Annotated in this window: 52 protein-coding genes, 2 tRNA genes and 2 pseudogenes (2 of these 56 cut by a window edge); 28 read left to right on the forward strand and 28 right to left on the reverse strand. The window is 57.4% G+C overall.

Annotated features, from left to right (window positions below; translation table 11 throughout):
• The 14 genes from FHL07_RS13895 to hrpT form a co-directional block, all read left to right on the forward strand.
• A protein-coding gene (locus FHL07_RS13895) for a ribose-phosphate pyrophosphokinase (protein WP_019825119.1) crosses the window boundary here: on the forward strand, positions 1-12 show its final stretch. 930 nt of this gene lie to the left of the window's left edge; only the last 12 of its 942 coding nucleotides appear in the window; the start codon falls outside the window, past its left edge; it ends in the stop codon at positions 10-12.
• A 139-nt stretch (positions 13-151) separates the two neighbouring features.
• Entirely contained in the window at positions 152-739 is a 588-nt protein-coding gene (locus FHL07_RS13900) for a 50S ribosomal protein L25/general stress protein Ctc (RefSeq protein WP_095003177.1), read from the forward strand.
• Positions 740-905: 166 nt separating this feature from the next.
• Positions 906-1,490: an aminoacyl-tRNA hydrolase gene (pth, locus tag FHL07_RS13905; protein WP_016781749.1), complete on the forward strand. Its 585-nt coding sequence runs from the start codon at positions 906-908 to the stop codon at positions 1,488-1,490.
• Positions 1,491-1,513: 23 nt separating this feature from the next.
• Positions 1,514-2,614: a redox-regulated ATPase YchF gene (gene ychF, locus FHL07_RS13910; RefSeq protein ID WP_086798695.1), complete on the forward strand. Its 1,101-nt coding sequence runs from the start codon at positions 1,514-1,516 to the stop codon at positions 2,612-2,614.
• Between the two features lie 124 nt (positions 2,615-2,738).
• A complete protein-coding gene (locus tag FHL07_RS13915; protein ID WP_095003178.1) occupies positions 2,739-3,803 on the forward strand; it encodes an FUSC family protein in 1,065 nt (354 codons plus the stop codon).
• Between the two features lie 250 nt (positions 3,804-4,053).
• Complete coding sequence (locus FHL07_RS13920) at positions 4,054-4,971, forward strand: sigma 54-interacting transcriptional regulator (protein WP_138738599.1); 918 nt, start codon at positions 4,054-4,056, stop codon at positions 4,969-4,971.
• Between the two features lie 282 nt (positions 4,972-5,253).
• On the forward strand, positions 5,254-5,481 hold the full coding sequence (locus FHL07_RS13925; RefSeq protein ID WP_095021223.1) for a hypothetical protein: 228 nt from the start codon (positions 5,254-5,256) through the stop codon (positions 5,479-5,481).
• Between the two features lie 97 nt (positions 5,482-5,578).
• Positions 5,579-5,947 (forward strand): EscI/YscI/HrpB family type III secretion system inner rod protein, encoded by a 369-nt coding sequence (locus FHL07_RS13930; protein ID WP_095003181.1) that lies wholly within the window; start codon positions 5,579-5,581, stop codon positions 5,945-5,947.
• 8 nt (positions 5,948-5,955) lie between these two features.
• Entirely contained in the window at positions 5,956-6,711 is a 756-nt protein-coding gene (sctJ, locus tag FHL07_RS13935; protein WP_138738600.1) for a type III secretion system inner membrane ring lipoprotein SctJ, read from the forward strand.
• Positions 6,708-7,253 carry a type III secretion protein gene (locus FHL07_RS13940; protein ID WP_095021243.1) on the forward strand — a complete coding sequence of 182 codons (546 nt, stop codon included), beginning with the start codon at positions 6,708-6,710 and terminating at the stop codon, positions 7,251-7,253. The genes sctJ and FHL07_RS13940 overlap by 4 nt, the downstream gene beginning before the upstream one ends.
• Entirely contained in the window at positions 7,231-7,845 is a 615-nt protein-coding gene (gene sctL, locus FHL07_RS13945) for a type III secretion system stator protein SctL (RefSeq protein WP_095021224.1), read from the forward strand. The genes FHL07_RS13940 and sctL overlap by 23 nt, the downstream gene beginning before the upstream one ends.
• A 21-nt stretch (positions 7,846-7,866) precedes the next feature.
• Positions 7,867-8,085 carry a type III secretion protein HrpF gene (locus tag FHL07_RS13950; protein ID WP_095019658.1) on the forward strand — a complete coding sequence of 73 codons (219 nt, stop codon included), beginning with the start codon at positions 7,867-7,869 and terminating at the stop codon, positions 8,083-8,085.
• Between the two features lie 35 nt (positions 8,086-8,120).
• Positions 8,121-10,106, forward strand: a complete 1,986-nt coding sequence (gene sctC, locus FHL07_RS13955; RefSeq protein WP_238705543.1) for a type III secretion system outer membrane ring subunit SctC — start codon at positions 8,121-8,123, stop codon at positions 10,104-10,106.
• Positions 10,107-10,126: 20 nt separating this feature from the next.
• Positions 10,127-10,306, forward strand: a complete 180-nt coding sequence (gene hrpT / locus FHL07_RS23935; RefSeq protein ID WP_274595698.1) for an HrpT family type III secretion system protein — start codon at positions 10,127-10,129, stop codon at positions 10,304-10,306.
• Positions 10,307-10,438: 132 nt separating this feature from the next.
• On the opposite strand, the gene FHL07_RS23865 is transcribed toward hrpT, so the two are convergent.
• The 13 genes and pseudogenes from FHL07_RS23865 to sctW form a co-directional block, all read right to left on the reverse strand.
• The gene (locus FHL07_RS23865; RefSeq protein WP_238705544.1) at positions 10,439-11,419 is read right to left on the reverse strand and encodes an AvrE-family type 3 secretion system effector; all 981 of its coding nucleotides are present in this window, start codon (positions 11,417-11,419) and stop codon (positions 10,439-10,441) included.
• Between the two features lie 52 nt (positions 11,420-11,471).
• Positions 11,472-14,762, reverse strand: a complete 3,291-nt coding sequence (locus FHL07_RS13965; RefSeq protein ID WP_238705545.1) for an AvrE-family type 3 secretion system effector — start codon at positions 14,760-14,762, stop codon at positions 11,472-11,474.
• 68 nt (positions 14,763-14,830) lie between these two features.
• Positions 14,831-15,928 carry a type III secretion system export apparatus subunit SctU gene (sctU, locus tag FHL07_RS13970; protein ID WP_095019661.1) on the reverse strand — a complete coding sequence of 366 codons (1,098 nt, stop codon included), beginning with the start codon at positions 15,926-15,928 and terminating at the stop codon, positions 14,831-14,833.
• Positions 15,925-16,722 carry a type III secretion system export apparatus subunit SctT gene (gene sctT, locus FHL07_RS13975; RefSeq protein WP_095024938.1) on the reverse strand — a complete coding sequence of 266 codons (798 nt, stop codon included), beginning with the start codon at positions 16,720-16,722 and terminating at the stop codon, positions 15,925-15,927. Before sctT ends, sctU begins: the two co-directional genes overlap by 4 nt.
• Positions 16,723-16,734: 12 nt before the next feature.
• The gene (gene sctS, locus FHL07_RS13980; protein ID WP_095003190.1) at positions 16,735-16,995 is read right to left on the reverse strand and encodes a type III secretion system export apparatus subunit SctS; all 261 of its coding nucleotides are present in this window, start codon (positions 16,993-16,995) and stop codon (positions 16,735-16,737) included.
• Between the two features lie 7 nt (positions 16,996-17,002).
• On the reverse strand, positions 17,003-17,656 hold the full coding sequence (gene sctR / locus FHL07_RS13985) for a type III secretion system export apparatus subunit SctR (RefSeq protein ID WP_095003191.1): 654 nt from the start codon (positions 17,654-17,656) through the stop codon (positions 17,003-17,005).
• Positions 17,653-18,642 (reverse strand): FliM/FliN family flagellar motor switch protein, encoded by a 990-nt coding sequence (locus tag FHL07_RS13990; RefSeq protein ID WP_138738602.1) that lies wholly within the window; start codon positions 18,640-18,642, stop codon positions 17,653-17,655. The genes sctR and FHL07_RS13990 overlap by 4 nt, the downstream gene beginning before the upstream one ends.
• A complete protein-coding gene (locus FHL07_RS13995; protein WP_169916765.1) occupies positions 18,642-19,028 on the reverse strand; it encodes a type III secretion system HrpP C-terminal domain-containing protein in 387 nt (128 codons plus the stop codon). Before FHL07_RS13995 ends, FHL07_RS13990 begins: the two co-directional genes overlap by 1 nt.
• On the reverse strand, positions 19,007-19,453 hold the full coding sequence (locus FHL07_RS14000; RefSeq protein ID WP_138738603.1) for a YscO family type III secretion system apparatus protein: 447 nt from the start codon (positions 19,451-19,453) through the stop codon (positions 19,007-19,009). The genes FHL07_RS13995 and FHL07_RS14000 overlap by 22 nt, the downstream gene beginning before the upstream one ends.
• Positions 19,440-20,797 (reverse strand): annotated as a pseudogene (locus FHL07_RS14005) (FliI/YscN family ATPase). The gene FHL07_RS14000 and the pseudogene FHL07_RS14005 overlap by 14 nt, the downstream one beginning before the upstream one ends.
• Positions 20,794-21,711 carry an FHA domain-containing protein gene (locus tag FHL07_RS14010; protein ID WP_238705546.1) on the reverse strand — a complete coding sequence of 306 codons (918 nt, stop codon included), beginning with the start codon at positions 21,709-21,711 and terminating at the stop codon, positions 20,794-20,796. The pseudogene FHL07_RS14005 and the gene FHL07_RS14010 overlap by 4 nt, the downstream one beginning before the upstream one ends.
• Positions 21,712-21,746: 35 nt before the next feature.
• Positions 21,747-23,840, reverse strand: a complete 2,094-nt coding sequence (gene sctV, locus FHL07_RS14015) for a type III secretion system export apparatus subunit SctV (RefSeq protein WP_138738604.1) — start codon at positions 23,838-23,840, stop codon at positions 21,747-21,749.
• Positions 23,837-24,868, reverse strand: a complete 1,032-nt coding sequence (gene sctW / locus FHL07_RS14020; RefSeq protein ID WP_138738605.1) for a type III secretion system gatekeeper subunit SctW — start codon at positions 24,866-24,868, stop codon at positions 23,837-23,839. The genes sctV and sctW overlap by 4 nt, the downstream gene beginning before the upstream one ends.
• A 330-nt stretch (positions 24,869-25,198) precedes the next feature.
• Between sctW and FHL07_RS14025 the strand changes: the two genes are divergently transcribed.
• A complete protein-coding gene (locus tag FHL07_RS14025; protein ID WP_095019668.1) occupies positions 25,199-25,723 on the forward strand; it encodes an RNA polymerase sigma factor in 525 nt (174 codons plus the stop codon).
• 80 nt (positions 25,724-25,803) lie between these two features.
• Here the strand turns inward: FHL07_RS14025 and FHL07_RS14030 are convergent, their stop codons facing one another.
• A complete protein-coding gene (locus tag FHL07_RS14030; protein WP_095003198.1) occupies positions 25,804-27,021 on the reverse strand; it encodes an MFS transporter in 1,218 nt (405 codons plus the stop codon).
• 172 nt (positions 27,022-27,193) lie between these two features.
• On the opposite strand from FHL07_RS14030, the gene FHL07_RS14035 reads away from it, so the two are divergent.
• Both FHL07_RS14035 and FHL07_RS14040 read left to right on the forward strand, forming a co-directional pair.
• A tRNA-Met gene (locus tag FHL07_RS14035) sits at positions 27,194-27,270 on the forward strand.
• 349 nt (positions 27,271-27,619) lie between these two features.
• Entirely contained in the window at positions 27,620-28,984 is a 1,365-nt protein-coding gene (locus tag FHL07_RS14040; RefSeq protein ID WP_138738606.1) for an ArnT family glycosyltransferase, read from the forward strand.
• A gap of 73 nt (positions 28,985-29,057) precedes the next feature.
• On the opposite strand, the gene FHL07_RS14045 is transcribed toward FHL07_RS14040, so the two are convergent.
• The 4 genes from FHL07_RS14045 to FHL07_RS14060 all read right to left on the reverse strand — a co-directional run bounded on the left by FHL07_RS14045 (position 29,058) and on the right by FHL07_RS14060 (position 34,491).
• A complete protein-coding gene (locus FHL07_RS14045; protein WP_138738611.1) occupies positions 29,058-29,402 on the reverse strand; it encodes a cupin in 345 nt (114 codons plus the stop codon).
• 156 nt (positions 29,403-29,558) lie between these two features.
• Positions 29,559-29,634: transfer RNA gene (locus tag FHL07_RS14050), tRNA-Phe, on the reverse strand.
• Positions 29,635-29,733: 99 nt separating this feature from the next.
• Positions 29,734-31,134, reverse strand: coding sequence for an FAD-binding oxidoreductase (locus FHL07_RS14055; protein WP_138738607.1), 1,401 nt, complete (start codon positions 31,132-31,134; stop codon positions 29,734-29,736).
• A gap of 102 nt (positions 31,135-31,236) precedes the next feature.
• Positions 31,237-34,491 carry a hybrid sensor histidine kinase/response regulator gene (locus FHL07_RS14060; RefSeq protein ID WP_138738608.1) on the reverse strand — a complete coding sequence of 1,085 codons (3,255 nt, stop codon included), beginning with the start codon at positions 34,489-34,491 and terminating at the stop codon, positions 31,237-31,239.
• 281 nt (positions 34,492-34,772) lie between these two features.
• Here FHL07_RS14060 and FHL07_RS14065 point away from each other — a divergent pair, with 281 nt between their 5' ends.
• From FHL07_RS14065 to FHL07_RS14090, 6 genes are all read left to right on the forward strand, one after another.
• Positions 34,773-35,354, forward strand: a complete 582-nt coding sequence (locus tag FHL07_RS14065) for a fimbrial protein (protein WP_095019672.1) — start codon at positions 34,773-34,775, stop codon at positions 35,352-35,354.
• A gap of 75 nt (positions 35,355-35,429) precedes the next feature.
• Positions 35,430-36,128, forward strand: a complete 699-nt coding sequence (locus FHL07_RS14070) for a fimbrial biogenesis chaperone (protein WP_095019673.1) — start codon at positions 35,430-35,432, stop codon at positions 36,126-36,128.
• 35 nt (positions 36,129-36,163) lie between these two features.
• Positions 36,164-38,785, forward strand: a complete 2,622-nt coding sequence (locus FHL07_RS14075) for a fimbria/pilus outer membrane usher protein (protein WP_095031443.1) — start codon at positions 36,164-36,166, stop codon at positions 38,783-38,785.
• Entirely contained in the window at positions 38,778-39,704 is a 927-nt protein-coding gene (locus FHL07_RS14080; RefSeq protein ID WP_095021237.1) for a fimbrial protein, read from the forward strand. Before FHL07_RS14075 ends, FHL07_RS14080 begins: the two co-directional genes overlap by 8 nt.
• 19 nt (positions 39,705-39,723) lie before the next feature.
• Complete coding sequence (locus tag FHL07_RS14085; RefSeq protein ID WP_095019676.1) at positions 39,724-40,215, forward strand: fimbrial protein; 492 nt, start codon at positions 39,724-39,726, stop codon at positions 40,213-40,215.
• A gap of 7 nt (positions 40,216-40,222) precedes the next feature.
• A complete protein-coding gene (locus FHL07_RS14090; protein ID WP_232527630.1) occupies positions 40,223-40,741 on the forward strand; it encodes a fimbrial protein in 519 nt (172 codons plus the stop codon).
• A 9-nt stretch (positions 40,742-40,750) separates the two neighbouring features.
• Here FHL07_RS14090 and FHL07_RS14095 read toward each other — a convergent pair whose 3' ends face one another.
• The 7 genes and pseudogenes from FHL07_RS14095 to FHL07_RS24035 all read right to left on the reverse strand — a co-directional run.
• A complete protein-coding gene (locus tag FHL07_RS14095; protein ID WP_095023120.1) occupies positions 40,751-41,395 on the reverse strand; it encodes a response regulator in 645 nt (214 codons plus the stop codon).
• A 36-nt stretch (positions 41,396-41,431) separates the two neighbouring features.
• A complete protein-coding gene (locus FHL07_RS14100; RefSeq protein WP_095003207.1) occupies positions 41,432-42,079 on the reverse strand; it encodes a response regulator in 648 nt (215 codons plus the stop codon).
• Between the two features lie 90 nt (positions 42,080-42,169).
• On the reverse strand, positions 42,170-43,366 hold the full coding sequence (locus FHL07_RS14105; protein WP_095021239.1) for an EAL domain-containing response regulator: 1,197 nt from the start codon (positions 43,364-43,366) through the stop codon (positions 42,170-42,172).
• An 11-nt stretch (positions 43,367-43,377) separates the two neighbouring features.
• Positions 43,378-46,146, reverse strand: coding sequence for an ATP-binding protein (locus FHL07_RS14110; protein WP_095021246.1), 2,769 nt, complete (start codon positions 46,144-46,146; stop codon positions 43,378-43,380).
• Between the two features lie 96 nt (positions 46,147-46,242).
• Positions 46,243-47,124: a Dyp-type peroxidase gene (locus FHL07_RS14115; protein WP_095003209.1), complete on the reverse strand. Its 882-nt coding sequence runs from the start codon at positions 47,122-47,124 to the stop codon at positions 46,243-46,245.
• A 97-nt stretch (positions 47,125-47,221) separates the two neighbouring features.
• Positions 47,222-47,653, reverse strand: a complete 432-nt coding sequence (locus FHL07_RS24030) for a methyl-accepting chemotaxis protein (RefSeq protein ID WP_371928120.1) — start codon at positions 47,651-47,653, stop codon at positions 47,222-47,224.
• 108 nt (positions 47,654-47,761) lie between these two features.
• A pseudogene (locus tag FHL07_RS24035) lies at positions 47,762-48,751 on the reverse strand (PAS domain-containing protein); the annotation flags it as partial.
• Between FHL07_RS24035 and FHL07_RS14125 the strand changes: the two are divergent.
• Positions 48,750-50,168 (forward strand): short-chain fatty acid transporter, encoded by a 1,419-nt coding sequence (locus FHL07_RS14125; RefSeq protein WP_095003210.1) that lies wholly within the window; start codon positions 48,750-48,752, stop codon positions 50,166-50,168. The pseudogene FHL07_RS24035 and the gene FHL07_RS14125 sit on opposite strands and share 2 nt — an antisense overlap.
• Before the next feature lie 120 nt (positions 50,169-50,288).
• Here FHL07_RS14125 and can read toward each other — a convergent pair whose 3' ends face one another.
• On the reverse strand, positions 50,289-50,933 hold the full coding sequence (gene can, locus FHL07_RS14130) for a carbonate dehydratase (protein WP_095003211.1): 645 nt from the start codon (positions 50,931-50,933) through the stop codon (positions 50,289-50,291).
• 151 nt (positions 50,934-51,084) lie between these two features.
• Between can and FHL07_RS14135 the strand changes: the two genes are divergently transcribed.
• A complete protein-coding gene (locus FHL07_RS14135) occupies positions 51,085-51,468 on the forward strand; it encodes a serine kinase/phosphatase (RefSeq protein ID WP_169916771.1) in 384 nt (127 codons plus the stop codon).
• 114 nt (positions 51,469-51,582) lie between these two features.
• Here the strand turns inward: FHL07_RS14135 and rimI are convergent, their stop codons facing one another.
• Together rimI and FHL07_RS14145 are read right to left on the reverse strand one after the other, a co-directional pair.
• The gene (gene rimI, locus FHL07_RS14140) at positions 51,583-52,035 is read right to left on the reverse strand and encodes a ribosomal protein S18-alanine N-acetyltransferase (RefSeq protein WP_016781701.1); all 453 of its coding nucleotides are present in this window, start codon (positions 52,033-52,035) and stop codon (positions 51,583-51,585) included.
• Positions 52,028-52,801, reverse strand: coding sequence for an energy transducer TonB (locus FHL07_RS14145; protein WP_095003212.1), 774 nt, complete (start codon positions 52,799-52,801; stop codon positions 52,028-52,030). Before FHL07_RS14145 ends, rimI begins: the two co-directional genes overlap by 8 nt.
• Positions 52,802-52,945: 144 nt before the next feature.
• On the opposite strand from FHL07_RS14145, the gene mksB reads away from it, so the two are divergent.
• The 3 genes in view from mksB to mksF are tightly spaced (each overlapping or abutting the next) and all read left to right on the forward strand, a layout consistent with a single transcriptional unit that may run on beyond the window.
• Positions 52,946-54,223 (forward strand): Mks condensin complex protein MksB, encoded by a 1,278-nt coding sequence (gene mksB, locus FHL07_RS14150; RefSeq protein ID WP_095019681.1) that lies wholly within the window; start codon positions 52,946-52,948, stop codon positions 54,221-54,223.
• Positions 54,213-54,860, forward strand: a complete 648-nt coding sequence (mksE, locus tag FHL07_RS14155; RefSeq protein WP_095003214.1) for an Mks condensin complex protein MksE — start codon at positions 54,213-54,215, stop codon at positions 54,858-54,860. The genes mksB and mksE overlap by 11 nt, the downstream gene beginning before the upstream one ends.
• Positions 54,857-57,671: the 5' portion of an Mks condensin complex protein MksF gene (gene mksF / locus FHL07_RS14160; protein ID WP_095019682.1), read on the forward strand. The gene runs 26 nt beyond the window's last position; the window shows 2,815 of its 2,841 coding nt (coding positions 1-2,815); its start codon is at positions 54,857-54,859; its stop codon lies beyond the right edge, outside the window. Before mksE ends, mksF begins: the two co-directional genes overlap by 4 nt.

Raw genomic sequence — 57,671 nt, forward strand, 5'->3', positions numbered from 1 at the left:
ATGTTCCGATAAGGGCCCTGCCCTTTCAGGACTTCTGCTGACGAAAAGCGCCCCGCCCCAGCAATCCGTTGGGGCGGGGCTTTTTTGCCCATACCGTCCATGGCGCTGGTCGCAAACGCCAGGGCGGATGTGGTTATTTTGGAGATACAACATGAACGATTTTACTCTGAATGCTGAAGTGCGTTCCGACCTGGGGAAAGGTGCGAGCCGCCGCCTGCGTCGTCTCGCAAGCCTGGTTCCAGCTGTAGTTTACGGTGGCGAAAAAGCCCCTGAATCCATCAGCATGCTGGCTAAAGAAGTTGCCAAACTGCTCGAAAACGAAGCTGCTTACAGCCACGTTATCGAACTGACCGTTGGCGGCGTTAAGCAAAACGTGATCATCAAAGCTCTGCAACGTCACCCGGCTAAAGGCCACGTGATGCACGCTGACTTCGTACGCGTTGTTGCTGGTCAAAAACTGACTGCAATCGTACCGGTTCACTTCGTTGGTGAAGCGGCTCCGATCAAGAAAGGCGGCGAGATCTCCCACGTTGTTGCGGAAATCGAAGTTTCCTGCCTGCCAAAAGACCTGCCTGAATTCATCGAAGTTGACCTGGCTAACGCTGAAGTCGGCTCGATCATTCACCTGTCGGACATCACCGCTCCTAAAGGCGTTGAGTTCGTAGCTCTGGCACACGGTAACGACCTGGCAGTAGCCAACGTTCACGCTCCACGTGTTGCACCAGAAGCAGCAGAGTAATTCATTACTCTGTCGTTGGAGTCTTGAGAAACATCGCGAGCTAACACGCAGCGAGTAAAGCGGACAAGATCGCGAAGTTTACTCACGTAAACCCGCTTTCTTGTCCGTTTTCGCCGCTAACCGTTAGCGGCGATGTTATCCACAACTCCATAGAAGGGCCCTTGTCGTGACCGCCATAAAACTGATCGTTGGCCTGGGAAATCCAGGCACCGAATACGAACAGACCCGGCATAACGCAGGGGCCCTTTTTGTTGAGCGTCTCGCGGCAGCCAATGGGGTAAACCTCGTTGCAGACCGCAAATATTTTGGCCTGACCGGGCGCTTCAGCCACCAGGGTCAGGATGTTCGTCTGTTGATTCCCACCACCTATATGAACCGAAGCGGCCAGGCCGTTGCGGCGCTTGCCGGTTTCTACCGCATTGCGCCGGAATCCATATTGGTGGCCCACGACGAACTCGATCTCCCGCCAGGCGTTGCCAAGCTCAAGCTGGGCGGCGGCCACGGAGGTCACAACGGATTGCGCGACATCATCGCGCAACTGGGGAACAACAAAGATTTCTACCGTCTGCGGCTTGGCATTGGCCACCCGGGCGTCGCCAGCATGGTGTCCAACTTTGTCCTCGGTCGTGCGCCACGCGCCGAACAGGAAAAACTGGATGCCAGCATCGATTTTGCCCTCGGCGTGCTGCCGGATATCCTCGCCGGGGAATGGAACCGTGCGATGAAAAACCTGCACAGCCAGAAGGCCTGACTCTTTTTCCGAGGGGAAACACCATGGGATTCAACTGCGGCATCGTCGGCCTGCCTAACGTCGGCAAGTCCACCCTGTTCAACGCCCTTACCAAGTCCGGTATCGCGGCCGAGAACTTCCCCTTCTGCACGATCGAGCCGAACACCGGTATCGTGCCGATGCCCGACCCACGCCTGGACGCGCTGGCTGCCATCGTCAAGCCACAGCGTATCCTGCCGACCACCATGGAGTTCGTTGATATCGCGGGCCTGGTGGCTGGCGCATCGAAAGGTGAAGGCCTGGGTAACAAGTTCCTGGCCAACATCCGTGAGACCGATGCCATCGCTCACGTGGTCCGCTGCTTTGAAGACGAAAACGTTATTCACGTTTCCAACAGCGTTGACCCAAAACGCGACATCGAAATCATCGACCTTGAGCTGATCTTCGCCGACCTCGACAGCTGCGAAAAGCAACTGCAGAAAGTCGCGCGCAATGCCAAAGGCGGTGACAAGGAAGCCGTAGCCCAAAAAGCCCTGCTGGAACAGCTGATCGCCCACTTCACCCTGGGCAAGCCGGCACGCAGCCTGATCAAGAACATGGACGCAGATGAGAAAGCCATCATCAAAGGCTTCCACCTGCTGACCACCAAGCCGGTGATGTACATCGCCAACGTGGCTGAAGACGGTTTTGAGAACAACCCGTTGCTGGACGTTGTGCTGGCTATCGCTGAAGAAGAAGGCGCGATCGTTGTTCCGGTCTGCAACAAGATCGAAGCAGAAATCGCCGAGCTGGATGACGGCGAAGAGAAAGACATGTTCCTGGAGGCCCTGGGCCTTGAAGAGCCTGGTCTTAACCGTGTGATTCGCGCCGGTTACGAAATGCTGGACCTGCAAACCTACTTCACCGCCGGCGTGCAGGAAGTTCGCGCCTGGACAGTAAAAGTAGGTGCGACCGCCCCTCAAGCAGCCGGTGTGATCCACACCGACTTCGAAAAAGGCTTTATCCGCGCTGAAGTTATCGCCTACGACGATTTCATCAAGTTCAACGGGGAAGCGGGCGCGAAAGAAGCCGGTAAGTGGCGTCTGGAAGGCAAGGAATACATCGTTAAAGACGGTGACGTCCTGCACTTCCGTTTCAACGTGTAATACAGCACACGTATAAAAAACCGCGCCCAGGCGCGGTTTTTTTTGGCCTGGCGTTTGTGGCGCACTCCGGGGCGCAACAACGGTCTATGGTTAACGCCATCTCACCTCATGATCGGGAGCCTCAATGATTCCCCGCGCCAAATTCCTCAGCCGCTATACCGACCCCATAGTCGAAAAAATCAAGGCCCGCTGGTCCCTGGGCTGGCGAGACGCCCTGGCCTCAGCCATTGCCGCCGCACTGGCGTGGATTATCGCCCGGCATTTTTTCGGTCACATACACCCCGTGTTTGCCGCAATCAGTGCCGTGGTGTGCCTGGCTCCAGGCCTGCCCAGTCATGGCAAGCAAGCGGTGGGCCTGATGGTGGGTGTCGCCACCGGGATCATCGTAGGCGAAGCCGCCTTGTGGTTGCCGGATGCTTACCCGTTGGTGCGTATTGGCTTTGCCACCTTCTCTGCCATCGCCATCGCGGCACTCTATGGCCTGGGGGCCGTGGTGCCCATCCAGGCCGGTGTATCGGCGGTGCTGATGCTGGCCGTAGGCCCGGAAAGTGCTGGCGTGGTACGGATGCTTGATGTGGTCGTGGGCTCATGCGTCGGGCTGGTTTTCAGCCAGATACTGCTGACCCCCAACCCGATCGGCATTATCGACAGCTCCGCCAAGGAGTTGCTCGAAAAGCTGGCGTCGGGATTCGGTAAAAGCCTGCAAGCTCTCGAAGGACAAGATGCGGCCAAGGCTCAAAATGCCGTGCAGATATTTTCCAGGGCCCACGACAGCCTTATTGCCCTGGAGAACGGCATCAGCATGGCCCGCAATACCGCCCGCTGGACCTTGCGCGGGCGCTTTGTATCACGGGAAGTCAAAGACATTGCCAGCCGTTACGAGCGCCACGCCGTGCGTTTATACGCCAGCTCCCTGTTGTTTGCAGAAGCCTTTGCCGATGCCTTGCGCAAGGAACAGGGCCCGGCACCGTCCTCCCTCCACGAACGGCTGGCAAACGTTGCTTCAGGGTGCGCCTCGATCGCCAGCGACGATGAACACCCGGTACTCATCCCCGTAGCCGGCGATGAATCGGCCGATGTTGTGTCAGCACCATGGCAGCTGTGCATGCAGCACTTGAGCACCGTTGAAAGCGCCCTTCTGACCTTCGGATTTACGACTCAGGGCGATAGCAGAAAAAACCCTGAATAAAAATACGAATAAATACCCGTTTACCCTTACCTCCACGAAGTTCGATCCATGGAGGTAAGGCACGCTATCCCTACGCCAATAAATACTAATCCTTACCGTGTCTATGTGTTTTAGCTCTCGACAGGCGGCCAGTTCAGGCCTTGGTTTAAACCGTCAACACCTTCAAACTATAAAATAAAAAGCGTTGTTTATACCTGTTTAACATTGCGAATTTCCCCTACCAAAAAAACATGGCGCCGGAGTATATTCAATGGGATCCTTTCGCCCGGACAAAGAGCCTTCAAGCCTATATTTTTCCGATGACACACAACTTCACGCTACTGTCAGAAATGCGGCAGCACAAAATATCGACATAATGATTCATGGTGAAACAGGCACAGGCAAAGATACATTGGCCGAGCATCTGCATACCTTATCCCGGCGCCGTGGTCGTTATATTGCACTCAATTGCGCGGCCATCCCCGAGAGTCTGGCGGAAAGCCAGTTGTTTGGTGTCACCCAAGGCGCATTCACCGGCGCCCTGCAATCACGTGCAGGATTTATAGAAGCTTCAGATAAAGGCACTCTGTACCTGGATGAAATAGACAGCATGCCGCTGGCTTTGCAGGCCAAATTGTTGCGCGTTCTGGAAACCCGTGGTGTTGAGCGATTGGGCTCGACAACATTCATCCCTGTGGACATGCGTGTGATTGCCTCGGCCCAAACCTCCCTTGCGAAGTTGGTGGCACAAGGTCATTTCAGGTGCGACCTGTACTATCGCCTGAATGTCGTGAACCTGCACTTGCCGCCTTTGCGAGAACGACGCGAATACATTACCCCCTTGTTTATGGAGTTTATTCAGCGTGAGGCCCGGCATTTCAACTCATCCATACCAGTACCGAACACTGCGCTGCTACAACAGATCATCTGTCATGACTGGCCGGGCAATGTCAGGGAGTTACGCTCCGCAGCAAAGCGCTTTGTGCTCGGGCTACCCCCGCTGGATACCTCTTCCTGTGAACATGAATCCACAATTCTAAATTTAAAAATGCGCCTGCAACAAATAGAAAAGCAGTTGATCGCAGATTGTTTGCGACGCCACTTTAATTGTATCGATTCTGTGGTAATCGAACTTGGGATTGCCAAGCGCACGCTGTACCACCGAATGAAACAATTAGACATTTACTGAGTAGTTCCCACATGGATATCGACACTTAAATAGCGAACAGACGTTCTGTTGCACTCCCAATACCGAACCACAGAGGCACATACATGTTCCCTTTACTTTCACTTGTAATGCCCTTTGCGAGCCAGGTCCTCAACGCGCTTGGCGGATTTGGAAACACAAGAATGCCCCCTGCAAACCCGGCAAATACTCACACCAAAAACATCGACCCTTCGCCTACGAACATATATATAAATAATAAAATCTCGTTCTGACCTTCCTGAGAAAACCAAGAGGATAAAGAGTATGTTTACAGAAATAGTTAGATTCTTTGCAGGAATGGCGCGCGGTGCTGGCGACGACCCACTCCAAGCGCAAAAGAATTTTGCGCGCGAACAGGAATGGAAAGCCGCCGCGGCCGCCATGCACAAAACGGGAGTTGACACGAGAAACGGCATAGCCGCCGGAGTAATGGACTCAAGTAGCAAGTCAATGAATGCAATCTTTGCAGGTGCCAAGGCCATCTCGTACTAATTTTATTCATACCGCCCCATCTCGAATGGGGCATCCGGCCAATCGGGGCGTGCAGCCACACAAGCATGCAACTACAACTCACAGCTTGAGGTTTCAAATGAAAACCCACTTTCCTTCGAAGCTCCCCCAGGCCGTCTTGAGTGCCTCTGAACTACCCTCGAACACCCCCGAACTGGCCGATATCCATTGGTTCAACGCCTCTTTGCTTGCCACGGCAACTAAAGCAACCAATACCGAGATATCCGATAAATTGACCAGCCACCCACTCAAACAGCGCTCTGCACTTTTAGCGGGTCTGTCGAGTACCGCCGCAAGGGCCCTGCAAAAAGCCAGTACCAGCACCGACCCCCTCGACATGCTCAAATCCACCCGGGCCCTGTCGGCGCTCCACCTTGAGACCGTGCTGAGCGCCAAGATGATCAGCAAGACGTCACAAGCCATCGAAAAACTCACCAATCTGTCTTAGGTAACCGCATGGCAGCGCGCCTGATCAAGAGCGTGTGTTTCCTGCTCGTGCTGGCCGTCACCGGTTGTGGTGAAAGCGTGGTGCTTCACAGCCAGCTCTCCGAACAGGAGGCCAATGCAGTCATTGCAGAACTGGCAGAAAAACAGGTCCACGCTCAAAAAGTCCCCGATAAAAATGGCATTTCCATTCGTGTCAGAACAGAAGCTATCAGCCGGGCGATTAACTCGCTGTCGGCGGCTGGCCTGCCCAGAACAAAGCGCTCCACACTGGGTGATATTTTTCGCAAGGAAGGTGTCATTTCTACGCCACTTGAGGAGCGCGCCCGTTACATCTATGCGCTGTCACAAGAGCTTGAAGCCACACTGTCGAGCATTGACGGGGTGATAGTCGCGCGCGTGCATGTGGTACTGCCCGAGCGTGTGGCGCCAGGTGAGGCCGTGCAGCCCGCATCCGCTTCGGTGTTTATCAAACACGATGCCAGACTGGACCCCGACGGCATCCAGTCGCGGGTACGGCGGATGGTTGCCAGCAGCATTCCGGGCATGGCAATGGCAATCGACAACCCGCACAAAATAACCACGGTTTTTGTTCTTGCCGCCGCGTTTCAGGACAACCAGCAACTGCTGTTCTTCGGACCTTTTCTGGTGCCGCAGCAAGACCTGGGGTTCTGGAAAAGCCTGTTCGCTGCACTGGTGACAGGGTGCCTGCTGGCAATCATTACGCCAGTTGTATGGTTAAAGCTGCGCAAAAAGGGCTCTGCATGAATGACATTGATGCCTGGGTACAGTGGTGGGCCTTGCCATGGCGCTACGCTCATCCGCACTGGCAGATCCTTGACGCATCGCCCGCCTTGCTGCGCAACCAGCATGCAGGCGCCAGCAAGAGCTTGGGTATCGCCCCCTGCCTGCCCTGTGCGCCCACAACCAGCCTGATGCAGCTGGCACTGGCGCAACCGGCGCACTATGACGCGTTGCTGCAAAGGGTCGAGCGTATCTGCCGCACTACACCTTCTGCTGCACGGGATGACACGCAGCGTTTGTGGTGCCAGCGCCTTGCCAGGGCTTTGCACACGCAGGACTGGCTCGAGCCCGCCGACGATCCCTTGCAACTGCTCAGAGCATGGCTCGAACCACCGGTCTGGCAGAGGTTGCGACTGCGCTTTGCCCCTGCACGGATCGAAACGCTGGAGCAAAAACCGGTGCCGGCCATTTCACCGGCCAAACTCCGAACGCTCTGGCAAACAGTGTTGTGGCACACACGACCCCGCGACGAGGGGCACAACCATGCTGACACGCCGCACGATTGAGCTGCAGCCAGGCGCAACCGGGCTGCCCCAGGTACTGATCAGCAGCCAGAACCTGATCGATTGCGGCCTGGCCAATGAGGTGCTGGCCCAGGCACGTGCCCAGGCAGACGAACTGCTGAGCAACGCTGAAAACGCTGCCGAAACGCTGCTGCAAAAGGCCCACAGCGAATTCTGGCAACAGGCCAATGCCCATCTGGCGCGTTGGCAACAGGAACATGGCGCCTTGTGCCAAGCGATTGAAACCAGCGCCTCGCAAGTGGTCAATCAGGCTCTGGAGCGATTGCTCGGTGAGGTGCCGCCACAGATGCGAATCAATGCCTTGCTGGCGCAACTGCTGCCAGCCCAATGCCCGCCATTGAATGCAACCCTGCGCTGCCACCCACAGATGCTTGCACCTGTACGGCAGTGGCTAAGCACCCGCCCGGATACCGCATGGCAACTGCAAGCAGATGAACGCCTCGACCCCTTCGCTCTGGTGCTGGTCACTGCGCAACACGACCTGCGCATTGACTGGGCCACAACGCTCAAGGCGCTGCTGATCCCCATGACCACTGATGGAACTGATCCGGCAGGAGCTACCACTGAGTGGTGAGTATTGACTGATGGAGGTTCTATGGCTTCGTTCGAAAGCATTCAGCGTCGCATTGACACCCGCTTTATCCAGGCCCAAAAAAAACTGGAGGAGATCGCCCTGAACAATCAAGCAAGCCCCGAAGACATGCAGCGCTTCCTCGACGCTTCACAAAAAATGGCCATTGCCAGTTTCTCGATCAACGAGCAAACCCGATTCAAGCACAGCCTGACCAAAAGCATTATTGATGCCGTGCAGTGATGCTCAGGTTCAAGCACTCCTTGCAACGGACCCTGTTGCCAGCTCTTTTTTTGCTAGCCAACGGGGCGATGGCCGCCGTTCCACAGGAGTGGCAAAAAACGCCTTATGCCCATGAAGCCAATAACCTGTCAGTGCCTGATTTTCTAGGGGCCTTTGCCCATACCGTGGGCCTGCAACTACAGATTGATGGCGCGCTTCAAGGCGTCGTAAACGGCAAGCTACGCGCCGACACGCTCACCGGTTTAATGGAGCGGCTTGCACTGGAACACCGTTTCCAGTGGTTTGTGCATAACAACACGCTCTACATCAGTTCGCTTGACCAGCAGACCACGAGCCGCCTTGAAGTTGCGGACGATACCATTGCCGATCTGAAGCAGGCCCTGACCCGGATAGGCCTGCTGGATGAGCGTTTCGGCTGGGGCGAGTTGCCGGATATCGGCGTGGTACTGGTGTCCGGGCCCAAACGCTATATCGAGCAGATCAGGCAGTTCAGTCGCAAACGGGCAGAACCCGCCAATAAACAGGATGTGCTGACTTTCACACTGCAGTTCGCCAATGCGGCAGACCGGCAGATCGATTATCGGGGCGAAAAACTGAGTGTGCCCGGTATCGCCAGCTTGTTGCGCGGGTTGCTCGATACCAAGTCATCGAGCCCGTTCGCTGCTCCCTCCCCCGGCCCCTCGCCAGTATCCGGCACGGCCTCCCCCATGCCTTATTCAAGCAATCCACCACTGCCCGCGCTCACCGCCGATTTGAAATCATCAGGCCTGAACGCCATCCGCGTGGAGGCCGATGTACGTAACAACAGCGTGTTGATCTACGACGCCAGCGAACGCGGGACGCTCTATCAGGCACTGATCGCCAAGCTCGATGTCCCGCGCAAACTCGTGGAAATAGACGCCGTGATTCTCGATATCAACCGCACCCAACTCAACGAACTGGGGACGAAATGGGGCTTTCAGAGCGGCCGTTTCGGGATGGCTACTGGGTTGTCTGGCACTTCCCCGACAACCGTGTCCATGATCCAGGCTGACCGTTTTGCAGCCGAGATCAAGGCGCTTGAAGCCCGCGGGCTGGCAACGGTGGTATCCAACCCCTCGATCATGACCCTGGAAAACCAGCCCGCTGTTATCGATTTCAATCGCACGCAATATATCCAGGCCGTCGGTGAGGGCGTGGCCAACATCATGCCGGTCACCACCGGCACCAGTTTCCAGGTCATACCCCGGGTAATCGAAGCCAGTGGCGCCAATCAGATTCACCTGATCATCGATATCGAAGACGGCACCTTTGCCGATAACACAGGGCAGCATTCCACACCGGATGTTCGCAAAGGCAACATCAGTACCCAGGCAGTGATCCACGAAAAACAATCCCTGGTCATCGGCGGTTTTCATGTCGCTGAAGAGGTCGACAGCCGCAATCGAGTCCCCGTATTGGGAAATATCCCCTGGCTGGGCAAGCTGCTGTTTTCGTCCACGCAGAACACTAAAAATCGCCGTGAGCGGCTGTTTATCCTGACACCCCGCCTGATTGGCGACCAGACCAACCCTGCCCGCTACCTGCCACAATCGGATCAGGCGCAACTGGAGGCAGCGCTGACCCCATTGAGACGGCGTGATGCGAAGCAGCCAGTGATTCAGCGCTCCGATATTACCCGGGTGTTCCGTCAACTGGTCACGGGCCACGTGCCTGGCCGGTTCACAGCGATGCCGATGCCGACCCGGACGGGCAGCCTGTGCAAAGCGTTCACGTCTCTGAAGGTCGATACCGAGCGTCATCAGTGGTACGAAAGTGAGGACTACAACGTGGCCGTACTGGTATTGCACAACCAGAGCCAGAGCCGGGTGCGCGTCGATGAACGTGATTGCAGCACTGCCGGCACCCTGGCGGTGAGTGTCTGGCCGACTCCGTGGCTGGCGCCCGGCGAACGTGCGGAGGTGTTTATCGCGACACGAGCACCCGAGCCCGACGAACAATCAAGCGTGTCTCGGCCATCATTGCTGGAGGTCGCGCCATGACTCGGCTGATCGCAGTTGCCATGGCGGCGGCCCTGGCTGGACTGTTGCAAGGCTGCACCTCGGATTGCCGTACAGACCTGTGCGCGCGCCCGGCCTCCAGCGCCAGGACGCTGGTGATCTGGTGGCCACCACACATGCGTACAGATACAGGCTCGTATGCTGAACGTTCAGACCATCACGTTGTGCCTCTGGAACCCTAGATCAACCGTGCAACGACCCATTGCCCCGGTGATCTGAAGACATTCAAACCCACGCATCCAATCCTGCGCAGAGTCTTAGCCCCCACCCCCATGTACCGGCCTGTCTGATTATCAGCCAGGCCGGTATTGTCATTACATCAAAGGGCTGCGGCCATGCCGGATCTTTTGGTCAAGCTGCTCGGGATTCAGCTCCCGAATACGAGCCGAGGGCAACGTATCCTTGAACTCAACGCGCAAGGGAGTGTTCTGATCCATACCGTATTTCAACTCAATGTTGAGGAGTTTGCAGGAATTGCTCAAGGCTGCCCTGCTGGAGTAGGCCACAAGAGGAATGGGGGTCTTCATAGCGTCGGTTCTAGTTGCCGTATAGCTTACAGCCAAGTTTTTAATCCGCAGGTTGTCCGGGTTTTCCAGGGCCTTTTGCACATCATTTATGGCGTTAGGCCCATCCCCTATCTGATTGTCAATCATGCGCAGCACCTTCGGCTTGACCTCCAGCCTGATCACTACCGAGGTGCCCTGGCTGCTTTCCAGGTCGTTGATGATCCGCTCGAATTGTGGCTGCTGGGCAAACAGCCGGAGAATTGCCGCCTTGTTAGCAGGCGCAGCGTCATTCAGCCACTCATGGTCAGGGCCACCTTTTACCCCCACATAGGAAACCGTTCTTTCAACTGATTTGAGTGCTCGCCGACCTTGTGCGGCCAGCGCCTCCTGGTGAAGGCAGGTTTGCAGCTGTTCATTGAGGGCATGGTGCTCTTCAGAACGGGTAGCGGGTGACGGTAGCTGAATGAAGAGACGATGCAGATGTTGCAGTTGCTCCACCAGTGGGCCCTGTGCTGCAAACGAGGTCAGGTGTTGCTTGAGTGGCGCAGAATGCCGGGACAAGGCATCGCGTAATCCATTGACTTGCGCCTGATCGATCACAGCAGGCTGCTTGAAGGTAAAACGCATGCTGCGGGCAACACTGCGATCAAACCCCAGGGTGAACGAAGAATCACTCGTGATATACGGCACCCACGTAGGTCCATCGGCACCGAGCTGAGTCCACAAGGCGCCATTGGCCGGCGCCATACCTAAAGAGGCACTGCCTCTGGCTAACCATTGGGTATTCACGCTTTGGGCCCGGGTTATTTCATCCTGCCCCAAGACGACAGCGCTGCGTTGTTCAACATGAAACAGTTGAAGCCCCCCCCCCCGCATTCACCATAGTACGTACCAGGCCACCAGGTGTATTCGAGGTTTCCGGCATCAACATGTGAAAGCGGGGCTGCACATGAGCGGAAACACTCAAGTCCAAAGCATTTTTCGAGCTCGTGCCGCTCTTGTGATTGCTGCCAAGATCCAGCAAGTCGAAAACGTTCCCTTTCTCCCCGGTGAGGATGGCCATCATTGCGGGAAAATCTGCCTCCCTGATATCAAAGCTGACGCTTTGCTCGTTTTCATGCGTCAACGCCAATGTAGTCTCAGCCCCTACCCTGAGCCGGCCTTCGAGTGGCACCTCGGAGGGAAGCAACATGTTACCGACGCCTACAGAACCAGTGACGGTATGGCCAGTGCCCATATTGATGTCAACGCTGACCCCCTGATCGGTTCGAGTCAGCGTTATGCCGTTGGTATTGTCTCTTGAAACACCCCCTATGATTTCAAGCAACGGGACTGGAAGTAAGAACAGGGATGCCGATAAGGTTTTGCTCCGGCTCGATGCAACTGACTGGCCGCTTTCAGACTTTTGAATGCATTGAAGCAGAGCCTGCTTGACCGTCTCTTGTGGATTGAGCCCCAAGGTAGTGGTTATATGAAAATTGAGCGCTGATCCCGGGGTACCCAAGTCCCTGGCCAACAATTTGAAGTTGTTATAGAGCGTTTCTGCCTGCTTCAATCCATTGATGCTCTGCGATGTTTTCTTGTGTACCGGGCTGTTTTGATAGTTCTCTATCGCACTCTCCAGGCGGGCTGTTATTTCGGCCTGATCAGGCGCTTTACCCTCCAGCCGATCGACCAGTTTGATCAGCCTGAAAAGTGTGCGGGCGTGCTGAATCAAATCGCTCTCGATCAGCCCGGTCGAATTGCTCAAATCACGTTTCAGGCCAGCGTCGTGCAACGACAAACAAACTCCCTGTTTTTCGTAACTGCGCAGCAAGGCCGCTGTGATATCAGACTTTGAAGACCCCATATTCTCGAAGGACTGGCGAATTCGGGACAGGTTGCTCGCTGAGCCTTCAGTGGGTTTGCCACTCGTTGTGGGCAGATAATCCGGGATCACACGGGCTCCCTTGATGTCGCCCAATCGCCTGGCCAATTGCACGCTGTACTCTTCTACCTGACTCATAAAATGCTTGAGTTTTGTGGCCAGGGCCTGGGTTGGCTTGCCCTCGCCCAGGCGGTCAAGGCGACTTGAAATATCCATCGTACGGGGTGTCACGCTCGCCAGCGTACGCAATAGCCCCTGCAGTTCCCGCACATCCGCGTAGAGGTCTGCCAGCCCGCGTCGCCCTTTAACATCATGCTGGATACCAAGGCCGATATTCTTGATCCCCTGAACAGGATGAAAATGGGCTAAAGCACTTTTAATAACCCCACGATCAACCGACAGGGCTTCAGTCTTGTGGCCAAAACAATCGGAGGTCACGGCCCAGGAGGTGCCGTTGTCCTGACTCTTCAACTCAGCGTTGCCCAACACCGTACCCAGTGATCTCGCGGGGGTGTTTGAGTGTGCCGTTAAAGGTTTCCATTGCGGGTCGCCATCCGCTGAAACAATCAACTGCCGATAGTGTTCACCCCATCTTTTTTGTTGCGCATTGTTTTCACCCCAGCTGACGATCAATTGCTGACCTGCTCCCATACGCAACGACTTGACCGGCGCATTGTCCGGCACCGGCACGGGAGTCCAGGTGAGCGCTGAGGTGCAAGGGGTTTGCCAGTGAGCCTTGTCGAGCTTGAGCAGTTCGCCGGCGCCGGTCTGTGCATACAGATCTCCCTGACGGTCAAGTGCCAGCGCCACAAGCTCTTTAGGCCGGGTAAAGGTCAAGACCCTGGCCTTTCCGTTGACGTGGGCAATCAGCTTGTTTTCAGCATCAAGCGTTACAAATTGCCTGGCGTTATCGATAGCAAAACCGGTGATCTTTCGCTCGTTATTCTCAACCATGGCGCCACCAAGGTTGATATGGGCATGAGCATCATTAACAGGTGTCAGGTCATAACTGGCACCGCTGTACGCAGCATCCCGCGTTTTATGGATTGCCAGCGCTTTCAGCTCTGCACCTTGCAATACATAAGCGCGACCATCCAGGCCACGCTCCAGTCGCTCCACATTGTGGTGAGCGCTTTTATCCCATTGCTGTGAGCGCTCGTTCCAGCACAGCAATGTGTTGCCCTCAAGCGCAACCTTGCCCCGCGGCCCAAGGTCCACACTACCGGCGAGTGTCTGCAGCCCTGGCTCGGGCAAACCTGTGTCGTTCACTCTGAGGATCACATCACTGAGGTTCCAGCCCGATGCCTGATCAGGGCCATGGCTCAAAGGGGTGCTGTGTAACTGGCGGCGGGAGTCGAGGACAAGGGCGTTGAGCCGGCCTTGATCATCATGCATAAAGCCCTTGATGCTGACTGCACCCTGATGCAGCTGCTCAAGATTATCGAGTGGTTCAGGGCGCATGACCAATTGCCCGTCTTCGGCATTGCGCAGGTTCGCGCACAAAAACTCACCCTGAGGTGTCGAGGCGTACAGCACATCACCCGCCAGCCCCAGATGCGCCAGTTGCACCGGTTTACCCGACTCGTTGACGGGAACAAGACAAAGAGCAGCATCGGCTGTGTCGCGGCTGATTTTTAGCGTGAAACCCTCAAGGCTCGCCTGCGTTTTACCATCAATGCTCATGTCTGCGACCCCCTGCGGCACTTTCATCAGTTGCCCTTGAGCACTCAAGCCAATACGGCTGTATCGGGCCTCGTCCTTGTCGGGCAACCAACGAAGCGTCTGTGCTTCTAACCGGTACAGGCGTTGCTCGACCACACGAAACTGGCCGCCTTCGGCGGTTGTTTGCACACCGCTTATCTGCCCCAGATGGGCACGCCCGGGATTGATCGGGGGCGACGGGTAAAAACTCAGGGGAAGACTGCTTTTAAGTACTGCAGCGGCCGCAGGGGTGGACTGGATATGAAATACATTAAATTTGTCGTCCCTGATTCGCAGGTTCCGGGCAGGGCCTGCGTAAGTGGCATCTTGCTTGAACGGCCTGGACAACTGATTCAGTTGGGCGGCAATGTCCTGGCCCACATACGAGCCTTGGGTCACGACTTTTCCTTCAACCAGGCTGGCGCTGAATGCCAGAGAGGGCTGCTGATAATGACGAAAACCGGTCATTTGCACCGATTCGGTGGGGCCAGAAGTGTTCGGGGAGGCTGTGCCGCGCATTTCTGACGGCGCTGGCTTTGCGGGTTCAAAAAAATTGACGTCCATGACTGCTCAACTCTGACTGGCTGATGAAGAGTGAGTGACCATGTAATAGCGCCCGGTTCCTGCCCCGATCAGCGTTGCTCAAGTTCCGCCAACTCGATGACTTCACGGCGCTCGTCATCATCCAGTTCTCGCAGAGTGCGGTAGACCAGCGCAACCGCCTGCAGGGTCTCGCGGCTGATGCAATGCCCGGTCTCGATGCCATACAGCGTGCGAGCCAGCCACACACACTGAATCACCGGAACATCTGCTGCCCGTGCCCTGTCGATCATTCGCCGTGCCCGGGCATCAGCCCCCTTGGCAATCACGGTCGGCAAAGGCGTCTGTGGCGGCCGGTAGTACAGCGCCACGGCAAAATGCGTAGGGTTGATCAGCAGCATGTCGGCCTCTTCCAACGGCGGAGTCGGGGCCACAGGCTCTTCATGGGCCAGCTCCTGGGCCAGTGCCCGACGCAGCATCTTGGTATGTGGGTCACCTTCCATGCCCTTGTACTCCTTGACCACTTCGACATGGGTCATGCGCATGCGCCGGGCAAAAAAATACCGCTGCAACGCCAGGTCAACCACTGCTAGCACCAGCAGCAGGCCAAGGCACACATGCAGCAAATGCCGGAACAAGGCGATCAGCGCGACGATATAGCCCGGCAAGTCAGCGTTGACCAACCCGACCAACGCCCCCAGGGAAGGCCCGATCACTCGGTAAAGCACCGCACAGATCAGCAGTGCCTTGATCAGGCCGGTGAGCAGGGTCAACAGTGACTGGGCCGAAAACATCTGCCGGGCCTGATTGACCGGGTTGAGCCGGTTGAAGTCCGGGATCAGGACTTCAGGGGCAAACAGAAAGCCGAATTGCAGCCAGCTGCTGATTAATTTCATCAAGACTGCAACGCCGGTCATCAGCAAGGCGAAGTCAAAAAACAGGTAACCCGCCTCGACGAACACGGCCTGCAGCGAATGACCAAAGGGTTGCCCGACCAGTGAAACGGGCAGCATCAGCAATTGGCCAAAACGCTGCAGGCTGTTCTGAGCCGTGATCAAGGCGACCTCACTGATAACCGCCAGCGTCAGCAGTTTGGCGATGTCCTGACTTTGCGCAACCTGGCCTTTTTTGCGCTGGTCCTGCAGTTTTTTCTGGCTGGCGTCATATTTCTTCTCACCCGAATCGCTCATGACTCACCTACTTTGAAGAGCTGGCCCAGTGCGTGCCCAAGATCCCCCAGCAGACTCATCCGTCCCACGATCAGCTCCTCCAGTTGTGGCAGGTAGAGCAGCAGAAAGCCCAGGCCGGCCAGGCTTTTGGCCGGCATCGACAGCACAAATACCTGCAACTGCGGGCTGTAGAGGCTCAACAGGGCAACAGCGAATTCGATCAACAACAACAGCGCAATAAAGGGCGCGGCGTAGAGCAGCAGATGCGTGAAGGTATCGCCGAGCAAAGAAAGAAACACGGCAAAACCATCCGCAGCAATGGTCGGTAACCAGAGCGTGGGGGGCCAGATCAGGTAGCTGTCCCAGATCACCCGGGTCAAGCTGCCCAGCCCGAGGGTGACCATCAGCAAAAAAATGCTCAGTTGCTTGAACAGGTGCCCGACAGGTGTGGCATCCGCCCCCAGCGAAGGGTTGAGCTGCCCGCCGATCAGGGCACCACGCTGGTTATCGAGCAAAGCCCCTACCGACTCGAACAGCCAGAACGGCATGGACAGCAGCATGCCCAGCAAAAAGCCCAGCATGGCCTCTTTGAGCATCAGACCGCCGAGCGCCAGCAGGGTGTAATTCACGCCCGACAAGGCGTGATAAATACCCGGGGCAGGTATCAGGGCCAGCGCAAAAACGATGACATGCCGGGGCATGCCGCGCACATGTTCGAAGCAGAATGCCGGGATCAGAAAAAAACAGGGATACAGGCGCGCCATCGCAATGGCGAGGCTGGGCAGGTATTCGAGAAACGCAATCTGTGCGGCCATCGGCTGTTCCCTCTACAGCGCCGAGCGGGCGACCATGTCAAAGGTGAGGTTGATCAATTGAATCAGTTCAACCCCGATCCAGCGCCCCGTCAGCGCCAACGTGACGCCCACTGCAACCAGCTTGATGCCGAAGGGCAGTGTCTGGTCCTGTACCTGCATCAGCGCCTGCACCAGCGAGGTCAGCACACCCACCGCTACAGCCACGATCAGCGGTGGCGCAGACAGCACCACCACCAGCAGCATGCCCTGCTTGAACAGCAAAATCGGCTCCATGGACGCCTCACAGATAGGACAGGAACAGACTGTCGAGCAGACGTGTCCAACCCGAAACCAGCACAAACAGCAACAGCTTGAGCGGCAATGAAAGGGTCATGGGCGAGACCATCTGCATGCCCAGCGCCAGCAACAGGTTCGAGACGATCAGGTCGATCACGATAAAGGGGATGTAAATCAGAAAACCGATTTCAAACCCTGCCTGTAGCTGCGACAGCACAAATGCCGGTACCAGCAGGATAAGGTCGTCACGCTTGACCTCTTGCGCCAGTTGCGCAGGCCATAGACGCGCAGTGTTATCCAGCAGATGGGTCAGCACATCGGGAGCAGTGTTGCGTGCCATAAAGGCCCGCAAGGGCTTTACTGCCTCCTCCCCGCTCTCCTGCAAGGCTTGCACACTGCTCATATCCAGCGGCGTCTGCTTGAGGGCCTGGGCGGTTTCATACCCCACCGGTGCCATGACAAACATTGTTGCAGCCAGGGCAACTCCATAAAGGGCCATGCTCGGCGGCACCTGCTGCACACCAATGGCGTTGCGGGTAATCATCAACACAATGCAGATTTTCAGGAAGGCGGTGCACACCATCAGCAGCATGGGCATCAGTGACAGGCCGCCGAGAAACAGCGCCAGCAGAAAGGGATCGATCCCTTGAACGGTCATTGCGAAAAAGTGATGCGCGACAGTTGCAGGCCAAGGCGCCCCTCAACCTCCACCAACTGCCCGTGACCGATCGGCCGGTCGCCGTAATACAACCCGGCCATGCCCGTGTCATAGCCCTCGATGCTCAACACCATGCCGGGGGCCAACTGGCGCAGCTCACCCAGGCTCAACTTGAGTGCGCCACAGCGCACGCTCAGCTCTACCTGCAAGGTTTCAAACGGCTCATTGCCTTTATGCCGTTCAACGTCCGTACCCGCAAACATCACCTCTTCCACAGCCGACTCCTCGAGAGCACACACGGTCAGGCAGCGACGCCCGCCTTCATCATCAATTTGCGATGTGATCCGCCACCGCCCAATCCTCAACTGCCCCACGCCATCACCGCTGAACAACAGGCGCTCCGGCACCAGCACGTCGCCTGGTCGTACCCTGCGCAACTGCTCAACCGTCAACGGCAGATAGCCAAGCACCACGGGCACAGGCACGGCAAAGCAATCGGGCAACGGCGCCTTGACTGCCTGCCATTGCCCCGCCTCGCAAAGCGCCAACAGGCTGTGGGCCGCCAGCATCAATCGGCCGACACTTCGCGATGGGCCCAGCACTACACTGAGGCAGCACTCGAATGCGCCCACCTGCCTGTCGGCAAGGGGCCGCAGATAGCCAAAAAGCGCCCTCAACTGCGCACTCATGCGCTGCTCAAAGTGCGCCCAAAACCATGACTGGGGATCGTTGCCGGTCTCGGCCAGCACCACCGGGCACTCGCCAAACAGGCTAAGCAAGGGCCCTGCATCACTGAGCGTAAAGACCCCGCAGCGGCTCTCGAACGAGACACACGCACCACCCCCTGGCGCCCGCCCCGGTTCCAGCAAAAGCTCACCGGGCTCGCCTGCGACCTGAAATGAATAGCGCAGGCCACGACCCAACCGCCAACAGGCCTGGACCGTGGTTGCGTCCAGCTGTGGCAAGGTGATCGGCGCTACCGTCATCACTGGCACTCCTGCAGTAACCGGATCCTGACGACCTGCCCCAAGGCACGGGCCAGACGCCGTTGACAGGGTTGCTGCTGACGGGAGAGCCATTGTCGGGTGGCGGATTGCTGCGCCTTTAAAATGATCAGCCAGCCATGATGTTCATAACGGGCGCTGACACTGACCCGCCCGCGATGTGCCAGATGCAGCACAAATTGCACTGGCCATGGCCCTGCCCCCGGTGCACGGGGCATCAGTGCCTCGGACAACACCTGTGCCAAGCCCCTATCCGCGCCTGCCAGGCTGTCTGCAAACAGTTTGCAGTCGGCTGCGCGCGCCGGGGCGGCAGGCAGATACCGGGCCAATGGCAACGGCACCGGGTTTACTCCTGATGACTCGGCCATCCCGCCTCCTCTGCCAGCAACATCGACAATTCCAGAAGTTTTTCGACCTTTCTCTGGCATTCACCCGCGTACTGGCGGGCACTCTCGACATGGATCGCAACCACGCGCTGCTGCTCGAGCAGCGCTTGCAAGGCACTTGCCTGCTGCGCTGTTTGAGCCGCCCACTGGCGCTGTGACTCGTCCCAGCCCGACAGGGTCCTGGGCGACACCACCTGCCCCTGGTACCGGCCGGTCAGTTCGGTTTGCTGCCGGTTTTCGTTTTGCCTGGCCTGCTCAACCGCCGAACGGGCCTGCTCAATGTTCAGGCCAAGGGCTCGCAGCTCCATACGTTTGATGTGCAACAAATGCTCAGCCCGATCGGCCCGATGTTGGCGCAGGCGCCGCAAGGGCTCGGTGGCAGGCGGGCGGTTTTCAGAAGGGCACATGGGCAGTCAACTCGCTCAAGTGCTCCAGGGTTTCCTGAAACGTTGCAGGCTCGCGCAAGTCCTGACGCAAAAAGGCCTCCACACGCTGGCGGCTCTCGACGGCCAGGTCGGTCAGGGCATCGTTGCCCGCCTGGTACTCACCCAGCCTGAGCAGCAGTTCGATCTGCTGATGCGCGCTCAGCAATCGCCTGAACGCGGCCATGTTTTGCATATGTTCTGGCGCAGCCACATTGCTCAGGATCCGTGACAGGCTGCCCAGCACATCTATCGCCGGATAGTGACCGCGCTCTGCCAGTTTGCGGGACAACACAATGTGCCCGTCCAGCAAGGATCGAACCTCATCGGCTACCGGATCGCCCATGGAGTCCTGCTCGATGAGTACGGTATAGATCGCGGTGATAGACCCCTCGCGAGTCAGGCCTGCGCGCTCTACCAGACGTGGCAACAGGCTGTAAACCGAGGGCGGCAACCCGCCTCTGCCCAAGGGTTCGCCAGCGGCCAGACCGATTTCCCGCTGAGCGCGGGCAAAGCGCGTCAATGAGTCGATCAACAATAAAACCCGCCGGCCTTTGCGTCGGAAACCTTCGGCCAGAGCAGTTGCGGTAAAGGCTGCCCGCGCACGCTCCATGCTTGTGCGATCAGAGGTTGCGCACACCAGCACGGCTTTGCCCCGCAGCCCCTCATCCAGCTCATGGTCAAGAAACTCACGCAGCTCGCGACCGCGCTCGCCAACCAGGCCAAACACGATCACATCGCACTCGACGTTGCGGGCGATTTCGGCCAGCAGGGTGGTCTTGCCACAACCGGCACCGGCAAACAGCCCGACCCGCTGGCCCTCACCCAGGGTCAACAACCCGTCGATGGCCCGTACCCCTGTTGGCAAAGCGCGACCGATGCGCGGCCTCTGAGTGGGCAAGGGGGCTTCGCATACAACTGCATTGGCCTCCTCACAAGGCCTCCAGGAAAAGCCCCCCCGTCGCCCCCGGCAAGCGGTCGGCCAAACCCGTCGAGCACTTGCCCCAGCAGATCATTGCCGACGCGAACCTGATGCACAGCCCCCAAGCGTTCAACGGCCGCTCCTGCGCTTATACCTTCGAGGCTCGCCAAAGCACTGAGGGTGGCGTCCTGCTGATCACAGGCGATGACCTCTGCCAGTATCCATGCGTTGCTCCCTGCCTGAACCCGGCACAGCTCGCCAATGCGGGCCTGGGGCAGGCAGCATTGCAGCAGCATGCCATTGATCCGCAGGAGCCGACCGCTCAGGGTTACCGGTGAAAAACCCGCCAGGTGCGTGAACTGGCGTTGCCGCCAGCGCTCAAGGCGCTCAGCAATCGTGCCGTTCACCAGCTCACCTCATAGCGCTGCGCGCCTTCAAACAGCACTCGGCGGTTGTCGATCGCAGTCAGGCGCACACCCTGCGCTTCGTCACCAAAAAACAGCCGACGCCCGTCTTCCAGTACAACATGGGCCTTTTGGCCACCGATTATCTGGACGATCCTGAAGGGCAGTGCCGTGCTGATTTCCTGGACCTGATTAATGATCGCAACCGGCGTTTCAAATTGCGCCTCGAAGCGATCGAGCATCCGCGAGACCAGTGCCAGCGAGTCCTTGCCGACATCACCGCCCAGGATGATTTGCTCATCAACCACCTGCAGCCGGATGGCGTTGTCCAGATCACGCTCGATCAACATCTTGAGTAATTGCTGATGGACCTGATGCGTTGTTGCAAGCTGACGCCTGTCACTGACAGCCAATGGCTTCGGAGAAAGTGCCTGTGCCGTGTTTGAAGGCTGACAGGCTTGTGCCGCCAATATCAGCACCGACACGCTCAGGGCCAGCGCCAGCCACTTGCCAGGGCGGCGCGCAGGCACCATGCCCGAGCGCGCGGCGGCCGTTTCGCTCTGCACCCTGGTTACTTCTGCCAGCTCATCCACCCAGGCACTTTGCGTATTGGCGATGCACAAGCGTATCCCGCCAATGGCAAACGCCTTACCCGCAGCCAGATCGGCAATCTGTGCCCGGGCAGTGCCGGTTTCATCCTGCAAGAGACCTTCCTGCGCCTGCACTGTCCAGCGCCCGTCCACACAGTGCAACCGGGCATGCCTGGTTTCAACGCCAGGGTCGTACAACTCCAGGTCGGCATCTTGATGGGCACCGATGCTCCAGCACTCACCGAACAAAGGCAGTGCAGCCCCCTCATGCAAACCGCTCAGCACTCGCAACTCGAACAGCTGGCCAGGCTGCTGCAAATCGAACACCACGGTTGCGCCATCAGGTAAGCCATGCCCCGGACTCAAGACACGGCCTCGCGCAGCACACCGTCGAATTGCAGATCAAGACGCCCGAGCACCTTGACCTTGGCCGAGCCGGTCAACTCGGCGAAAGACATGACCGGCACATGGTTGAATTCATCGAACAACAGCGTGCGCAACGGGCTGCGCAGATCCTGCGCCACCAGCAATACGCTTGCGTCGCACTTGCGCGGTGCAAAAGCCTCCTTGAGCAGCGCCACAAGTTGCGTACTGTGCTCATTGTCCAGGGCAAAGAACACGCCCGCTTGGGTTTGGCGCAATGCCTCGCGAAAAAGGTTTTCGCTATGGGCAGACAACAGCCAGGCATGCAGACCGTCAGCCTGACTGTACAGATGATAGATCTGCGACTTCAGGGCAATCCGCGCATAGTCCGCCAGCGCTGACACTTCGCGCTCGTGCTGGCCATGTTCGGTCAGCACTTCGACAATCAGGCGTACCGCCCGCAGGGGTACGCCTTCACTGGCCAGGCGCTGCAGAACGGCAGAGAACCGGGACAGCGGCATGATCCGCTGCAACTCTTGAACCAGCTCAGGCTGGCTTTGCTCAAGCCAGCCGAGAATCGACTTGCTCTCCTGCAACCCCAAAAATTGCGGCCCGCTGATCATCATGGCTTGACGCATGCGCTCAACAATCAAGGCATGGGCACTGAACGACTCGACGCCCTCCCGGGCCAGCAGCGGATCACCGGGGTTCAGCCATAGCCAGTCCCGTTCATCTCTTTGCTCGCTGCCTCTGAGAGCACTCTGAGGAGCATCCGTGACACTGTCCCGTGCCACGGCCCGTCGTTCATCAAAAGTCGCCTTGAGCGTGGGCACTTCGTGAACACAAAAGCGAAACTCATCCTCGGGCAGCATGTCGCTGTATTCGATTTCAAAACTGGGAAGTGTCACCCCGATACGGGTGACGATACTGTTGCGCACCTGACGAATCCCGTGAATCAGCCGCTCAGTAAGCTCCAGGCTTTGATGGGCACTGGCGAACTGCAGCAGATACGGGCGTGTCGGATCAAACACTCTCAGATCTTCGTCGCCGTTGTGTTCAGGGGCCACCTGCACTGCTTGCGCCGGCTCCAACGCCTCAGCCTTGCGGCTTCGCGACCACCAGTAAAAACCCGGCGCAAACGTACACAGGGCAATCAAGCCAAACACCGGGGCGGGCATTCCCGGCAGGGCGGCGAAGGCCAGCATGGCCGCCGATGCGATCATCCAGCTCTTGGGTTCACGGGTTATCTGCTGGCCGATTTGTGCCCCGACATGGCTGCCTGGCGATTGGTCGTCGGGGGCGACACGGGTGATGATCATCCCCGCGGTCAAGGCAATCAACAGCGCCGGAATTTGCGCGATCAGACCATCACCGATGGTCAATACCGAATACAGCGTGATGGCCTCGCCAGCACTCATCCCGTGTTGCACTACCCCCGTGGAAAACCCGCCGAGGATATTGATCAGCACAATCACCAGGCCTGCGATGGCGTCTCCTTTGACAAACTTCATGGCGCCATCCATGGCACCGAACATCTGGCTTTCCCGGGACAACTGGTCACGCTTGTATCGGGCCTGTGCACCATCGATCAACCCGCCACGCAGGTCACTGTCGATGGACATCTGCTTGCCCGGCAGCGCATCCAGGCTAAAGCGCGCCGCCACTTCAGCGACACGTTCCGAACCCTTGGTAATCACCAGGAAATTGACGATGGTGATGATCAGAAAAATCACCAGCCCCACCGCCAGATTCCCCCCCACCACAAAGTTGCCAAAGGCCTCGACGATCTCGCCCGCATCCTGCTCCAGCAGGATCAGGCGGGTCGTGGCAATCGACAACGCCAGACGAAACATCGTGGTCAGCAGCAAAAGTGCAGGAAATGTGGAAAATGCCAAAGGGTTGGGCAGATAAAGCGCCAGCACGATCAACAGGCTGGCCAGGCACATATTGAGCGCGATCAGCACATCCACCAGCCAGGTCGGCAAGGGCACGATAAAGATAAAAACAATGCCCAGCACTGCCACGGCCCCGAGCACTTCGCCCGGGCTTGCCACCCTGCCAGGGCCTTCACTGAGCCATTTGACGAGCCTCATCGAATCGGTCTCGTCAGCCCTGCCGACAGCTGGACGATACCTTCGCTCTGAGTGTGTTCACCCATCAAGCTCAAAAAAGACTGCAATGCGTCCTGACGGCTTGCAGGGTCACTCCAAACGGCCAACGGGAGACGCTGAATCAACGGATAAACTTGATTGAGCAAGACCAGTTGACTGGAAAGGTTTTCGCCACCCAACTCACGACTCAGGCTTTGCACCTCATCGCTATCGATGCCCGTGCCCGCATACCCCAGCAGACGTTGCAACAGGCAGACTGGCGACAGTTCGGCCTGCCGTTCGCGGGATGACAATCGCTCAATAAACCACCGGCAACTGTGCAAAAGGCTGCTCAACTGGGTGCAGCCTTGAAGCCCGCTCAACAGAGTACGCAGCCTGATGCTCGGCACCGAGGGCCGGTGGGCGGCGATATCATCCGCCAGCGCGCGCGCCATCACGCGCAACCCGTCGTTGACCCTCTCTTCATCGAATAAAGCCAGCAAGGCCTGGATAATGCTCGGCAGTGATTGTTTGCGCACCACACTGGAGTAATACAGCGTGCGAACAGCCTGGCGCAGCGCGGCATCGCCTTCGGCTGCTGCCAGCGCCAGCGCAATATTCAGGCCCGCCTGAATTTGCCGGTCATAGCGGGTATGCAACTGTGCCTGAACCTTCTGCACCCGCTCGATATCACCTTCACGCCCTTGTGCCCGGGCCTGAGCAACCATGTACTGCAAGACAACACTGGTGCGGGCCGGGTCGTCGCCGGTCAACGCCAGCAAGGCTTCGACCCCTGAGTCTGACGCCAGTGCCAGACGAACGTGCCGGGTCAGCAGCCCCAGGCTGAGCTGAGCGGGATGCCCCAGTTGCTCATAGAGCTCGTTTAACTGCTGGATACCCTCAACCTTCTGCACCCGGTTATCTACCGTGCGCAGCACGCGCTGAGCCAATGCCTTGCTGCTGCTTTCGGCTTTCTGGCTGAACAACATGCCAACCTCTTCAGCGGCACTTTGCGCAGAAGACTGGGGCATCTGCCCCCCAACGCTCCGAGAAGAGAGCAGGATCTGCGCGGTGTCGTTTCGCCCTTCAACTTTCATAGCGCTGCCAAGTCAGGAGGTTTCATTGACCTGTGTGGTTGATCACAGGCAAGCGGTTCCCTGGCAGTAGCATTGGCATGTTTTTGAAAAAACTGGCGCACGCACAAGGTCCGCTACGCAAGATCCGGCACAACCGCGCCTGTTAAAAACCTGTAAAGCTCATATAAATCAGATGGCTATATTCGATCCGCAAATTGGCACAGGCGATGCTTGGGAGGTCCTTGTCGAAACCATTTTCGATAGCACTCACCCTGAGGATAAAAAATGGATCACCTTGATAAGGCTTCCCCCCCTGCCCCCGATTTTCTGGATCTGTCGACTGAACTTCAAAAAAAGCTTAAAGCGTTTATCCACAAGCGCGTACTGAACCCCGAAGATGCAGAGGATATTTTTCAGTTGACCTGCCTGGAGGCGTGGCGCAGCAAAGCACGCTTCAACGGCCAGGCAACGCTCAGCACATGGATGTGCGGCATTGCCCAGAACCTCATTCGCAATCATTTTCGTCGGTTGCACGCAAGGCCGGTGCATTGCGAGTTCGACGAGACGCAGTGCCATGAGCAGGACCACAGCCCCGACCTGTATGGTCAATTTGAGACTCACCGCAGGCTTGAGCTCACGCTGATTGCCTTCAACCGGCTGCCCATCGAAATGCGCGACACGTTGTATGCATCGGTGCAAAGCGGCAGCAGTTATCGCGACACCGCCAGCGCTCTGGAAATCCCTATAGGGACAGTTCGCTCACGCATCTCGCGAGCTCGCGAACAACTCAAGATGGCCACCCACTGCTAGTGCCCGCCACGGATGCTCAGAGGGGTCCATGATTGAGGGCACGCCCGGAGCAAGGCCAGGGAATGGCCCCCACTACCGACTCAGACTTTTTTCGTTCGCGGCAGCAAAATCGCCAGCACGCCGAACAACGGCAGGTAAGAGCACAGGGTGTACACATACTCGATGCCATGAATGTCCGCCAAATGCCCGAGCAAGGCCGCACCAATCCCGCCAAAACCAAACATCAGGCCGAAGAAGATACCGGCAATCATCCCCACATTGCCCGGCACCAGCTCCTGGGCATACACCACAATGGCCGAGAATGCCGACGCCAGGATAAAACCGATGATCACGCTGAGCACACTGGTCCAGAACAGGTCGGCATAGGGCAGCAGCAAGGTAAACGGCGCCACCCCGAGAATTGAAAACCAGATCACCGCCTTGCGGCCGATACGGTCACCGATGGGGCCGCCAAAGAACGTGCCCGCCGCAACTGCGCCCAGGAACAGGAACAGGTACAACTGCGAGGTGGACACGGACACGTCGAACTTTTCGATCAGAAAGAAGGTGTAGTAGCTGGTCAGACTCGCCATGTAGAAGTACTTGGAGAACACCAGCAAGCCGAGCACCGCCAGGGCACCGAGCACCCGCTGCTTCGACAACCCATGAGTCGCCTGCTGCCCGGCCTTGAGCTTGAACAGATTCAAATGGTTGCGGTACCAGCGACTGATGACATACAGCAGTCCAACGGCGAACAGGGCAAACAGGCCGAACCAGGCCACGTTACCCTGACCGAAGGGAATGATGATGGCCGCAGCCAACAACGGGCCAAAGGCCGAGCCGGCATTGCCACCTACCTGGAAGGTCGATTGCGCAAGCCCGTAGCGCCCGCCCGAAGCAAGCCTCGCTACACGGGAAGCTTCGGGGTGAAACGTAGAAGAGCCAATACCCACCAGGGCGGCGGCCAGCAAAATCAGCGGAAAACTGCCGACCTGAGACAACATCAAAATCCCGATCAGGGTGCAAACCATCCCGGCAGGCAACAAAAGCGGATTGGGATGACGGTCGGTGTAGTAACCCACCCACGGCTGCAATAGCGAAGCGGTCATCTGAAACGTCAGGGTTATCAGTCCGATCTGAGTAAAGGTCAGGTCATATTTGGCCTTGAGCATCGGGTAGATCGACGGCAGTACGGCCTGGATCAGGTCATTGATCAGATGCGCCAGGGCCACGGCGCCGATAATGCGCATGACCAATGGGCTTGACTGAGGGGCTGGAGGGGACGCGATTGTAGTTGTTTGAGCGTTGCTAAGAGCCATTTGGGTTTCCGTACGACAGGTGAATGCGCGCTTGCAGATCCGTCAATGTGCCATTCTTTTACAAGATCTTTCCATGCAAACGCCGTAAAACCTTAAGCAATTGATAGAACGAAGATTTTTTTTAGATATTTGCTTGACACACCCCCCGTACGAGGGAATAATGCGCGCCATCGGCTACATAGCTCAGTTGGTTAGAGCATAGCATTCATAATGCTGGGGTCCGGGGTTCAAGTCCCTGTGTAGCCACCAAACGCTTGTTTACAGAAGTCTCCATGAGTCTGCAGACAGTACAAGAAGCCCGCCTAGTGCGGGCTTTCTTGTGTCTGGGGGTTTCTTATTGTCTCCTCCCAAATATCCCCGTCGCATCCTGCGAGCCCTCGGCCAATAACCTGGCAACTGCGTCCAGAAATCGCCTCCCCCCTTACGTCATGACCGATCCGAATCAGTCTGCTTCACACCTGTTCGCAGCCCATGATCTGAAATGGACAGGTAGCCCCACTATTCCCTGACACTTTTAATATAATAAATATTTACTTTTTAAATCTGGGTTACCTAAAAAAAACAATGCTAGCCTGCGCGTTTTTGGAGAGCCGCTTATATGAAGGCACTTAAAGACGTCACTTTTAAATACCCCTGCTCCGTTATTTTTATAATGTCTTTTTTCCTATTTACCGCCCTGCAATACAGGCCCGCAGTGCTCAATTACACAACACGCTTCGTCGACTTCGCCCACTATATGTTCCAGAACGGATTGACGCTTTTTCCAATCTCTGATGACCTGCAGCCCTATCCCGACTACACAGTGACCCATACGCTCCTCGTTTATCTGATTTCACTGCCATTTGGCCAAGTATCCCTTCTCTCACTGGCGACGCCTTTTTGTATTGCTGCCGCCTTGACACTGGTATTCATATACAAGCTGGGTGAACGGCAGGAAAAGAAATGGGGCGCATATGGTGTTGTGTTCGCGCTATTCACCTGGTCATTTCTGGACGGCGTAAACTCCTTATCAATGGATATATACCCTGCACTTTTTACCGTGATATGTTTTTATCTGGCCTGTGCAGGAGACGAGCATAAACAAACATCCCGATTGCTGCTTATACTCGCAGCCCTGGCGCTGGGCTTTGCATTCCGTGGCCCTGTTGGCCTGATCGTCCCAGCCAGTGTAGTCGCCTCTTATTACCTGCTGAGCCGGCAATGGCGCAGGCTCGTTGTGTTCTGCCTGCTCGCCGGCCTGGTCCTGGGCGCTGCCCTTTTGCTGCTGATAGCGGCTGCCTACGCACAAGGTGGACATGCTTTCTTGCAGGAGGTGTTGGTCAAGCAAGGGCTGGGGCGATTTGACAGTAACCAGGCACCTCGTTATTACTTCTACTTCTCTGCCGGCTTGCTGACCTACGGTGTAACCGTTTTTATTGCCTTGAACGTCATCATCAGAAAGGGCAAAGATTTTTTTGCACCGTCGCCTCTACCGTCGACAAGCATGCTCTTGTATCTCTCGGCCTGGTTCCTTGTCGTGGTCGTACTGCTGACAATTCCAAGTGCCAAGAAAGCGCGTTACATACTTTCAATCACACCCGCGATTTCCTTGTTAGCGGCCTATATCTTTGTAGATCGAAGCCAACGATTCGCCAACACCAGAGACAAACTGCTGAAGTTCTGCTTGAGACTACCCGTTATTGGCCTCGGGATGCTTCTGTTTGCATTTATTTATAGTCACTTTGCGGCGTCCCCTGTTCAACCGAACTACCTTGGTGCAATGACGGGCTTGATTATTCTTGCCGCGGCTCGCCCTTGGATGGAGTCACGCCTTTATTCACATCCACATCGCGAGTTTTTGACATTCTCTTTTGGGGCGACGGCCTTTCTTGTACTGGACATGTTTTTCTTTAACGCCATTACCTACCATCTGGAATTGGCCAATGAACCGACCCCCAAGTTCCTGCCTTATTGGTTTTGGTGACGCGCGCTCACAACGTCACCCATTACGGATTCCGCTCGAATGAGCGACTATCAAGCAGCCGCCTGATGCGGGCTTAGTCTTGCCTGACGATATCGACTGAAATCTCCACCGCCTCAATCACTCCCCGGTTTTCAAGCCAGTGCGTGGTGTGCCTGTCTTCAGGCCAGCCCACACCCGGGCCATACTCCGTGGCGATACCATTTCTATGGTCAGTGATAACGCCGTGAAGGATATAGACGGTGCCAGGCCTGTCTGCATGGTTGTGAACCGGCCCGAAAACGCCCCCCGGCTCAATCGTCACCTTACGCATGCGAAGCTGGCGCCCTGCCATTCCCTCGATCTCGAGGCCAAGGTCGATGGTGGCCAGCAACGTGACCGTAACGCCTTTAGTCTCGGGTACTGCCTGTTCATTGCTCATCGCACCCACCTCTTCAAAAGACAAAGCCTTATTGAAAGTAAACACCCTGAAAGGCGTAACGAGTGACGAGGCGACAAAGGGATAGGCAGAACAGATTTGCTCCACCCGAAAACAAAAAACCCCCGAAGCCATAAGGCATCAGGGGTTTTGCTGTTGTGGTGCCCAGAGACGGAATCGAACCGCCGACACGGGGATTTTCAATCCCCTGCTCTACCGACTGAGCTATCTGGGCAAGGCGGCAATTAAACGTGTTTTACCGTCGGGGCGTCAAGCACGAAATAAAAAAAAGACCAATGATTACCTGCGCTTACATCACCGCCCAGGCCTGATATCACCCCTGGGGCAGGATTTTCCCCGGGTTCATCAGCCCAAGAGGGTCGAGAGCCTGCTTGACCAGGTGCATGACACCCAGTGCGGCGCCATGCTCCAGGGGCATGAACTTTATCTTTCCCGAACCAATGCCATGCTCTCCGGTGCAAGTGCCCTCAAGGGCAATGGCGCGCTCGACAACCCGCTCATTGAGCGCTTCGGCTTCAACCAGTTCTGCGGCATTGCCCGGGTCGACCACCATCCCCAGGTGAAAGTTGCCATCCCCGACATGCCCGACCATGCCTACGAAAAATGAAACCCTGGCCACATCTTCAGCCGTTTCGGCAATGCACCGGGTCAGCGCCGAAATCGGTACGCAGACATCCGTACTCCAGATCCGACCATTCGGCCGCATGGACTGCATTGCATAGTGGACACTGTGCCGGGCACGCCACAGGGCATTGCGCGCATCAGCATCGCCAGCCGCCTGAAAACCCAATGCACCATTGCTTTCAACAATCTCCCGGGTCAGTTCCACCTGCTCCGCCACACTGGCCGGGGAACCGGCGAACTCGAAAAACAGCGTCGGCGTTTCAACCAGGCCCATGTGCGAGAAACGGTTGACCGCCTGCACCGTGCGCGCATCAAGCAACTCAACCCGCGACACGGGAATGCCGTACTGAATGATCGACACCACCGAACTCACCGCCGCCGCAATCGTCGGGAAGGTACACACCGCCGCGCAGGTGGTTTCCGGAATACCGTAAAGGCGCAGGGTGACTTCGGTGATGATCCCCAGGGTGCCTTCCGAACCGACAAACAAGCGCGTGAGGTCATAGCCCGCGGATGATTTTCGCGCCCGCCCGCCGGTCTTGATCACCTGGCCGTCAGCCAGCACTACGGTCAGGTTCAATACGTTTTCGCGCATGGTCCCGTAACGCACCGCATTGGTCCCTGAAGCGCGGGTCGCTGCCATGCCTCCCAGGGTGCTTTCACCGCCCGGGTCGACCGGAAAGAACAGCCCGGTGGTACGCAGTTCGGCATTCAGCTGCATGCGGGTTACCCCGGCCTCCACAGTGACATCCAGATCATCCGGGCGCACGGTGATGATTCGCTGCATGCGGCTCAGGTCGATACAGACCCCGCCCCGGGTAGCGCCTACATGGCCTTCCAGTGAAGTGCCACCACCAAAGGCAATGATCGGCACTCGCTGCGCTGCGCAGAGTTTGACGATGGCCGCCACCTCGGCCGTGGACTCGGCGTAACACACCGCGTCCGGCGGCAAGGTCGGGTGGTATGACTCACCTCGGCCATGTTGCTCGCACTCGGCTCGGCCAGTGCTCAGGCGCTCACCGAGCAGCTCGCGCAGGGCATCGAGCAGGGTGGGCATGGGAGAAGCGTGAAATGCAGGGTTAGAGGCCATGGAAACGTCCATATTATTGTTGGGAGGGACGATTCCAAGGTACAACAAACGGCCACTGTGATCACCGGCAGATCCGCACGCCCGCTGAACGTGGCCGTAACGTTACTGGCTGCCGGGATATAACGCCCCGTCAACCAGCCTCGCGACCACCCTGCGCAAACGTTCGAGCAACACCTCATTGGCCGCGACCGAGGCCGGGTTCAAGGGCTCACGCAACAAGGCAATTTCGCACTGATTGCAGGCCTCAGCCAAATTGACAGCGCCCACCGTGGCAAATGAACCGTGCATCCGGTGCACATAACTGATCAGTTTCGAGGTATTGCCCTGCTGCAACGCCAGCTGAGCCTGCGCCAGATCCTCCTGCATGGTGGCGATAAACAGCCGATGCATGGCTGGCGACAGGCTGATCCAGTCTTGCAGATCATCCGTCTGCAGGGGGGCATCGGGGGCATCATGGACGCCAACAGGCAGCTCGGCAGGCGCTGCACACAAGGCGGACAAGGTCTGACGCAATGTGGTCAGGCTCAGGGGCTTGACCAGCCATACATTCATTCCCGCTTCCAGGCAGCGCTCCCCTTCTTCACGCAGGGCATTGGCGGTCACACCAATAATCGGCACCCGCGGGTCAAGCTCACGCAAGCGGCGCGTCAGCTGATAGCCATCGAGTCTGGGCATATTGACGTCGGTGATCACCAGATCAAACGACGCTTCCTTCCAGCGCGACAGGGCTTGTTCACCATCGTCTGCCAGCGTGACCCGAACCCCCAGGGCTTCCAACTGCTCCCTGAGGATCTCCTGATTGACGGGGTTATCCTCGGCGACCAGAACGTTCAATTCCAGGTTTGCGGCATAGGGCACCACACTGGCGGACGCCTGGGGGACAGCCCCATGGGCGATCTGCATCAGCGTTCTGCCAATGGCGCGAATATCATAGGCATTGACCTCCCAGCCACGGGCAGTTCTTTGCGGCTGGCTGCCCCCCGACTCGGTCGCCAGCAGCCGCTCACCTTGCCAGGGCACTGTCAGCGGTTGGTCAGGGTCCAGATCCAGCAGGATTGCAGGGTAGTCGGGAGGAAGCGCTGCCGGCATAACCTGGGCGCGAGCGCCCCAATGGTTTAACCAGTCTGCCAGGATCTGCCCTATATCATTGCGCGCAGCGCGCACGTAAACACGGACCCCCTCAAGGTCGATATCGGCACAACTACCCAGTGAGCCGGCGATAACCGGTAAGCTCATATGCAACGAAAAGCTGCTGCCAAGCCCCGGTTCACTGACCACCCGCAAATTCGCGCCCATCATCTCGCTCAAGCTCGCACAAATGGACAGGCCCAGCCCCGCACCGCCTGCACGTTCGCTGCCACCCACCTGGGAAAAGGGCTTGAACAGGCGCGTCAGTTGCCCTTCGCTGATCCCCACGCCGGTATCGGAAACCTGCCACTGCAACGCGGCCTGCCCTTGTTCGATGCCTATCACCTTGAGCCTGAAGACAACCCAGCCGGTGTCGGTGAACTTGATTGCGTTACTCAGCAAATTATTGATGATTTGCCGAATACGTACCGCATCGCCACTCAACAATGGCGGCAACTGCGCGTCGGCACAGGCAAAAATCTTCAAGCCCTTATTGCTCGCCGCGGCTGAATAACTGCGCACACAGTCTTCAAACAAGTCCAGCGGACAGAAGGACTTGGCCTCGACAGCCATTTGCCCGGACTCGATCTTGGAGACGTCCAGCACATCACTGATCAACTGAAACAACACCGTAGACGACCGCTGAATGGTCTGCAGGTATTCACGCTGGCGCTCATTCAGAGACGTAAGGCCCAGCAGTTCAAGATTGCCCAGTACCCCGTATAGAGGCGTACGAATTTCATGGCTCATGGTTGCCAGAAACAGAGTCTTGGCTTTGCTCGCTTCGTCAGCCGAACGCCGCTCCTGCTCCATCAGGTTGGCGTCATCCACATGCCGGGTGACGTCGTTGAAACCACAGAGCACCACGTTCTTGCCCTTGTAACGGGTAAAGACAAAACAGGCCTGCAGATAGCGCCCCGCGACTTCCAACTGGACCTCTCCCAGTTCGTGCTCACCATAATCGCGCTTCAGCAGGGCAATCAGTTCAGGGGTACCCTGCCACTCATGCGCCCTCTGGTTTTCCAGCAGGATCTCTCCCGTGCTGCGCTCGACCACGCACAACCCCACGGGTGCGCTGTCGAGCATGGCCCGATTGAATTCTTCGCTCTCGGCCAGGGACTGGCTGGCACGCTGGGCAGGTTCGATGATTTGCTTGCGGTACCAGCGCTTGAAGCGCCAGCCGATCAGCCCAAACAACACCAGCAGGCCCGCCGCGCCGGCCAAAGGCCATTTGGCATAGCCAAAGAAGTTCTGATAACTGATCGCGTACAACCCGACCCAGGGCGTGGCCCCGCCCGAACTCAGCTTGAAGCGCAGACCATCGCGGGTAATGCTCAAGCCCAGGGGCAGATCCTCGACATCCCCGGCGTCCCCCAGCAATACATCGCCGGCAGGCGAGATCAAGGTCAAACGGCTGTTGGTGGGGTGCATCAGCAAGCGCTCCAGATCACCGATATCGCTGACGTCCAGTAACGCGTTCAGGATCACCAGGTCATTGGCTTCAGCCCCCGGTGGCATGAAGTTGCGCGACAGATTCAGCCCGACGGCGCCGACAATGTACTTGCGCTTTTGAATCAGGTCCTGCGGAGCTTTTATCCAGATCAGCTCATCACTGCCAAGGGCATGGCGATGCACCATAAGTTCATCGTACAAACGTTTGGTCACATCGAAAAAGTTGCTTTTGAGCAACAGGGGGGACTGCCGCGTGCCCTCAATACCGGGCACCGCAATAGTGAATTGATCGCTGGGGGAAAAAACAAATACCTGCGGCGCCACATAGTGGGAATCGGACCAGTAAGCCGTGAAAAGGTCGGTCAACTGCACACCGAGCGAGTAGACGCCCTGCATTTCGGCATGGGTGAACTTGTCTCGCTGGCTCACCGTAAAGGGCAATGACTTGGCCGTGTCACGGTTCTGGAACAAGCGCTCATCGCCCTGACGGATCAGTACCTCGTGCGAGTGCGGTTGGCTATCTATCAGCAGGTTTTCATTGGCCTGACTGTAGCTTTGAACGGCAATACGCAAAAAGGTCTCATGCTCATGAATGCTTTCCATCAGCCGCGCGAAATGAAAATCCGTCTTCTCGCCCTCCTCCTTCAGCACTCGATTAACCGCCCAATAGCTCATGCTCACCAGCAGCAGGGCAAACCCGGTGAGCAGGAGCAATAGTTTGTTAAGTCTGAGTGAGCTCAGTGCCAGCGCACCGAGACGTACCTTAGCTTGCTTCATGATTTAGCGCCGTCGATGACCTGGGAGGAAATAGGCAAGCCTGTTGCTAGCCAAAGGGTTACACATTGCACTATCCGCCAGCCCCCACTGCGCTCGCCACGAGCCTTGAGCCGCCACTTCTGCGCCCTCGAAATGGCCTGAGCAAGCCGAACAGGAATTGTCTGATGGGGATTCTCCTCTGGCAATTGCATCCTTTGCATCACCTGCCGCGGCGAGCCGTTGGCAGGGGGGGCATTAAATAATGGAAATCACACATCATTGGTTTGTAGAGGGCTTCTCTCATGTTTCATAAATTTGGCAAATACACCGCGCTTTGTGGCTCTTCGCTGCTGATCGTAATGGCTGCTGCTACCGCTCAAGCGGCTGATGGTCAGGTTGAATTCACCGGCACTATCAACGACAACGCATGCACCATCAACAGCGAAAGCGTTAAAAAAGCGGTTGATATGGGCCAGGTCCGTATTGCCGACTTCCCTAACACTGTAGGGGCTGTCGCCACTGCTGGCGCCACACCATTTTCGATCTCGCTGGAAAACTGCAGCGGCTCGACCCTGAAAAACGCCTCCATCAAATTCAGCGGCCAACAAGCTGGCACTGATGCAACCGTGCTGGGCATGACCGGTGACAACCAGGTACCCGGCGTTGGTATCCAGATCAACGACGCGCGCACCGGTAACAAGTTGCCACTTAACACGGCCAGCAACGATTACGTTCTGCGTCCGCAGTCCAACACCTTCGACTTCACCGCATCCTATGTTCGCCTGGTTGCCGACACCGCAGCTTCGGGTGAGACCCCGGGTGTGCGTGGCATCGGCACCGGTAAAGTCAATGCATTGGCCAGTTTCGACGTTACCTACAAGTAATTTATGCATTTAACGAAGAGCTCGCGGTTGATCGCGATTGATCGCGAGCTCTGGCGTTAACCAGAGGACATCTTAATGCGTTTAAAAGTTGCAGCCTTTTTGGCACTGGCAGCAAGCTTCTGGCTGCCCCAGGTTCATGCAGGCGTCAACGTGGGTTCTACGCGCGTTGTGTATCAAAGCAAGGAGAAAGAAGCCAACCTTGCACTTTCAAACTCGGGTGATGACGGTGTGCCGTATCTCGTGCAGTCGTGGGTCAGCCCGTTCGATGACCGCGACGCCAGCGCCGATGAGTTTATTGTCACACCGCCGTTGTTTCGCCTGGATGCCAAGGGCCAGAACCTTCTGCGCATCATTGCCACCAACGCTCAGAACCTGCCCGATGACAAAGAAAGTCTGTTTTTGCTCAATGTCAAAGCCATCCCGGCCAAGAGCGAGGAACAGCGTAACCAGAACGTGCTGCAAATAGCACTCAAGACCACGATCAAATTGTTTTATCGCCCTGCCAACCTCAAGGGCACATTGCCCGAAGCTGTTGAAAAACTTCAGTGGCGGACCGAAGGCGGGAAATTGGCGGTGCATAACCCGTCAGGCTACAACGTAGTGGTCAGTGAGTTGCTGGTCAACAACAGCGCCAGCAAAGGCATGCCCGAGGTTATCAAGCCCGGCAGCACCGTCACCACTCCGATAGCGCTGAAAAACAGCGACAGCCTAGAACTTAGCTACATCAACGAGTACGGCAGCACAGTCAAGGCCGCACCCGTTACCCCACATTGATCACTGAATAATCCGCTGAATGGAAGGACCCCCTCATGCTGCGATTGCGCATGTGCGCCTTCGCGCGCCGAGTAAAGTGCTGGAGCACGATGACCGTTGCGGCTACAGGTCTTGCAACAACCGCAGTGCATGCAGACTACAGTTTTGACTCTTCTTTTCTGGAAATTGGCGGCGGCAACGCTTCGAGCGAAGTGGCCGAGCAAGTAAAAGCCATGAGCCAGGGTCAACTTCCGGGGATCTACCGGGTAGACCTGTCAGTGGATGACCGGCTTGTGGAGCAGCGCGACCTGCACTTTGTGCGAGAAACCGCGAGCCAGATATCGACTCCCAACGGCCTGTTCCCCTGCTTCAGCCTTCAGGCCCTGATGGATTTGGGAATTGACCCCACACGCCTGAAAAATGCGGACATCAGCGCCGACAATTGCGTGTACTTCAACCGTGACCTTACCGGCGTCACCTACGATTACGACTTCAACAAGCAGCATTTGAGCCTGCAGGTTCCCCAGGCGTATATCGGCAGCGTGCCGTTTGAAACCCGGCGCAAGACCTGGAGCGATGGCGAGCAGGTGGCCTTCGCCAACTACAGTTTTTCCGGGAGCGACTACGAGAACCAGTTCGGCAGCCGCCAATCCCAGTTCGGCAGTGTTCATAGCGGGTTCAACAGCGGCGCCTGGCGCTTTCGCAATTTCTCGACTTGGCAAAAAGGCACTAACGTCGACGGCAGCTGGAAATCGGTGGACACCTATGTCCAGCGCGACCTGGGCAACCTTATGGCCATTGCCACGGTGGGTGAAAGCGCCACCGACAGCGATCTGTTCGACACCATCTCTTACCGCGGCGTGGGGATCGCTTCTGATCTGGACATGCTGCCCGATGATGCGCGTAATTTTGCCCCCGTAGTGCGTGGGGTTGCCAACGGCCGCTCGCTGGTGACATTGCGCCAGCGCGGTTATGTCATCAGTGAACAGTGGGTGCCGTCAGGCCCGTTCGCCCTCAAGAACCTGTACTCGACCGCGGGCAACGGCGATATCGAAGTCACCATCGAAGGCCCCAATGGCGAGCGCCAGGTCTACATCCAGTCATTTGCCTCTGTGCCTTACATGTTGCGTGAAGGCCAGCAAAGCTACGCTGTGACCGCAGGCCAGTATCGCCCGGCAGAAGGCGCGCAGAATTCGCCCAAGCCCAGTTTTGTACAAGGCACCTATCGCCGCGGCCTGACCGAGGGCACCACGCTGTTCGGTGGCAGCATCGTCAGCGAACAATACAAATCGGCGCTGCTTGGCTTTGCCCACGACTTTGCCGGCTTTGGTGCGATTTCCCTGGACGTGACCCATGCCATCAGCGAAGACATGGGCGCAGACGCCAAAACGCTGTCGGGCCAGTCATATCGCTTCCGGTACTCCAAATCCATCGATCTGACCGATACCAGCTTCAGCCTGATTGGCTATCGCTACTCCACCAGCGGCTATTACAGCTTCAACGAGGCAATCAACGCACGCTCCAACAACTCGCTAGAGCCCTATGTCGATGAAACCCTGAATAACAGTGCGGCGTTTTCCCCCTATTTGACCGGCCATATGAAAAGCAGCTTTACCGCCAACGTATCGCAACAATTCGGTACCTGGGGCGGCATGTACGCCAACCTGACCAAAACCGATTACTGGAACCGGGCCAAGAGCAATACCTCCATTCAGTTGGGCTACAGCTTCAGTGTTGCCAGCGCCTCCTACAACCTGGGGCTGTCACAGAACAGCGGCATGGGCGACGACATCCGTAGCGTGTCGCTGAGCGTCAGCCTGCCGCTGGGCAGCCCGGGCAGCAGCAGCCGCATCGGCCTGAGCACCAACCAGGACTCCGCCGGCAATGCCAGCCGCAATGCCACCTTCAGCGGCTCGCAACTGCAGGACGATGCCCTGTCGTACAACCTGGGCATCAATCAGCAGATCAGTGACGATGACCGCGTGCTCGGCGGCTCGGTGGCGGCCCGCTACAACGCGGCCAATGCCATTTGGCACGGCTCCTATAACAAGGATCAGAACACCCGTCAGATGGACTATGGCGTGGAAGGCGGCGTGGTTGCCATCCGCAATACCGTGATGTTCACCCAGCCATTGGGCGAGACCAACATCATTGTCGCCACCCCCGGCGCCGCCGATGTGGGCGTGCTGACCAAGAGCGGGATCAAGACCAACGGCAGTGGCTACACGATTATTCCCTCGGCGCAGCCGTACCGCAAAAACAAGGTATCGCTCAACACTGACTCACTGTCGGACAACACCGACATTGCCAACCTGGTACAGGAAGTCACCCCCAATCGTGGTGCCTTTGTCCTGGCCAACTTCGAAACCCATAACGGCCGCCGCCTGCTGGTCAGCGTCAGCTCAAGCACTGGCAAGCCCGCCCCTTTCGCCGCCGAAGCGCAGCTGTATGACCCCAAGGGCACTCTGCTGAGCAGCGCGATGGTAGCCGACAAGGGCCGGGTATTTATGACTGGCGTGCCGGACAAGGCGCGGCTGCTGATCAACGTCAACGGCCAGCCTTGGTGCGCCAAGGACCTGGACCTGAACACCTACAACCTGTCAGAGACTGGCATCGGGCAACTGACCATCCGTTGCGATGCCAAATCGCCAGACACTCAAGGTACTCCCGATGCATGAATCAAACGTCAAATCATCTCGTCCGGGGCTGGTCAAAGTCTGCTTGTTGCTGCTCTGCCTGTTGCTGGGACTTGTCAGTCAGCAAGCGTTTGCACTGATTGAAAACAACCTCGCATGCACCCCTACGGGCACCACCGGCATCATTCAGCTGGGCGACCTTGCGCCATCCACCAGCTATACCGCCAACATGACAGCCAACTGCCGGGTTACCCGTTGGTTTCCCTTTGGCGCGTCATTGCAGCACAGCCAGTTCTACAACCAGGGCAGAGGCAGCAAGGTCCAGGTGTTTCATACCAACTCTGGACTGATGGTTCCCGAGCTGCCCATCGGGACTGCGACCACTACATGCATGCCGTGGAGCTGTGTGCAGCTGTACGTGGGCAACACCTTTTCCTACAACGTTCTGCTTTATGGAACGGCGCCCGTCACGCCTGGCAACTACATGGTCAGTGTCACGCTCACAGACACCTCTATCCAAGGTTATGAGGCTTACGGCGACTACTTGCAGACCGTCATTCTCAGCTTCCGGGTCATCCAGCCCGCCTGTTCGATGGGCTCGGCAAAAACCCTCAACCTGCCCTTTGGCACACTCAGCAGCAATGACTTCGCCAGTTCGCAGCAAATTGCCAATATCACCATGAATTGCACTCGCGGTACGCAAGCGACCGCCACGCTGGTACCCACCCAGGCGGCCATCAGCGGCAGCCCGGGCGTTTCAGCCACAACTCTGGCCGGTCTGTCGATGGCTGCCACCTGGGCTGACACCAACACGGCAGTGAGCTTCAACAGCCCACGCACGCTGGCGCTGACCAATGGCAGCAACAACATCAGCCTTGGTTTTCGCCCGCGCCTGAATACCAGTGTTTCGCCTACCGGAAATTTTTACAGTCAGTACACCCTCAACATCACCTATCTCTGATCAAGTAAGGAGCTCAACCATGAAATTATCCCTGACATTGGCTGCGACACTGTTCGCAGGCCTGCTCAGCTCGACCGCCAACGCCGTAACAGACACTGTGACCATCAACCTGAGCGGCACCCTGACGCGTCCGCCCTGCAACCTGACCAGCAGCAAGACGCTGACCGCCAACTTCGGCAGCCTGCGTTATGACCAGGTGGCCGATGCCGCGCTGATCGACATCCCCCTCACCATGACCTGCCCGGCCAACTCGGTACTGGCGGTGAGCATTCTGGCAGCCCGCACGATTCAAGGCTCAACCACACAGGCCTCAACGGGCAAAACCAATCTGGCTTATTCATTGCTCTGGAACAGCGACAGCACGGCGGCCAACATTACCGGGACCAAACGCAACCTGACCAACCAGAGCGGCACGGTCGACCTGAGTATGAAAGCAAAGTTGATTGCCCTTGGTGCGTTGACCGAGGGTGCATTCAGCACTTCGGCTGTTATCAGTATCGAGTACCTGTGAGATGTCCATGCTCGCCAGAGTGAGCCTGTGGGTGGCGATGCTGTCCACCGCAGCGCTGTTGCTCAGCCCGGCCATCTGTGCAGAGGATGCCGCCCTGATAGAGGTGGGCGGCACTCTGATAAAACCACCCTGCACAGCCAACTTCCCGGCCTCGCAAAGCGTGGATATCCCCAAGACAAACCTCAACTCGCTGAACTCGGACATCACCGGCTGGACCGATGTCAGCCTGGACTTTCAATGCATCAAAGGCAGCCAGGTACACCTGCGTTTCAGCGCCGGCAATGGTGCTTTTGACAGCAGCACACTGCGCACCACGCTCGACAGACTGGGGCTGAAAACCCGCCTGAGCGACATGACCAGTACGTTGAAAGTGATTGACCTGAAGCTGGGCGAGCAATTGATCTTCCCGGTTGAAGAAACGCGGCTCAAGCTCCAGCTCTCAGTGCGGCCGGTCAAGACCGGGGAGGAACTGCCCGCAATCGGCAGTTACAGCTCAACGCTATTGATGGAAATGATCTATCTGTAAACCGCTGCGTCAGGCAAACAGATTGGCCTTGACGCACAAGATCAGCAGCGCTTGATCATTGTCGACATTGAGTTTGCGCATCGCCGAAATCTTCAGGGTACTGATGGTTTTAATGCTGCGGTTCAGGCTATGCGCGACATCGCTCACACTCACCCCCGTAGAGAACAGACGCAGGACCTCGAACTCCTTGACCGTCAGTTGGCTGAGCCTTTGTGAAAGGTCATCGGCGTCCTCACTCAAGGCCCCTTGCGGCTGGTCCTGCTGGTAGTGCCCTTGGCGATAGAACGCGTCCAGTGCCACCAGGATCTGCTCAAGCCCAGCGCTCTTTGAAATGACACCGCTGATACCCAGCTCATACAGCCAGGTCAGTACTTGTGCATTGGTTATAACGGTCAGGATCAACACCTTGGGTTCGGGAAAATGCCGGCGCAGGTACTCCACCAGGCGAGTGCCGTCACCATATTGATCGTCACCCGGCATGTTGTAGTCGGTAATAATCACATCAGGCTTGAGTAACGAAATTTTGTCGATCAACTCCGAGGAACTCATTGCTTCGCCCACAACCTTGAAACGCGGGTCACGCTCAATGATTTCACGCACGCCCATCAACACAATCGGATGGTCGTCGGCCAATAAGACTTTCATTTGCGGCATGGCAAACATGACTCCTGCACTGGAAGAGCACTACAGCTATTCGAAGGGGTCCGCTTTGATGCAATAGGTCAGCAAGGCATGGTCGTTAAGCACTTCCAGCTTCTGCATCGCAGCCACCTTTTGGGTGCTCACGGTTTTAACGCTGCGGTTCAATTGGCGGGCGATATCACCCACGCTATTGCCCGCAACAAACAGCCTCAGCACCTCAACTTCACGGGGTGAAAGTGTGGAGAAACGTTCATCAATGACTTTGGGGTTAGTCACCACAGAGATGGCTGGAGCAGCCGGGGCCGTATAGTCCCGATCGTTGGCCAACGCACTTAGGGCCTTGCCTATTTCTTCGCGGATATGGCTTTTAGCAATCACGCCTGCCACACCCAGCTCCAGCAAGCGCGAGATAATCAGATGATTGCTCATGACTGTCAGCACCAGGATCTTGACCCCGGGAAAATGCTCAATGATGTACTCGATCAGTTGCAGACCGTCGCCATAGGTTTCATCCCCTGGCATGTTGAAATCAGTAATCAGCAGTTCGGGTTGATGCAACTGCAACTGCTCGACCAACTGCGACGAGCTCAGCGCCTCGCCTACCAGGGAGAAATACTCATCACGTTGAATCATTTCCCGAAGCCCCAGTACCACCACTGGATGATCGTCGGCAATCACTACCTTTAATTCGCGCATTGCCTGGCTCCACATTGATGACATGGCAAGTCCGGCGCCCCCGGTTTCTACAGATCGAGCGCAGAACAAGACCCGTGGCGCCGCACTCAGCTACCCCGGTGATGGCTTAGAGCTATCGTCCAGTAAAAGAGTTTCAAAGTCGGCGCACGATATAGCGCCGCAAATAAGGAAACCTTGCACTTGATCACACTGGATGCTGCGCAGAAACTCGAGTTCGGCCTGTGTCTCGACGCCCTCGGCGACAACTGTCAGGCCCAGCTTGCGGCTCAGTTCAACAAGGCTGCGCAGTGCTGACGCCAGATTCTCGTTTTCGACACAGCCATGTACCAGCGACCGGTCAATCTTGAGCTCACTGAATGGAGTGGAAACCAGATTGAAGTAAGAGCTGAATCCCTTGCCAAAATCATCCTGGGCCAAGCCAAAGCCCATCATGCGCAAACGACAAGCTCCCGCATAGTAATTACTGAGCTCTTCTGTGGTTGAACTCTCCATCAGTTCAAAAACGATACTGCGTGGCTCGCCACCATCAGCAATCACAGCGTCGCGCAGACGGTCGGCGAGCGCATGGTTATCCAGCAAATGCGTGGGCAAGTTGATTGAAACCGGAATATCCCAGCCCTGCTCTCGCCATTGTCTTTGGGCTTGAAGTGTTTGCTCCAGCATCAGCCACAACAGCCGCTCTTCAAGACCGTGGCTGATCAACAAGGTCAGAAAGTCCTTGGGCAATAACAAGCCGGCCTCGGGATGCACCCAACGCACCAGGGCTTCTGCACTGAGAATATTGCCGTTGCGCAGGGATTTCTTGGGCTGGAACCATGCTTGAATCTGCCCGTTGGCCATGGCCAATTCGATACTCTGCGGGTCGACTTCAATGGCCAGTGAGGGGTCCGTATCACCGTTAAGGCGGAAAAGCTCCATTCGCTCTTTCAAGCGCTGTACCGCATTGAACTCGACCGGTTTGGAGATCAGGCCAATCACTGAAATACCCAGGTTTTTTGCTGCCAACCCCGCACTAATCAGCATGCGCCGGGACGAGGCGCTCATCAGTGCCAACGCCGGTTTATTTTTCAGGGCGGCAACTCTCTGGATCAGTTGCACACCATCCATCACAGGCATCAGCAAGTCACTGAGCAGCAAGTCATAGTCATGACGCGCCAGACACTCCAGCGCGCCATCGCCATCCCAAACGGTGTCAACTGTAAAGCCACCCACCTCATTGAAAACGTTCAGCAAATACTCATGCTGAAAAGGGTGATCCTCAACGACCAGTACACGATAGGGCTTCACTGGATCCTCCTTTAGAAGTGCTGAAGACAGTTGTATAGGGTGTGCAGCGTAAAAGGCTTGATCAGGCAGTGATTCATCCCCGCATTCAGACAGCGCTCGCTCTCCTCACGCATGGCATTGGCCGTTGCACCAATGATCGGCAGCGTTATGTTCATGGCCCGCAACCGGGCCGCCAGCTCATAACCGTTCATTTTCGGCATGTTGACGTCGGTCAGCAGCAGATCAAAATCGTCGTCGCGCCAACGCTCGAGTGCTTCCAGTCCATCGCTGACCAATGTCACTGTGCAACCCAACTCTTCAAGTTGATCACGCAGAATCAGTTGATTGATCACATTGTCTTCGGCAACCAGAATGCGCAAACCGAGCTTGAGTTCCGTCTTCACCGTACCCGGTTCAAGATCGCTGCCAATACCCATGCCCTGGGCCTTGCACAGGGCACGATAGACGTCCTGCAAGCTGCTCAGGTCCGCTTGCCAGCAAGGGTTTTCAACGGCGGGAGCTACCGACATGTCACTGGCGGCTACCACCAGCGGTCCTGTCCAGCCAGGTTCAAGCAATTGCCGGGCAGCGCCGGGATGCAGCTCCAATAAAACAGCAGCATCGGATGCATCCCCTGGTTTCGGCGCCCCAAGATGAGCCCGCGCACCCCAACGGCGTAACCAGGCGCAATAACACTCGGCCAGTTCGCGCACGGGGGAAACCACATAAACAACGCGGGCAGCCAACTCGCCAAAAGGGCTAAAACGCGCCGGTTCGCTAACCTGCACCAAGGGCAGATGCAGGGTAAAACTGCTACCCAATCCCGGCTCACTGACCAGACGCATGGTGCCGTTCATCAAGTGCATAAGGCGCTTGCAGATGGACAGGCCCAGCCCGGTGCCGGCGACCACGTTTTTCGCAGACTCCACTTGATAAAAAGGCTCGAACAGATGAGCCTGCTCTTCATGGGCAATACCTTTGCCAGTATCGGAAACCTGCCAGTGCAACATCACGCGCTCATCATCACGGCTGTCCATTTTCAGACGCAGGACAATTTTTCCGTAGTCCGTGAACTTCAGGGCGTTATTGAGCAGGTTATTCAAGATCTGGCGGATGCGGGTGACATCACCGCTGAGCCACTCGGGCACCGTTGAATCAATCAATGCAAACAACTGCAGGCCCTTGGCCTGGGCTGCGCCACTGTAGCCCAGGACCACCTCTTCTATCAGCTCAAGAGGGCTGAAGGTGTTGAGTTCCAGTTGCAGCTGACCCGCCTCGATACGCGACACATCCAGCACGTCGCAAATCAGCTGCAACAAGTTGCCGGATGAGCGTTCGATAGCCTTGAGATAGTTGTTCTGCTGATCGTTAAGTTCGGTACGCGCCAGCAGTTCCAGCGTGCCCAAAACACCGTACAGGGGTGTACGGATTTCGTGGCTCATGGTTGCCAGAAACAGAGTCTTGGCCTCATTGGCCCGGTCCGCCAGTTGCCGGGCACGTTCGAGGGTTACTTCAATCTGTTTACGTGCGCTGATGTCGCTGAACGCGCAAATCAGCACGTCCTGACTTTTGTAGCGCGTAGGGGCAAAGGCCAGGTACAGAAGACGGCCATCCTCCATTTCGATCTCATCACTGTTGCGCAAGTCACATTCATCGAACGCGCGTGAAATCCAGCCATGGCATAGCTTGCTGCGCTCAGTGCCGTTACCCAGCCACTGTTGTGACAAGGAGTTTTCCAGTACCACGGTGCCGTCTGTGCGCCGGATTACACACAGGGCCATCGGTGCAACTTGCAATACGGCACGACTGAACGCCTCACTTTCAACCAGCGCCTGAATGCGTTTCTCACCCGGGGTGATCAGGCGCCGATCAATGCGCACAATCAGTAATCGCAAGCCGATGCAGACGGCAATAAACAACAAAACACAGCCCAACAAAGGCCCGCCCAAAACTGGCAATAGAGATTTGATATCTAAGGCATAAACGATTTGCCAGCCCGAATAGCCCAGCTTCTTCGTGATTGCCAGGCTATCGGGCAACCAGCCACTACCGATAAAGCCAAACGAATTCTTGGGTTCCAGCGTCTGCAATGAATTGACGAGAGTGGATTGTGCGGCGTTGGTGAATAGAATCTGGCCTTGACCGTTGAGCAGCATGAAGTCACCGGCACTTTCACTGCGCAAGGCCTCTACCAGATCCGGAACCTCGACCTCAATGCCCAGCCAGCCGGAAGACAGGTTACGGTTATCGAGTCGGGAAAATAAATAAAAGGGGGCATTCAGGACCTTGCTGTCGGTCAGCCACAGATCATCACCAAATGAATAGGCCTTGGCCCCTTCATCAAGCAGGCGCTGCAACACCACTTTGGGCAGCGGTTCAAGGTTGCCTGAAGAGTCGAACAAACACACCACTTTGGGCTTATCCGTCTGCGGCACATACAACAGATTGACTTTGCTTTCGTGCAAATAATCCATCATCCGCCGGGTCAGCCAAAGGTTCCAGTGGCCAGCCTCACTGCCCAGGCTGATGTTGACCTCTTCTTGTGGATCAATACCGGCGACCGTTTGGCCTGCCTGATGATCAGGCACAGTGGCCAGCACCAGGCTCTTGAGAAGCGTCTGGCGGCTGACGAAAAAATCCTGGGCATTGAACACCGCCTCGTTCATAAAACTGCGGCGCTGCGAGACCTCTTCGTTGAACACGGCACGCAAGTATACGAACGACCCCGCAAGGAGTCCGACGATCAGGCCACAGGCAAATAAGTGCAGGAGTTTTCGAGCGGCTTGGGGGGTCGATTTCATGCCGCAAGCCTGAGGCTGCGGCATGCAAAAAATAATCAGACAATTCCTGAAACCAGTCGTCGCTGACTCCGCTCTGCTACGGGGGAGTGACGCTTATTACGGACGCACCGCACGCAAATCCATCCGCCCGTCTTTCATCGGCGGGCACCAGTAGTAGCCACCGTTAAGTGGACGGCTGTAACGATACAAGCCATCGATGATGCCGTCTTCCAGACCGCTCATGCGCCGCAGTTGCACTTCAAAGGCATTCAAGGTGCGACCGAAGGCAACAAACATCAGCCCGGACTTGCCGTTTTCTGTCCACGGCATGGAGCGACGCACAATAAAGGCTTCCGGGGTGAAGCTTTCCTGGGCAGTACGTTTGACGTGGGCAGACTCCGGCGCATCGTCCAGCTCTTCGTTGTCGCTCTTGCGACGACCCATGATGTTGTCCTGCTCCTCGGACGGCAGTGCGGCAAAACCGTTCAGGTCATGCTGCCACTGCTGAATGGCAACAAAGCTGCCACCGTCCAGCCCGGCGCCAGCATTGGCAACGATGGCCGCGTCCACAGCCGCTTCGTCCACCGGGTTTTCAGTGCCGTCTTCGTAGCCGGTCAGGTCACGATCAGTGCCGTAACGGAAGCCTTCGGTCACTTGCAGCAGGTTGAACGCAGGCGCCAGGGCAGTCTCGATGGCCTGGCTGCGGTGCAGCAACTCGCCACGGTCTTCGCCCAGCAACCACAGCCACAAGGCGTGCTGGGTCGACGGGTTTTCAACCATGGCATTGATCGCAGGAAACACCCGCAACCCCGGGACTTTCGCGCCAAGGGCCAATACCAGCGGCGAACCAAAACCGGCCACCACGCTTTTGCCATCCACCCACTGCGACAAGGTGTCGAGTGCAGCCGGCAAAGCTTCTACTGACTTGAGGGCGAAAAACATGTAACGCGCTTGCGAAGGTATCGGTTTGGCAAGAATGCTCGACTGGTAGAGACTCATAGAAACTCCTTTGGAAAGCCTGGAGTTTACTCCTACCAGTACTTTTTCCGTCACCTCAGAGGGATTTTTCTTAAGTTCAACCCCTGCATATCAAGGCTCATGACGACAGCTGGTTGGCAAACTGACCCACGGCATCGACCACTTTCTGCGCGCCATCCTGGATTTCGACAATCACCGTGCCCGCTTCGGCGGCCAACGCCAATCCTGCTTCGGCCTGAAGCTTGCCATCGGCCATCAGGGTCACGGCGCTACGGGCCATGTCCTGGTTCTGCCGCACCACACCGATGATTTCTTCAGTGGCCTTGCTGGTGCGCGACGCCAATTGGCGCACTTCGTCAGCCACGACGGCAAAACCACGACCTTGTTCACCGGCACGCGCGGCCTCAATGGCGGCGTTAAGCGCCAGCAAGTTGGTCTGGTCGGCAATCGAGCTGATGGTCTTGACGATGCTGCCAATCACTTGCGACTGATCGCTCAAGGCTTCAATGCCGTCACCCGCCTGCTGCATGTGACGGGCCAGATCACGCATCACTTGCACCGCTTCGGTCACCACTTTGGTGCCGCGCTGGGCGCTGCTGTCGGTTTGCAGCGAAGTGCTGTAGGCAATGCCTGCCGCTTCGCAGACGGCCTGTTCCTGATGAACCTGATCGGTGATCACCGTGGCGAACTTCACCACTTTGTACAGGTTGTCATTGGCGTCGCGCACCGGGTTGTAGGTGGCCTCAAGCCATACATCACGGCCGTGACTGTCGATGCGCTGAAAGCGTGCCGCGACAAACTCACCCGCATTTAAACGCTGCCAGAAGGCCTGGTATTCGGCACTGTTCTGTTCTTGCGGGGTGCAGAACATGCGGTGATGTTTGCCCTGGATCTGCCCCAGGGTATACCCCATGCCGGAGAGAAAACGCTCATTGGCGGTCAGCACTTCGCCCTTGAGGTTGAACTCGATCACGGCGGTAGAACGCATCAGCGCACTCATCAGGTTTTCATGGTCGCGGGAAGTTTCGATGGTGCGCGTCAGGTCACTGGAGAAAATCGAAATGCGCAGCACCCGTCCGCTGGAGTCCAGAATCGGCTGCATGATCGAGCGCAGCCACGCTTCCTGGCCATTGCCGCGCAGCAAGCGCACGGTGCCACTGTAATGTTCATTGCGCTTCATGGCGCTCTTGAAACGAAGGCTGTGTTCGTCGTTTTTCAGGTGCGCGGGCACCAGTTCATCAATATGCAGACCCAGCAACGCAGTACCGGTGTAGTGCATCTGTTGGGTGAAGTTATGGTTGGCTGTCTCGATGCGCCCATCCGCGCCCAGAGACAGCACCAGCATTTCGCTGTCCAGGCTCTCCCGAACCTGCTGCAGGCTGGATATTTCTTCGCGAAGAGCCGACAGCTCTTGCTTCAAGCGTGTGTTGAACATGGGGTACCCGGAGCAATGAAAGAATGCGTGCAACAGAATCGGCTTTAGGCGAATTTTCTGGAGCGCCGAAAACGACCGTTCATCCAAAACCGAGGCCACTGAATAACCCTGCACATTCATGGCCACACGCAGCGGGCCATCGGAATTGCTCCCGCTTTGATTTACTGTGCTCGGGTCATCCCATAACCATAAGAAAACCGAGGTACATTTCATGGCCGCCGAGATTACAGACAGCCGCTCTGCCCGCTTTGCCCTGCGCTGCTCGAACTTTGCCGAGCGCTGGTTTCCCGATTCGTGGGTGTTCGCCGCTGTTGCGGTAATAACCGTGGCATTGGCCACGATGCTGATGGGCGCCAAACCCACCGATGCCGCCATGGCATTTGGTGACGGCTTCTGGAGCCTGATCCCGTTCACCATGCAAATGGCCTTCGTGGTGATTGGCGGCTATGTGGTGGCCAGCTCGCCGCCCGCCGTCAAATTGATCGACAAACTGGCCCGGGTACCGAAAAACGGCCGCCAGGCGGTGTGCTGGGTAGCGTTGATTTCAATGGTCGCGTCATTGCTCAACTGGGGGCTGTCGCTGGTGTTTGGCGGCTTACTGGTACGGGCACTGGCCCGGCGCACCAACCTGCGCATGGACTATCGCGCCGCCGGCGCTGCGGCCTACCTGGGGCTGGGCGCGGTGTGGGCACTGGGGTTGTCGTCTTCGGCTGCACAGTTGCAAGCCAACCCCGCCAGCCTGCCGCCGTCGATTCTGGCGATTACCGGGGTTATCCCCTTCACTGAAACCATCTTTCTCTGGCAGTCCGGGGTGTTGCTGGCGGCGCTGGTAGTGGTGTCGTTGATTGTCGCCTACGCCACCGCACCCGGCGCTGAATCGGCCCGCGACGCAGCTGCATGCGGTATCGACCCGAGCTTCAGCTCACCGAAGCTCCCCCCGCGCACACGCCCCGGTGAGTGGCTGGAATACAGCCCGCTGCTGACCATTTTGCTGGTGCTGCTGGCTGCTGGCTGGTTGTTCCATGAGTTTTCGACCAAACCGGCGATCAGCGCCATCTCCGGGCTCAACACTTACAATTTTCTGTTCCTGATGCTCGGTGCCCTGCTGCACTGGCGCCCGCGCAGTTTTCTCAATGCCGTGACCAGCGCCGTGCCCACCACCACCGGGGTGATGATCCAGTTTCCGCTGTATGGTTCGATTGCCGCATTGATGACGGTGGTCAAGGGCACCGACGGGCAAACACTGGCCCACCATATTTCGACGTTTTTCGTGCAGATCGCGTCCCATGACACTTATGCATTATTGATGGGCGTGTATTCGGCGATTCTGGGCTTTTTTATCCCGTCGGGTGGCGGCAAGTGGATTATCGAAGCGCCGTACGTGATGCAGGTGGCCAATGATCTGGGCTATCACCTGGGTTGGGCTGTGCAGATCTACAACGCCGCCGAGGCGCTGCCCAATCTGATCAATCCGTTTTACATGCTGCCGCTGCTGGGCGTACTGGGTTTGAAGGCGCGGGACTTGATCGGCTTCTCGTTTGTACAACTGTTGGTGCACACGCCGCTGGTGCTGTTTTTGCTGTGGGCATTGGGGACGACGCTGGTGTATACCGCGCCGGTGATGCCGTAAGCGAACTCGTAACTAAATGTGGGAGCGGGCTTGCTCGCGATTCAGGCGGCGCGGTAAAGCAGGAAAACCGCGTCGATACCATCGCGAGCAAGCCCGCTCCCACAGGTTATGCATGCAACTTTATACTGCGCCCACCGGCCGCAAACGATACTGCGGCGGCAACTGGTCAAGGCCGCTGATGGTGGTGTTCAGGCTTTTCCAGCGACCGTCCTTGATCCCGTAGATGCAGCCATGCACCGACAGCTTCTGCCCGCGGTGCCAGGCATTTTGCACAATATTGGTATGCCCGACGTTCGCCACCTGCTGGATCACGTTCAATTCGCAGAGGCGGTCAACCCGCTCTTCCTCGGTGGGTAACAGCGCCAGCGCTTCACGATTCTCGTAATACAGGTCACGAATCGAACGCAGCCAGCCATCGATCAGCCCCATCTGCTGGTCCTTCATCGATGCGCGTACACCGCCACAGCCATAGTGGCCGGTCACCAGAATATGTTTGACCTTCAAAACGTCGACCGCGTACTGGATCACCGACAGGCAATTCAAGTCAGTGTGCAACACGACATTGGCCACGTTGCGGTGCACAAAAAGATCGCCGGGCAACATGCCGACAATTTCGTTGGCCGGCACCCGCGCATCCGAACAACCAATCCACAGGTATTCCGGTGTTTGCTGGCGGGCCAGCTTGGCGAAGAAGTCGGGATCTTCCTGCTTGATCGCATCGGCCCAACGCTCATTGTTATCAATCAGATCTTGTAGTTCGTTCATGCTGTGGAGCCTCAAGAGTTGATGCGCTGTTCTGACAGCCGACCAGCGGTCGGGGTCACTTGCCCCATGACATTCCGGCGGTCAGTTGGGTGGAATCTTCAGCAATGGCTACAGTCATCGTATTAAAGCACCCAGAGTATGAGGAATTACCATGACTGATTCACGTCGCCCCTACGGGGCACCACAACCCGCACCTATCGACGATATCGAGGACGCCATGGGTTCGGTGGAGCCGCTGGATTTTGATGATGACGATACCTATGAGCCCGTCAGCGACTTGTTTGTCGACGATACAGGCTCCAGGCACAGAGCCGCGCTGGATGACGAACTGGATCTGGGCCTCAACGACGACGACCTGGAGCAGGAGATGCTGATCCGCGAGGACGGCGCCCGCGATGCCAAGGAGGCTGCCCAGGGCCCGGACGGTGCCGCTGACTGGGATCTGAGCCTGGTTGATGAAGACGAAATCGGCGCCGGCAAAGGGCTGGATGAAGCCGAACTGGCGGAAATTGACCCGGTGGGACGCAAGCGTTGAAAGGTAAACCCTGTGGGAGCGGGCTTGCTCGCGATCGGATCAACACGGTTTACCTGATAAACCGCAGCGCCAGCATCGCCAGCAAGCCCGCTCCCACATAACGACTTTTCGCCGTCAGTCGACCAGCGTGCAGGCCATCACCACCGCATCTTCACGCCCACCCACAGCCGGGTAGTAGTCACGGCGACGGCCGATTTCATTGAAGCCATAACGCTCATACAACTTGAACGCCGCGGTATTGCTGTCGCGCAGCTCAAGGAAGCATTCGCGCGCCTCATGCTGATAGGCAATCGACATCAAGTGCTCAAGCAGCTTGAGCCCCAGGCCACGGCCCTGGCTCTCGGGCTTGACGGTAATATTGAGCAGATGGGCCTCGTCGAGGATGATCTGCACCACGCCATGCCCTACCTGCTGCTCACCTTCAAACATCAGCCAGATATGGTACTTGCCCAGGCCGTCGAGAAATATGCCGCGGGTCCAGGGGTGACTGAAAGCGGCGTATTCAATTTTCAATACCGCATCAAGGTCCGCCTCGGTCATCGGGCGAAAAGTTACCGCATCACTCATCGTTCTGTTTCCAGCGCGCCATCAGCCGGCGCATGGCTTGCCACACATGCGCTTTGCGTTGTGGCTCATCCATTAAGAGTTCCAGGCCCGGCAACGCCCATGCGCTGCCCAACCCTTCAATTTGCAGTTCAGTGTTGAACGCCTCGGCATCGGCCTCACCGGCAAAGCGCACCGCAGGCAGCCCGATCAGCCACAAACAGGCACATTCGGCCTCTTCCAGGCGGGCCATAAGAAAGCCCTGCACAAACTCACGCGCAGCCTCGGGCCCTTGATCGACATTGCCACGCCGCAGCAACGGCCAGCGCACCGGCTCGCCAATGATTTGCGGGCTGTCGGGCAAGCCGGCAGCGCGCAACATGTCCTTTAACAATAAATAGGCCGGGTCGCGGCTCTGGAATGCACCGCCTGTGGGTAACTCCACCAGCACCAGGCAACGTCCGGCCCGCAGTAACTGCAGGGCAAAACGCGGCGGTGGCAGTTGCACGACCTTGGCCGGTACAGGTGCCAACTCGGCTTCGACCACCGGTTTGCTGACCGGGCGACTGACCGAAGGCCGGGGCACTTCGATTTTTGGCCGCTCGACAGGTTTGCCCGGTGCAACCGCCGCCTTGACCGCAGGCCTTGTGATCACAGGCTCCGCGGGCGGCTCGGGGAGCACCAGCAGTTCTGGCCGCGAAGGGGCGGCAAACGGCAGTTCAGTGCGCGGCAACCAGCTGACCACTTGCATGGCAGTCAAGAAAGCGCGGCGGCGGGACTCATTCAACAAGGGTCGGCCATCTGTGGATTACTAAAGTGTGGGGATTCTACCGCCCTTCTGCCCTTCCCGCCCGCAGTTGATCTGCCAAGTGATGACTCGACAGCACGTTGCAGTACAATCGCGGCCTTTACTTGCCAATTGACCGGCCCTCCCATGATCGAACCCAAGCGCGTTTTACGTGCCCTCGCCGAGCACTGGGCACTCCTTGAGCCTTTGTGTGAACACTTCGACCAAGGCACCCTGAGCCTGAACGAATTACGCCTGCAACTGGCCGTTCATCAGATGGACAGCACGCCGCAAGACATCACCGCCGTGCTCGATGCCTGGATTCGTCTGGACATTCTGGTGCCGGTCGCCAAAAGCCCGAACCGTTTCGAGCTAAACGCCCAGATTCACGACTTTCTGGCTTATTTGCGCCACGAGCACCGCCTTGGCCTGTGCCTGGAAATCGAAGCCTACCTGCGCCATCTGGAGCGGCTGGCAGGTTATATCCAGGATGCCTTCGACATTCGAGACGGCCATGACCTGGCACGCCAACTGCGTTTACTCGATATGCGGGTACGCGATGTATTGAAAAAACTCGCCAACGATGAACAGGCGCTGGTGGCCGTAGCCGAACGGGCCAAGACCAGCGACCGGCAAATTCCGTTGCGTCAGCGCTATGCCGAAGTGCTGGCAACCTGGGATGAATACGTCGAACCCATGATTCAGCTGGTCAACGCCGACGGCGCTTTCGAGCAAGGCGTACGCAAGGTCGAAGTGGTGCTGCTGCGCATGCTCAGCGAACAGCAACGCCTCGGCCACTTGGTAGACGACGACATGCTGCTGCGCACCCATGCGCGCATCCTTGAGATGCAAACCAGCGCCCAGATGACCCTGCGCCATGCCCGTGAGTTGCTACTGCCGCTGCGTGAAGAAGCCCGCCGGCATAATGCCGTGACCCGTGGTGCCGCGCTGGCACTGGCAGCCATCCGCCGCAAAGGCCTGGACGCAGTGCCGCAAGCAGCCATGCCGATGTTCACCCGCCCGCAAAGCACCTTTTTGGGGAGCGCCAGTCAGGTTGAGGCTTATGTCTATGCCCTGGCCCGCTTCGAAGCCAAACCGGCGAAATTTCCCAAGGCGCATAAGGTCCACCGCGGCGAAACGCCCAAGGCCCCGCGCACGGTCAAGGAAATGCTCGACCGCTGCAGCGATGCGCTACCGATGCCGGACTTGATGTGCTGGCTGCTGGCACAAGAGCCAGACGGCGACACCGATGAGCTGCTGTACTGGTTCTCACGCCTGTCCCGTGAAAAACGCTTCGTGCGCGAACGCCTGGAGCGCCGCGATTACCACACCCACGAACATTTGGTCAGCCTGCGCTCCTTCGCTCTGCTTTCTCACAGCGAAGATGCGACCCAGACTACTGCGAGCTCTCTGCATGCATCTTGATCTTTCTGAACTGTCCCAGCTGGCACCGATTTTTCGTGAGCTGTTCAAGGGTTATCACGTCAGCCGCCGCGACCCGGAGCTGTACGCGCAACTGTCGAACTTCCAGGATCAATACCGCGCCCTGTTTAAAGCCCTGGGCTTTGAACTGGTGTGTGATACCCGCGGCTTCTATTACTTTGTGCCCGACACTGCCACTGCGCAGGTCAACAAGACCGCACAGCGCCTGGCGCTATTCACGTTTATCATCGTCGAGCATCTGGCCGATCAGGGCCGCGATCCGATTGCCGTGCTCGACGGTGGCAGCCTGGGCCGCGACGAGTTGCCTGCGCTGCTGGAAAAATACCGCGACCTGTTTGTGCAGGCTGAAGTCACCAGCCAGGACGAACTGGAAGAAAAGATCATGCGCCGCATGACCCAGCTCGGTTTTGCCAGTGAAGAACCCGGCATCTATCGCTTTCTGCCACCGATGCACCGTTTTCTCGATGTGTGCCTGTCGGTGCAACAAGACCGCGACCTGGCCGCCAGCCTGCACAGCATCCTGCCTTTGCCCACGCCGGTGCTGGCCGATGACGACAGTGATGACGAGGCCGCATTGGCCCGCGCCATTGCCGACGAACAACAGGAGATGGACGCATGAGCCAGGAACGCTACGGCATTCGCCGCTTTGCCCTGTTGAACACCGCCGGTTACAGCCTGGGGCTGTTCCCGCTGGAACACCCGCTGTCGGTCTACGGGGCGAACAACCTCGGCAAATCGGCATCAATCAACGCCTTGCAGTTCCCGATTCTGGCGCGCATGTCCGACATGAGCTTCGGCAAATACAGCCTTGAGCAGTCGCGACGCTTCTACTTTGCCTCGGACACCAGTTACATCCTGGTCGAAGTGTCCCTGCCCCACGGCCCCCATGTGATCGGTGTTGTCGGTCGCGGCCCGGGGGGCGGCTTCGGTCACCAGTTTTTTGCCTACGCGGGCAAACTGGACCTGGCCCACTACCAGAAAGACGACACCTGCCTGCGACAGAAAGAGCTGTTCAACAACCTGGAGCGTAATGGCCTCAAAGCCTACGAACTCAAGCCTGATGAACTTCGGCGTCTGCTGGTGGGCGGCCATACGTCGATCCCCCTGGACCTGACCCTGATCCCGCTGCGCTCCACCAGCGAGCAGAGCCTGAAGACCTTCCGCGCGCTGTTTATCAACCTGCTACATATGCGCGAAATCACTGCGGCCAAGCTCAAGCAACTGTTCCTCGATGCGTTCGAACACAGCCTGCGTTCGGGCAGCGTTGATTACATTGCCGCGTGCGAAGAAGCTTTCCGTGATGTACGACGCATGGAGCAGGACTACAACGCACTGGTCGGCGCCGGGCCGTTGGTCGAGGCATTGGCCGCAGGTGTGCGCCAGCGCGACCTGCTGCGTGGCAAGCTGCACCGCCTGTCACCGCTGCTCGATTCCTTGCTCGGTACCTGGCAGGACTACGCCGGGGCCCGCAAGGAAGAGCTGCTGATCCAGTCCGAGCACTACCGCAACGAACAGGACGCCCTGCAAAACAACCAGCGCAGCAGCACTCAGGAGTTGATGCGTCTTGAGCGGGAAATTTCCGGTATCCAGCGCTGGCTCGGCGAGTTGTCAGTGCTCAAACATCGTTTCGCCCTGGTCGACGACGTAAAGGTGCTTGAGCAGCAATTGCTGAGCGCCAAAGACGCCCACGACGAACTGGCGGGGGCGCTGGCGCAGTCGCGTCAGTTCAGTGCCGAGGATCTGGACGAGCGACTGCGCGATCTGGAAAAGCGCCTCAAGTCGGTCAAGCAGCAGCTCGATCACGCCGACAACAACAGCTATGCCCGCTTGCGCGAAGAGTTTTCGCAGCAGGATGTGGAACGCCTGATGCGCCTGTTCAACAGTGCCCTGTTCAGCCTGCCCCTGGGTGAGCACGGGATTGCGCTGGATGACAGCGATGCCTGGGTCAAATCGCTGGAGCTGATCCTCGATGGCTTTAAAGGCGAGCGTTTTGAAGCCCCGGGCCTGTCCATCGACTTGAGCCATATCGAGCCCCCTGCCCTGCAGGCACTGGCGGACCGCGCGGCTTTGCGCGAGCAGAAAGAGCGTCTGGAAAAAGAGCTCAAGCAACTCAAGACCCAGCAGGCCGTGACCTCTGACCGCGCCGCAAGCAAGAGCGAAGCCGAGTCCCTGTATCAGCAGGTGCTGGATGCGCAAAAGGCGCTGGAAGATTTCCGCCGCAGCCAGACGCTCAGTGCAGAAGAAGGCGAAAAACTCGAGCAACTGGCTCAGGCCGAAGCTGCGCAGGACGAGTTGAAACGCTCCAGCGATGCCTTCACCGAGCGCGTCCAGCAGTTGTCGGCCAAGTTGCAACTGGTCGGTCGCCAGATCGGTGACATGGAAGCCAAACAGCGCACCCTGGATGACAGCTTGCGTCGACGCCAACTGCTGCCCGCCGACTTGCCGTTCGGTACGCCATTTATGGATCCGGTCGACGATTCGATGGACAACCTGCTGCCGTTGCTCAACGACTATCAGGACAGCTGGCAGGGCTTGTTGCGTTGCGACGGCCAGATCGAGGCGCTGTACGCTCAGGTACGCCTCAAGGGTGTGGCCAAGTTCGACAGTGAAGACGATATGGAGCGGCGCCTGCAGTTACTGATCAACGCCTACGCCCACCGCACCGAAGAAGCCCTGACCCTGGGCAAGGCGCGCCGGGCCGCAGTCACCGATATCGCCCGCACGCTGCGCAATATCCGCAGCGACTACGACAGCCTCGAGCATCAACTGGCATTGTTCAACCGCGAAATCAACAAGCGTCAGGTGTCCAACCTCAAAAGCTTCCGTATCGTGCTGGCCCCCAACAAGGAGGCGCTCAAACATATCGATCAGATTATCCACAGCGCCAGCCAGTACGAAGAAGGCGAGACACTGTCGGTGTTTGACCTCAGCCAGAGCACCGAACAAGACAACAAGAACGAAGAGGCCAAGGAGTATCTGGCGCGCCTGGTGGCAGCCAACCATAACCAGTTGGGGCTCAAGGACTTGTTCGAGCTGGCGTTCGAGATCACCAAGCTCAATGGCCAGCCGGTGATCCACACGGATATCGATGGCGCGGCGTCCAACGGTACGACCATGACGATCAAGGCGCTGACCAACATGTATTTGTTGCTGCACTTGATGGACCGCGATCAGGCCGGGCGTATTCGCTTGCCGTACTACCTGGACGAAGCTGCCGACATTGACGAGAAAAACCAGACAGCTCTGCTGGAGACCAGTTTGCAGCTGGGCTTTGTACCGATTCTGGCCAGTGTGAAGCCGCAGGTCTGCGCCCATGTGGCCATCGACCTGGAAGGCGGCAGCGGCCCTAACGGGATCTATATCGATGAAGACGACTGGAAGTACATTCGTCGCCATGACGAGGTGAAACCTGATGCGTTGACGGCGGTGG

The sequence above is a fragment of the Pseudomonas sp. FSL W7-0098 genome, assembly GCF_005930585.1.
In the GTDB taxonomy this organism is placed as follows: domain Bacteria; phylum Pseudomonadota; class Gammaproteobacteria; order Pseudomonadales; family Pseudomonadaceae; genus Aquipseudomonas; species Aquipseudomonas bubulae.

Excerpts from the sequence above, each read along its gene's own strand:
- sctU (WP_095019661.1), bottom strand. The coding sequence starts at position 15,928 with ATGAGCGATTCGGGTGAGAAGAAATATGACGCCAGCCAGAAAAAACTG.
- FHL07_RS14085 (WP_095019676.1), top strand. The coding sequence starts at position 39,724 with ATGAAATTATCCCTGACATTGGCTGCGACACTGTTCGCAGGCCTGCTC.
- mksE (WP_095003214.1), top strand. The coding sequence starts at position 54,213 with ATGCATCTTGATCTTTCTGAACTGTCCCAGCTGGCACCGATTTTTCGT.
- FHL07_RS13990 (WP_138738602.1), bottom strand. The coding sequence starts at position 18,642 with ATGACGGTAGCGCCGATCACCTTGCCACAGCTGGACGCAACCACGGTC.
- FHL07_RS13900 (WP_095003177.1), top strand. The coding sequence starts at position 152 with ATGAACGATTTTACTCTGAATGCTGAAGTGCGTTCCGACCTGGGGAAA.
- FHL07_RS14065 (WP_095019672.1), top strand. The coding sequence starts at position 34,773 with ATGTTTCATAAATTTGGCAAATACACCGCGCTTTGTGGCTCTTCGCTG.
- sctS (WP_095003190.1), bottom strand. The coding sequence starts at position 16,995 with ATGGAGCCGATTTTGCTGTTCAAGCAGGGCATGCTGCTGGTGGTGGTG.
- FHL07_RS24030 (WP_371928120.1), bottom strand. The coding sequence starts at position 47,653 with ATGCGTGATCTGGCCCGTCACATGCAGCAGGCGGGTGACGGCATTGAA.
- sctT (WP_095024938.1), bottom strand. The coding sequence starts at position 16,722 with ATGGCCGCACAGATTGCGTTTCTCGAATACCTGCCCAGCCTCGCCATT.
- FHL07_RS14090 (WP_232527630.1), top strand. The coding sequence starts at position 40,223 with ATGCTCGCCAGAGTGAGCCTGTGGGTGGCGATGCTGTCCACCGCAGCG.
- sctW (WP_138738605.1), bottom strand. The coding sequence starts at position 24,868 with ATGCCCCAGTCTTCTGCGCAAAGTGCCGCTGAAGAGGTTGGCATGTTG.
- sctV (WP_138738604.1), bottom strand. The coding sequence starts at position 23,840 with ATGAGGCTCGTCAAATGGCTCAGTGAAGGCCCTGGCAGGGTGGCAAGC.
- FHL07_RS14055 (WP_138738607.1), bottom strand. The coding sequence starts at position 31,134 with ATGGCCTCTAACCCTGCATTTCACGCTTCTCCCATGCCCACCCTGCTC.
- FHL07_RS14110 (WP_095021246.1), bottom strand. The coding sequence starts at position 46,146 with ATGAAATCGACCCCCCAAGCCGCTCGAAAACTCCTGCACTTATTTGCC.
- FHL07_RS14075 (WP_095031443.1), top strand. The coding sequence starts at position 36,164 with ATGCTGCGATTGCGCATGTGCGCCTTCGCGCGCCGAGTAAAGTGCTGG.
- FHL07_RS14100 (WP_095003207.1), bottom strand. The coding sequence starts at position 42,079 with ATGCGCGAATTAAAGGTAGTGATTGCCGACGATCATCCAGTGGTGGTA.
- FHL07_RS14060 (WP_138738608.1), bottom strand. The coding sequence starts at position 34,491 with ATGAAGCAAGCTAAGGTACGTCTCGGTGCGCTGGCACTGAGCTCACTC.
- FHL07_RS14080 (WP_095021237.1), top strand. The coding sequence starts at position 38,778 with ATGCATGAATCAAACGTCAAATCATCTCGTCCGGGGCTGGTCAAAGTC.
- FHL07_RS13965 (WP_238705545.1), bottom strand. The coding sequence starts at position 14,762 with ATGGACGTCAATTTTTTTGAACCCGCAAAGCCAGCGCCGTCAGAAATG.
- FHL07_RS14115 (WP_095003209.1), bottom strand. The coding sequence starts at position 47,124 with ATGAGTCTCTACCAGTCGAGCATTCTTGCCAAACCGATACCTTCGCAA.
- ychF (WP_086798695.1), top strand. The coding sequence starts at position 1,514 with ATGGGATTCAACTGCGGCATCGTCGGCCTGCCTAACGTCGGCAAGTCC.
- rimI (WP_016781701.1), bottom strand. The coding sequence starts at position 52,035 with ATGAGTGATGCGGTAACTTTTCGCCCGATGACCGAGGCGGACCTTGAT.
- FHL07_RS14040 (WP_138738606.1), top strand. The coding sequence starts at position 27,620 with ATGAAGGCACTTAAAGACGTCACTTTTAAATACCCCTGCTCCGTTATT.
- FHL07_RS14135 (WP_169916771.1), top strand. The coding sequence starts at position 51,085 with ATGACTGATTCACGTCGCCCCTACGGGGCACCACAACCCGCACCTATC.
- FHL07_RS14070 (WP_095019673.1), top strand. The coding sequence starts at position 35,430 with ATGCGTTTAAAAGTTGCAGCCTTTTTGGCACTGGCAGCAAGCTTCTGG.
- FHL07_RS13915 (WP_095003178.1), top strand. The coding sequence starts at position 2,739 with ATGATTCCCCGCGCCAAATTCCTCAGCCGCTATACCGACCCCATAGTC.
- FHL07_RS13930 (WP_095003181.1), top strand. The coding sequence starts at position 5,579 with ATGAAAACCCACTTTCCTTCGAAGCTCCCCCAGGCCGTCTTGAGTGCC.
- sctR (WP_095003191.1), bottom strand. The coding sequence starts at position 17,656 with ATGACCGTTCAAGGGATCGATCCCTTTCTGCTGGCGCTGTTTCTCGGC.
- FHL07_RS14025 (WP_095019668.1), top strand. The coding sequence starts at position 25,199 with ATGGATCACCTTGATAAGGCTTCCCCCCCTGCCCCCGATTTTCTGGAT.
- FHL07_RS14045 (WP_138738611.1), bottom strand. The coding sequence starts at position 29,402 with ATGAGCAATGAACAGGCAGTACCCGAGACTAAAGGCGTTACGGTCACG.
- FHL07_RS14125 (WP_095003210.1), top strand. The coding sequence starts at position 48,750 with ATGGCCGCCGAGATTACAGACAGCCGCTCTGCCCGCTTTGCCCTGCGC.
- sctL (WP_095021224.1), top strand. The coding sequence starts at position 7,231 with ATGCTGACACGCCGCACGATTGAGCTGCAGCCAGGCGCAACCGGGCTG.
- hrpT (WP_274595698.1), top strand. The coding sequence starts at position 10,127 with ATGGCGGCGGCCCTGGCTGGACTGTTGCAAGGCTGCACCTCGGATTGC.
- FHL07_RS14000 (WP_138738603.1), bottom strand. The coding sequence starts at position 19,453 with ATGTGCCCTTCTGAAAACCGCCCGCCTGCCACCGAGCCCTTGCGGCGC.
- can (WP_095003211.1), bottom strand. The coding sequence starts at position 50,933 with ATGAACGAACTACAAGATCTGATTGATAACAATGAGCGTTGGGCCGAT.
- sctJ (WP_138738600.1), top strand. The coding sequence starts at position 5,956 with ATGGCAGCGCGCCTGATCAAGAGCGTGTGTTTCCTGCTCGTGCTGGCC.
- mksB (WP_095019681.1), top strand. The coding sequence starts at position 52,946 with ATGATCGAACCCAAGCGCGTTTTACGTGCCCTCGCCGAGCACTGGGCA.
- FHL07_RS13925 (WP_095021223.1), top strand. The coding sequence starts at position 5,254 with ATGTTTACAGAAATAGTTAGATTCTTTGCAGGAATGGCGCGCGGTGCT.
- FHL07_RS13995 (WP_169916765.1), bottom strand. The coding sequence starts at position 19,028 with ATGGCCGAGTCATCAGGAGTAAACCCGGTGCCGTTGCCATTGGCCCGG.
- FHL07_RS13950 (WP_095019658.1), top strand. The coding sequence starts at position 7,867 with ATGGCTTCGTTCGAAAGCATTCAGCGTCGCATTGACACCCGCTTTATC.
- FHL07_RS13920 (WP_138738599.1), top strand. The coding sequence starts at position 4,054 with ATGGGATCCTTTCGCCCGGACAAAGAGCCTTCAAGCCTATATTTTTCC.
- FHL07_RS13940 (WP_095021243.1), top strand. The coding sequence starts at position 6,708 with ATGAATGACATTGATGCCTGGGTACAGTGGTGGGCCTTGCCATGGCGC.
- FHL07_RS14095 (WP_095023120.1), bottom strand. The coding sequence starts at position 41,395 with ATGCCGCAAATGAAAGTCTTATTGGCCGACGACCATCCGATTGTGTTG.
- FHL07_RS14030 (WP_095003198.1), bottom strand. The coding sequence starts at position 27,021 with ATGGCTCTTAGCAACGCTCAAACAACTACAATCGCGTCCCCTCCAGCC.